The organism is Pseudomonas sp. C11 (assembly GCF_034683865.1).
Lineage (GTDB): Bacteria > Pseudomonadota > Gammaproteobacteria > Pseudomonadales > Pseudomonadaceae > Aquipseudomonas.
The window spans coordinates 55231-110744 of record NZ_JAWIIP010000016.1; the positions used below are offsets into that span (position 1 = coordinate 55231).

Annotated in this window: 51 protein-coding genes and 2 pseudogenes (2 of these 53 only partly in view); 29 read left to right on the forward strand and 24 right to left on the reverse strand. The window is 64.0% G+C overall.

Translation table 11 applies throughout. The annotated features are described in order from the left end of the window. The 3 genes from VC352_RS21570 to VC352_RS21580 all read left to right on the forward strand — a co-directional run. Window positions 1–476: the end of a sugar diacid recognition domain-containing protein gene (locus VC352_RS21570; RefSeq protein ID WP_322981554.1), read on the forward strand. The gene continues 637 nt to the left of window position 1, outside the view; 476 of the gene's 1113 nt are visible here — the last part of the coding sequence; its start codon lies off the left edge, out of view; the stop codon is at window positions 474–476. 268 nt (window positions 477–744) lie between these two features. Next, window positions 745–2112, forward strand: coding sequence for a GntP family permease (locus tag VC352_RS21575; RefSeq protein WP_322981555.1), 1368 nt, complete (start codon window positions 745–747; stop codon window positions 2110–2112). 55 nt (window positions 2113–2167) lie between these two features. Then, complete coding sequence (locus VC352_RS21580) at window positions 2168–3304, forward strand: glycerate kinase (protein WP_322981556.1); 1137 nt, start codon at window positions 2168–2170, stop codon at window positions 3302–3304. Here VC352_RS21580 and VC352_RS21585 read toward each other — a convergent pair. Continuing rightward, complete coding sequence (locus tag VC352_RS21585) at window positions 3278–3538, reverse strand: hypothetical protein (protein WP_322981557.1); 261 nt, start codon at window positions 3536–3538, stop codon at window positions 3278–3280. The genes VC352_RS21580 and VC352_RS21585 overlap by 27 nt on opposite strands. Window positions 3539–3678: 140 nt before the next feature. Here VC352_RS21585 and VC352_RS21590 point away from each other — a divergent pair, with 140 nt between their 5' ends. The 8 genes from VC352_RS21590 to VC352_RS21625 all read left to right on the forward strand — a co-directional run bounded on the left by VC352_RS21590 (window position 3679) and on the right by VC352_RS21625 (window position 10884). Next, the gene (locus VC352_RS21590; protein ID WP_322981558.1) at window positions 3679–4140 is read left to right on the forward strand and encodes a hypothetical protein; all 462 of its coding nucleotides are present in this window, start codon (window positions 3679–3681) and stop codon (window positions 4138–4140) included. Between the two features lie 291 nt (window positions 4141–4431). Further along, window positions 4432–7224, forward strand: a complete 2793-nt coding sequence (locus VC352_RS21595; protein ID WP_322981559.1) for a monovalent cation/H+ antiporter subunit A — start codon at window positions 4432–4434, stop codon at window positions 7222–7224. Window position 7225: 1 nt separating this feature from the next. Beyond that, on the forward strand, window positions 7226–7555 hold the full coding sequence (locus tag VC352_RS21600; RefSeq protein WP_322981560.1) for a Na+/H+ antiporter subunit C: 330 nt from the start codon (window positions 7226–7228) through the stop codon (window positions 7553–7555). Then, complete coding sequence (locus VC352_RS21605) at window positions 7552–9057, forward strand: monovalent cation/H+ antiporter subunit D (RefSeq protein WP_322981561.1); 1506 nt, start codon at window positions 7552–7554, stop codon at window positions 9055–9057. The genes VC352_RS21600 and VC352_RS21605 overlap by 4 nt, the downstream gene beginning before the upstream one ends. Continuing rightward, entirely contained in the window at window positions 9054–9557 is a 504-nt protein-coding gene (locus VC352_RS21610; RefSeq protein ID WP_322981562.1) for a Na+/H+ antiporter subunit E, read from the forward strand. Before VC352_RS21605 ends, VC352_RS21610 begins: the two co-directional genes overlap by 4 nt. Continuing rightward, window positions 9542–9811, forward strand: a complete 270-nt coding sequence (locus VC352_RS21615) for a K+/H+ antiporter subunit F (protein ID WP_159973263.1) — start codon at window positions 9542–9544, stop codon at window positions 9809–9811. The genes VC352_RS21610 and VC352_RS21615 overlap by 16 nt, the downstream gene beginning before the upstream one ends. Before the next feature lie 146 nt (window positions 9812–9957). After that, the gene (locus VC352_RS21620) at window positions 9958–10290 is read left to right on the forward strand and encodes a Na+/H+ antiporter subunit G (protein WP_322981563.1); all 333 of its coding nucleotides are present in this window, start codon (window positions 9958–9960) and stop codon (window positions 10288–10290) included. 81 nt (window positions 10291–10371) lie between these two features. Next, window positions 10372–10884 (forward strand): GNAT family N-acetyltransferase, encoded by a 513-nt coding sequence (locus VC352_RS21625; protein ID WP_322981564.1) that lies wholly within the window; start codon window positions 10372–10374, stop codon window positions 10882–10884. Between the two features lie 185 nt (window positions 10885–11069). Here VC352_RS21625 and VC352_RS21630 read toward each other — a convergent pair whose 3' ends face one another. From VC352_RS21630 to VC352_RS21640, 3 genes are all read right to left on the reverse strand, one after another. After that, entirely contained in the window at window positions 11070–12674 is a 1605-nt protein-coding gene (locus tag VC352_RS21630; RefSeq protein ID WP_322981565.1) for an NAD(P)/FAD-dependent oxidoreductase, read from the reverse strand. A gap of 160 nt (window positions 12675–12834) precedes the next feature. Continuing rightward, window positions 12835–13845, reverse strand: coding sequence for a type I glyceraldehyde-3-phosphate dehydrogenase (gap, locus tag VC352_RS21635; RefSeq protein WP_322981566.1), 1011 nt, complete (start codon window positions 13843–13845; stop codon window positions 12835–12837). A 121-nt stretch (window positions 13846–13966) separates the two neighbouring features. Continuing rightward, window positions 13967–14638 (reverse strand): hypothetical protein, encoded by a 672-nt coding sequence (locus tag VC352_RS21640; RefSeq protein WP_322981567.1) that lies wholly within the window; start codon window positions 14636–14638, stop codon window positions 13967–13969. Between the two features lie 122 nt (window positions 14639–14760). Between VC352_RS21640 and VC352_RS21645 the strand changes: the two genes are divergently transcribed. Both VC352_RS21645 and VC352_RS21650 read left to right on the forward strand, forming a co-directional pair. After that, complete coding sequence (locus VC352_RS21645; protein WP_322981568.1) at window positions 14761–15642, forward strand: RluA family pseudouridine synthase; 882 nt, start codon at window positions 14761–14763, stop codon at window positions 15640–15642. Window positions 15643–15733: 91 nt separating this feature from the next. Further along, entirely contained in the window at window positions 15734–17614 is a 1881-nt protein-coding gene (locus VC352_RS21650) for an MFS transporter (RefSeq protein WP_322981569.1), read from the forward strand. Between the two features lie 32 nt (window positions 17615–17646). On the opposite strand, the gene VC352_RS21655 is transcribed toward VC352_RS21650, so the two are convergent. Then, window positions 17647–18594, reverse strand: a complete 948-nt coding sequence (locus tag VC352_RS21655) for a bile acid:sodium symporter family protein (protein WP_322981570.1) — start codon at window positions 18592–18594, stop codon at window positions 17647–17649. Window positions 18595–19055: 461 nt separating this feature from the next. Between VC352_RS21655 and VC352_RS25595 the strand changes: the two are divergent. The 4 genes and pseudogenes from VC352_RS25595 to VC352_RS25610 all read left to right on the forward strand — a co-directional run. Further along, window positions 19056–20075 (forward strand): annotated as a pseudogene (locus VC352_RS25595) (methyl-accepting chemotaxis protein); the annotation flags it as partial. A gap of 198 nt (window positions 20076–20273) precedes the next feature. After that, entirely contained in the window at window positions 20274–20978 is a 705-nt protein-coding gene (locus VC352_RS25600; RefSeq protein WP_416340224.1) for a methyl-accepting chemotaxis protein, read from the forward strand. Between the two features lie 331 nt (window positions 20979–21309). Next, window positions 21310–22194 (forward strand): annotated as a pseudogene (locus VC352_RS25605) (methyl-accepting chemotaxis protein); the annotation flags it as partial. Window positions 22195–22392: 198 nt separating this feature from the next. Beyond that, window positions 22393–23097, forward strand: coding sequence for a methyl-accepting chemotaxis protein (locus VC352_RS25610; RefSeq protein ID WP_416340225.1), 705 nt, complete (start codon window positions 22393–22395; stop codon window positions 23095–23097). A gap of 85 nt (window positions 23098–23182) precedes the next feature. Here the strand turns inward: VC352_RS25610 and VC352_RS21670 are convergent, their stop codons facing one another. The 6 genes from VC352_RS21670 to VC352_RS21695 all read right to left on the reverse strand — a co-directional run bounded on the left by VC352_RS21670 (window position 23183) and on the right by VC352_RS21695 (window position 28474). Further along, a complete protein-coding gene (locus tag VC352_RS21670; protein WP_322981573.1) occupies window positions 23183–23836 on the reverse strand; it encodes an HAD family hydrolase in 654 nt (217 codons plus the stop codon). Next, window positions 23836–24822: an ABC transporter ATP-binding protein gene (locus VC352_RS21675; protein WP_322981574.1), complete on the reverse strand. Its 987-nt coding sequence runs from the start codon at window positions 24820–24822 to the stop codon at window positions 23836–23838. Before VC352_RS21675 ends, VC352_RS21670 begins: the two co-directional genes overlap by 1 nt. After that, window positions 24819–25616 carry an ABC transporter permease gene (locus VC352_RS21680; protein ID WP_322981575.1) on the reverse strand — a complete coding sequence of 266 codons (798 nt, stop codon included), beginning with the start codon at window positions 25614–25616 and terminating at the stop codon, window positions 24819–24821. Before VC352_RS21680 ends, VC352_RS21675 begins: the two co-directional genes overlap by 4 nt. Continuing rightward, the gene (locus VC352_RS21685) at window positions 25603–26448 is read right to left on the reverse strand and encodes an ABC transporter permease (protein ID WP_322981576.1); all 846 of its coding nucleotides are present in this window, start codon (window positions 26446–26448) and stop codon (window positions 25603–25605) included. The genes VC352_RS21680 and VC352_RS21685 overlap by 14 nt, the downstream gene beginning before the upstream one ends. Beyond that, window positions 26445–27251 (reverse strand): alkaline phosphatase family protein, encoded by an 807-nt coding sequence (locus tag VC352_RS21690; RefSeq protein ID WP_322981577.1) that lies wholly within the window; start codon window positions 27249–27251, stop codon window positions 26445–26447. Before VC352_RS21690 ends, VC352_RS21685 begins: the two co-directional genes overlap by 4 nt. A gap of 164 nt (window positions 27252–27415) precedes the next feature. Beyond that, window positions 27416–28474: an ABC transporter substrate-binding protein gene (locus tag VC352_RS21695; RefSeq protein WP_322981578.1), complete on the reverse strand. Its 1059-nt coding sequence runs from the start codon at window positions 28472–28474 to the stop codon at window positions 27416–27418. Between the two features lie 307 nt (window positions 28475–28781). Here VC352_RS21695 and VC352_RS21700 point away from each other — a divergent pair, with 307 nt between their 5' ends. Beyond that, window positions 28782–29498: a UTRA domain-containing protein gene (locus VC352_RS21700; protein WP_322981579.1), complete on the forward strand. Its 717-nt coding sequence runs from the start codon at window positions 28782–28784 to the stop codon at window positions 29496–29498. A gap of 142 nt (window positions 29499–29640) precedes the next feature. Here VC352_RS21700 and VC352_RS21705 read toward each other — a convergent pair whose 3' ends face one another. The 5 genes from VC352_RS21705 to VC352_RS21725 form a co-directional block, all read right to left on the reverse strand. Then, window positions 29641–30342 carry an ABC transporter ATP-binding protein gene (locus tag VC352_RS21705; RefSeq protein ID WP_322981580.1) on the reverse strand — a complete coding sequence of 234 codons (702 nt, stop codon included), beginning with the start codon at window positions 30340–30342 and terminating at the stop codon, window positions 29641–29643. A 3-nt stretch (window positions 30343–30345) separates the two neighbouring features. Next, complete coding sequence (gene livG, locus VC352_RS21710) at window positions 30346–31113, reverse strand: high-affinity branched-chain amino acid ABC transporter ATP-binding protein LivG (RefSeq protein ID WP_322981581.1); 768 nt, start codon at window positions 31111–31113, stop codon at window positions 30346–30348. After that, window positions 31110–32369, reverse strand: coding sequence for a high-affinity branched-chain amino acid ABC transporter permease LivM (locus VC352_RS21715; protein WP_322981582.1), 1260 nt, complete (start codon window positions 32367–32369; stop codon window positions 31110–31112). Before VC352_RS21715 ends, livG begins: the two co-directional genes overlap by 4 nt. Beyond that, complete coding sequence (gene livH / locus VC352_RS21720) at window positions 32366–33289, reverse strand: high-affinity branched-chain amino acid ABC transporter permease LivH (protein ID WP_322981583.1); 924 nt, start codon at window positions 33287–33289, stop codon at window positions 32366–32368. The genes VC352_RS21715 and livH overlap by 4 nt, the downstream gene beginning before the upstream one ends. Window positions 33290–33408: 119 nt before the next feature. After that, a complete protein-coding gene (locus VC352_RS21725) occupies window positions 33409–34530 on the reverse strand; it encodes a branched-chain amino acid ABC transporter substrate-binding protein (RefSeq protein ID WP_322981584.1) in 1122 nt (373 codons plus the stop codon). A 295-nt stretch (window positions 34531–34825) separates the two neighbouring features. Here VC352_RS21725 and VC352_RS21730 point away from each other — a divergent pair, with 295 nt between their 5' ends. The 7 genes from VC352_RS21730 to VC352_RS21760 all read left to right on the forward strand — a co-directional run bounded on the left by VC352_RS21730 (window position 34826) and on the right by VC352_RS21760 (window position 40963). Beyond that, entirely contained in the window at window positions 34826–35143 is a 318-nt protein-coding gene (locus VC352_RS21730) for a DUF2288 domain-containing protein (RefSeq protein WP_322981585.1), read from the forward strand. 78 nt (window positions 35144–35221) lie between these two features. Next, window positions 35222–35590 (forward strand): DUF5064 family protein, encoded by a 369-nt coding sequence (locus VC352_RS21735; protein ID WP_322981586.1) that lies wholly within the window; start codon window positions 35222–35224, stop codon window positions 35588–35590. A 50-nt stretch (window positions 35591–35640) separates the two neighbouring features. Continuing rightward, a complete protein-coding gene (locus VC352_RS21740) occupies window positions 35641–36261 on the forward strand; it encodes a LysE family translocator (protein WP_322981587.1) in 621 nt (206 codons plus the stop codon). A 43-nt stretch (window positions 36262–36304) separates the two neighbouring features. Further along, complete coding sequence (locus tag VC352_RS21745) at window positions 36305–37228, forward strand: LysR family transcriptional regulator (protein WP_322981588.1); 924 nt, start codon at window positions 36305–36307, stop codon at window positions 37226–37228. Further along, complete coding sequence (locus VC352_RS21750) at window positions 37225–38118, forward strand: LysR substrate-binding domain-containing protein (protein ID WP_322981589.1); 894 nt, start codon at window positions 37225–37227, stop codon at window positions 38116–38118. The genes VC352_RS21745 and VC352_RS21750 overlap by 4 nt, the downstream gene beginning before the upstream one ends. Window positions 38119–38251: 133 nt before the next feature. Beyond that, window positions 38252–38878, forward strand: a complete 627-nt coding sequence (locus tag VC352_RS21755; protein ID WP_322981590.1) for a glutathione S-transferase — start codon at window positions 38252–38254, stop codon at window positions 38876–38878. Between the two features lie 51 nt (window positions 38879–38929). After that, window positions 38930–40963, forward strand: coding sequence for a pyridoxamine 5'-phosphate oxidase family protein (locus VC352_RS21760; RefSeq protein WP_322981591.1), 2034 nt, complete (start codon window positions 38930–38932; stop codon window positions 40961–40963). 5 nt (window positions 40964–40968) lie between these two features. Here the strand turns inward: VC352_RS21760 and VC352_RS21765 are convergent, their stop codons facing one another. The 6 genes from VC352_RS21765 to VC352_RS21790 form a co-directional block, all read right to left on the reverse strand. Continuing rightward, window positions 40969–41901: a diguanylate cyclase gene (locus tag VC352_RS21765; RefSeq protein WP_322981592.1), complete on the reverse strand. Its 933-nt coding sequence runs from the start codon at window positions 41899–41901 to the stop codon at window positions 40969–40971. 1 nt (window position 41902) lies between these two features. Beyond that, window positions 41903–46312 (reverse strand): CHASE domain-containing protein, encoded by a 4410-nt coding sequence (locus VC352_RS21770; RefSeq protein WP_416340226.1) that lies wholly within the window; start codon window positions 46310–46312, stop codon window positions 41903–41905. 55 nt (window positions 46313–46367) lie between these two features. Continuing rightward, on the reverse strand, window positions 46368–48068 hold the full coding sequence (locus tag VC352_RS21775) for a putative bifunctional diguanylate cyclase/phosphodiesterase (protein WP_322981594.1): 1701 nt from the start codon (window positions 48066–48068) through the stop codon (window positions 46368–46370). A gap of 163 nt (window positions 48069–48231) precedes the next feature. After that, entirely contained in the window at window positions 48232–48405 is a 174-nt protein-coding gene (locus VC352_RS21780) for a hypothetical protein (RefSeq protein WP_322981595.1), read from the reverse strand. Window positions 48406–48568: 163 nt separating this feature from the next. Further along, on the reverse strand, window positions 48569–49804 hold the full coding sequence (locus VC352_RS21785; protein ID WP_322981596.1) for an NADH:flavin oxidoreductase/NADH oxidase family protein: 1236 nt from the start codon (window positions 49802–49804) through the stop codon (window positions 48569–48571). A 79-nt stretch (window positions 49805–49883) separates the two neighbouring features. Further along, window positions 49884–50834, reverse strand: a complete 951-nt coding sequence (locus tag VC352_RS21790) for a GlxA family transcriptional regulator (RefSeq protein ID WP_322981597.1) — start codon at window positions 50832–50834, stop codon at window positions 49884–49886. 110 nt (window positions 50835–50944) lie between these two features. Between VC352_RS21790 and VC352_RS21795 the strand changes: the two genes are divergently transcribed. The 3 genes from VC352_RS21795 to VC352_RS21805 are packed head-to-tail and all read left to right on the forward strand — an operon-like array spanning window position 50945 to window position 53786. Continuing rightward, window positions 50945–51745, forward strand: a complete 801-nt coding sequence (locus tag VC352_RS21795; RefSeq protein WP_322981598.1) for an SDR family oxidoreductase — start codon at window positions 50945–50947, stop codon at window positions 51743–51745. Window positions 51746–51772: 27 nt separating this feature from the next. Next, window positions 51773–52537, forward strand: coding sequence for an SDR family oxidoreductase (locus tag VC352_RS21800; RefSeq protein ID WP_322981599.1), 765 nt, complete (start codon window positions 51773–51775; stop codon window positions 52535–52537). Window positions 52538–52595: 58 nt separating this feature from the next. Continuing rightward, on the forward strand, window positions 52596–53786 hold the full coding sequence (locus VC352_RS21805) for an MFS transporter (protein WP_322981600.1): 1191 nt from the start codon (window positions 52596–52598) through the stop codon (window positions 53784–53786). Here VC352_RS21805 and VC352_RS21810 read toward each other — a convergent pair whose 3' ends face one another. Next, window positions 53787–54296 carry a helix-turn-helix domain-containing protein gene (locus VC352_RS21810; RefSeq protein ID WP_322981601.1) on the reverse strand — a complete coding sequence of 170 codons (510 nt, stop codon included), beginning with the start codon at window positions 54294–54296 and terminating at the stop codon, window positions 53787–53789. 138 nt (window positions 54297–54434) lie between these two features. Between VC352_RS21810 and VC352_RS21815 the strand changes: the two genes are divergently transcribed. Then, window positions 54435–54725: a hypothetical protein gene (locus VC352_RS21815; RefSeq protein ID WP_322981602.1), complete on the forward strand. Its 291-nt coding sequence runs from the start codon at window positions 54435–54437 to the stop codon at window positions 54723–54725. 425 nt (window positions 54726–55150) lie between these two features. On the opposite strand, the gene VC352_RS21820 is transcribed toward VC352_RS21815, so the two are convergent. Continuing rightward, on the reverse strand, window positions 55151–55514 hold the 3' portion of the coding sequence (locus VC352_RS21820; protein ID WP_322981603.1) for a MerR family transcriptional regulator. It continues 38 nt past the right edge of the window; only the last 364 of its 402 coding nucleotides appear in the window; the start codon falls outside the window, past its right edge; its stop codon occupies window positions 55151–55153.

Consider the following 55514-nt stretch of genomic DNA (forward strand, 5'->3'; position numbering starts at 1 on the left):
ATCAGGCCTGGTTGGCGCAGGCGGACGAGCGCGAGTGGGGCGTGCAGTGCCTGTCGCTCAGCGACCCTCTGGCCAATCTGACCGAGTTGCGCCAGGCCAGCCTGGTGCTGCGCGACCTGCTGGCCTACGGTCAGGCGCGCTTTCCCGAGCGCCGCCTGCTGCGCCTGGATGAGCTGCGCCTGCCCACGCTGCTCTATGCCCAGCGTCACAACTGGTTGCTGCAAGGCTGGCTGGCGCCGCTGCGCCGGGTGCTGGCGCAGGACACCCAGGGCAGTCTGCGCGAAACCCTGGAAGCCTGGTGCGCCCACGACGGTCAGGCACAGGCCTGTGCCCAGGCATTGGGCATTCACCGCAACACCCTGCGTTACCGCCTGGAGCGCATCGGCGAACTGAGCGGGCTGGATCTCAACCGCCTGGAGCAGCGCCTGCAGCTGTCTCTGGGGCTCGGCCTGCTGGAGCCGAAGGCTCAGGGTTGAAGCTCTGCAGATAGCGGCATGACGCGCTGTCGTAGGAGCGGATTTATCCGCGATGGGATTGGCACGGCATCGTAGAAGATCGCGGCTGAAGCCGCTCCTACAAGATGATGGCGTTGTGCGTATGCACAGGGGGATGCGCGATCATGTCGGGGCGGTTCGTGCCTGTGCACAGAGCGATAGTGGGGCGCGCTGAGCCACAATGGCCCGCCTGTTCGGCATTCCCAAGCGGGTGTGACATCCGCTCATAACAACAACGAGGAGACTGGTCATGGGCCTGGTCCTGATTCTGGTGGCGCTGATCGCGTTCATCGTGCTTTCCACTACCCGCCTTAAACTTCATCCCTTCCTGGCCCTGCTGGGCGCCGCGCTGATTGCCGGCTTCGCCTATCAGCTGCCCAGCGCTGAAATCATCAAGACCATTACCGCAGGCTTCGGGGGCATCCTCGGCTACATCGGTATCGTCATCGTGCTCGGCACCATCATCGGCGTGATTCTCGAACGCAGTGGCGCCGCCATCACCATGGCCGAGACGGTGATCCGCCTGCTGGGCCAGCGCTTCCCCACGCTGACCATGTCGATCATCGGTTACCTGGTGTCGATCCCAGTGTTCTGCGACTCCGGCTACGTCATCCTCAACTCGCTGAAGAATGCCCTGGCCGCGCGCATGAAAGTCTCCGTGGTGGCCATGAGCGTGGCCCTGGCCACCGGCCTGTACGCCACCCACACCTTCGTGCCGCCGACCCCCGGTCCGATTGCCGCTGCCGGTAACCTGGGCCTCGATGCCTCGCTGGGCCTGGTGATCCTGGTGGGTCTGGTGGTCGCTGCGGCAACCGCCTTCGCCGGCATGCTCTGGGCCAACCGTTATCTCAAGCAGGATGACAGCCAACTGCTGGAGGAAGCCCCAAGCGAACTGCTGGCCGAGAACATCGACTTCGAAGCACTGCGTGCCCGTTACGGCAAACTGCCGAGTACCTGGCAGGCCTTCGCGCCGATCTTCGTGCCCATCGCGCTGATCTGCCTGGGTTCGATTGCCGCCTTCCCGAGCAAACCGTTCGGTACCGAGGGGCTGTTCCAGGTGCTGAGCTTCCTTGGTCAGCCGGTTGCCGCGCTGCTGGTCGGCCTGGCCCTGGCCTGCAGCCTGCTCAAGGGGGAGGACAAGCGTAAGCAGTTCCATGATTTCGTCGCCGACGGCCTCAAGGATGCCGCGCCGATCCTGCTGATCACCGGTGCCGGTGGTGCCTTCGGTGCTGTGCTCAAGGCCACCGCGCTGACCGGCTACCTGGGCGACACCCTGTCGGCGCTGGGCATCGGTCTGTTCATGCCGTTCCTGGTGGCGGCTGCGCTGAAGAGTGCGCAGGGCTCCTCCACCGTGGCACTGGTCACCACCTCGGCCATGGTCGCACCGCTGCTGGGCAACCTGGGCCTGGACAGCGAGATGGGCCGCGTGCTGACCGTGATGGCCATTGGCGCCGGCGCGATGACCGTGTCTCACGCCAACGACAGCTTCTTCTGGGTGGTGACCCAGTTCAGCCGCATGAAGGTTTCGACCGCCTACCGCGCTCAGACCCTGGCGACCCTGATTCAGGGCATCGCCGGCATGCTCACCGTCTGGCTGCTCAGCCTGGTGCTGCTGTAATCCGCTCCACAGGTGGGCGACCATACGGTCGCTCGCCCCTGCCGAGGTACCCGAGATGAAAATCGTCATTGCCCCCGACTCCTTCAAGGAGAGCCTCAGCGCGCCCGACGTGGCGGCTGCCATCGCCCGTGGCTGGCAACAGGTGTTCCCCGAGGCCGAGTGCCTGCTGCGGCCCATGGCTGATGGCGGTGAGGGCACGGTCGACGCATTGCTCGCCGCCGTGGGCGGTGAGCGTCGCGAATGCCAGGTGCGCGGGCCCATGGGCCAGCCGGTGCAGGCGCACTGGGGGTGGCTCAATAACGGTACGGCGGTCATCGAAATGGCCGCTGCCAGTGGCCTGCACTGGGTACCACGCGAACAGCGTGATGCTCGCCAGGCATCGAGCTACGGCACTGGCGAGCTGATCCTGCAGGCGCTCGATGCCGGCGCCTCGCGGATCATCCTTGGTCTGGGCGGCAGCGCCACCAACGACGGCGGTGCAGGCTTGTTGCAGGCGTTGGGCATGCGCCTGCTCGACGAACAGGGGCGCGAGCTGCCGCCGGGCGGCGTGGCACTGGCTGCGCTCGATCAACTCGATCTGAGTGGCCTGGATGCACGCCTGCTGTCGGTGCAGGTGGAAGTGGCTGCGGACGTCGACAACCCGCTGTGTGGCCCGCGTGGCGCCTCGGCGGTATTCGGCCCGCAGAAGGGCGCGACGCCTGCGCATGTCGAGGAGTTGGATCTGGCCCTGGGGCGTTTCGCCCGCATCGTCGCGGCGACGCTGGGCGAAGACCACGCCACCTTCCCAGGCGTTGGTGCGGCGGGCGGTCTCGGCTTTGCCGCGCGGGCCTTTCTCAAGGCGACCTTCCGCCCGGGGATCGAGCTGGTGGCCGAACTATCCGGCCTGGCCACGGCCGTGGCGGGTGCCGATCTGGTGATAACCGGGGAAGGGCGGATGGATGCGCAGACCCTGCATGGCAAGACGCCGATGGGCGTGGCACGTGTGGCACAGGGCGCTGGCGTACCGGTAATCGCCCTGGCGGGCAGCCTCGGTGACAACTATCAGGCGCTGTATGACGCTGGTATCGAAGCCGCCTTCAGCCTGGCACCAGGGCCGCTGAGCCTGGAGCAGGCGATGGCAGGCGCCGCTGGCGAGTTGCAGGCGCGCGCCGTGGATATCGCGCGCCTATGGCGTCTCGCCGGGCGGGGCTGAAGCTTCGCGGTAGGCTGCAGCGGCCCGTTCGAGGAAGGCCGGCAACTGCTTGCGCGGCACCTTCTGCTGACGAGCGGCGGCCAGGCATTCGAGCATGTAGCGGCGCATGTCGGCATTATCGCCGGCCAGCGCCAGTGCCTGGTCACGGTCGATCCATTGGCGCATGCGCAGATACAGCCAGGCATGAAAGGCCAGGCCGGCGACGGTCGTGACGACGATGATGAAATAGTCCATGCAATACTCTGTTGCCTTGATGCAGGTCGCATTCTAGCTGTCGCCCGGCTGTACGGCGCTGCGTCTTTGCGCCGCGCCGGGTGACACTCGGCCAGGCAAGGAGTCTAATAGGCATCAGTCATCAATGGAGGAAACAAACCATGCGTAAGCCCGCAGCTATGGCTGTATTCGTTGCCGCGACTCTCGCGCTCGGTGGTTGCGCCTCGAGCCTGACCGGTGACACCTACAGCCGTGATGAGGCTCGCCAGGTTCAGACCGTGCGCATGGGCACCATCGAGTCCCTGCGGCCGGTGAAGATCGAGGGTACCAAGACGCCAATCGGCGCTGGCGCTGGCGCGGTCGTCGGTGGTGTCGGCGGCAGTGCGCTCGGGGGCGGTCGCGGTAGCGTCGTGATGGCGGTGGTCGGCGCAGTGGCCGGTGGTCTGCTGGGCGCGGCGGCCGAGGAAGGCCTGACCCGCACCCAGGGCGTTGAAATCACCGTGCGTGAAGACGACGGCACCATGCGCGCCTATGTGCAGGAAGTCGAGCCGAACCAGATCTTCCGCGTCGGTGAGCGTGTGCGCATCATGACGGTCAATGGCACCAGCCGCGTTACTCATTAAGGCGGTCGCTGATCGAAGAAACCGGAGCAGTCACAGGCTGCTCCGGTTTTTTTATGTGCGTTCGTCTATCGGGCGATAGATAGATTCGCTTATTCAGCTGTCGGTGTGTTTAGTAATAATTCAATGCATGACGATCCACCGATAGGTATGGATAATCGGTGGTTATTCTTGTCACGACAACGACTTAGCTGAGTCGTTGTGGTGTGTGGTTGTTCACCGTCAGGGAGTTGCGACTCCAATTCTCGTCGCCGGTCGTGGCTGGCCGGCGTGCCTGCATAAGGGGTTTTGCTGATGGCGCTTGCGTTGATCGTCGCCTTGCCATTTCTGGGGCTGTTTCTTCCCGTGCTCACCGAGCGCCTGGGGCGCTCGGCCTGTGCCGTTGCGGCTGCGCTGCCGCCGTTGATTGCACTGGTGCTGTTGTTCAGTCTGCAGCCGGGTGTATTCGCCGGTGAAGTGCTGCGGGCCAAGCTTGAGTGGTTGCCGCAACTGGGCTTCAACCTCAGTCTGCGCCTCGATGGCCTGGGCTTTCTCTTCGCCCTGCTGATTCTCGGCATCGGTCTGCTGGTGATCCTCTATGCCCGCTATTACCTGTCCAAGAGCGAGCCAATGGGGCGATTCTTCGCCTTCCTGCTGCTGTTCATGGGCGCCATGCTTGGCGTGGTGCTGTCGGAAAACCTGCTGTTGATGCTGGTGTTCTGGGAGCTGACCAGCCTGTCGTCGTTCCTGCTGATCGGCTTCTGGGGTTCGCGCTCCGATGCACGCAAGGGCGCGCGCATGGCGCTGGCCGTCACCGGCGGTGGCGGTCTGGCGTTGCTGGCCGGCATCCTGCTGATCGGGCATATCGCTGGCAGTTTCGAGCTGTCGCAGGTGCTCGCCGCGGGTTACGCGATCCGTGCCCATGAGTTGTATCCACTCGCCCTGATCCTGGTGCTGCTGGGTGTGTTCACCAAGTCGGCGCAGTTTCCGTTCCACTTCTGGCTGCCGCATGCGATGGCCGCACCGACGCCGGTGTCGGCCTATCTGCACTCGGCGACCATGGTCAAGGCCGGCGTCTTCCTGCTGGCGCGTCTGTACCCGGCGCTGGCCGGCTCCGAGTGGTGGTTCTACCTGGTCAGCCTGACCGGCCTGGCCACGCTGCTGATCGGCGCGACCCTGGCGCTGTTCCAGCATGACCTCAAGGGGCTGCTGGCGTACTCGACCATCAGCCACCTGGGCCTGATTACCCTGCTGTTCGGTCTCGATACGCGCCTGGCTGCGGTGGCGGCGGTGTTCCATATCATCAACCACGCCACCTTCAAGGCCTCGCTGTTCATGGCCGCCGGCATCATCGACCATGAAACCGGCAGCCGCGACATGCGCCGTATCAACGGCATGTGGAAGTACATGCCGCACACGGCGATGCTGGCCATGGTGGCAGCTTCGGCCATGGCCGGGGTGCCGTTGCTCAATGGCTTCCTGAGCAAGGAAATGTTCTTCACCGAAACCCTGCACCAGCACCTGCTGGGCAGTTTCAACTGGGTGATTCCGGCGGTGGCGACCCTGGCTGGGGTGTTCTCGGTGGCCTATTCGCTGCGCTTCATCCATGACGTGTTCTTCAATGGCGAGCCCATCGACCTGCCCAAATACCCGCCGCACGAGCCACCGCGTTACATGAAGGTGCCGGTCGAGGTGCTGGTATTCCTCTGCCTGCTGGTGGGGATCGTGCCGGCCTATACCGTCGCGCCGCTGCTGGCCGCGGCGGCTTCGGCAACCCTGGGGGGCAACCTGCCGGAGTACAGCCTGTCGATCTGGCATGGCATCAACCTGCCGCTGATCATGAGCGTGGTGGCGCTGGTCGGCGGTGTGCTGGTCTACGCCCTGCGCAAGCCGCTGTTTCGCTGGTATTCGGGTATGCCCAAGGTCGACGCCAAGCTGGTATTCGAGCGCATGGTGGTGAGCCTGTTCATCAGCGCGACGGCGCTGACTCGCCGCCTGGACAACGCATCGCTGCAACGCTACATCGCCTACCTGCTGGGCTCGGCCATCGTCGTGGTGGTGATGGCGCTGGGGCCGCTGCCTGAGCTGGGCGGTTCGGTGCCGCTGAGCCCGATCGATGGCATCACCGCGCTGGGCCTGGGCATCATGACCCTGGCGGCGCTGGTCACGGTGATCTTCCATCGCCAGCGCCTGGTGGCGCTGCTGATGCTCAGCGTGGTCGGCCTGATGGTGGCCCTGGCATTCGCCCGTTACTCGGCACCGGATCTGGCGTTGACGCAGCTGTCGGTGGAGGTCGTGACCATCATCCTGCTGATGCTGGCGCTGTTCTTCCTGCCGGCGCAGACGCGCGTCGAGTCCAGCAGCATGCGTGCATTGCGCGACTTCAGCCTGGCCATTGGCAGCGGCGTGATGGTTTCGATGCTGGCCTTCGCCGTGCTGACCCGCCCTTACGAAACGATCGCCGGTTACTTCCTGGCCAACAGCGTTTCCGGCGGCGGTGGCACCAACGTGGTCAACGTCATTCTGGTGGACTTCCGGGGCTTCGATACCCTGGGCGAGATCACCGTGCTGGCCATCGCCGGTGTCGGCATCTACGCGATGCTCGATGGCCTGCGCCTGTTCCAGCCCAATGCCGACGCCGAGGGACGCAGTTGGGCGCGTGATCGCCACCCGCTGATCCTCGCCACCCTGTCGCGCGTGCTGCTGCCGATGGCGCTGCTGATTTCGGTGTTCATCTTCCTGCGTGGTCACAACCTGCCAGGTGGCGGCTTCATCGCCGGTCTGGTCACCGCCGTGGCGTTGATCCTGCAATACGTGGCCAGCGGCGTGCAGTGGACGCAGTCGCGTCTGCCGCTCAATTACCACCGTATGGCCGGCGCCGGCGTGCTCATCGCCGCTGCTACGGGGCTGGGCAGTTTGCTGTTCGAACGGCCCTTCCTGACCTCGGCCTTCGGTCACTTCAACATTCCGCTGGTGGGGGAGATCGAGCTGGCCACCGCCATGCTGTTCGACCTGGGCGTCTACCTGACCGTGGTCGGGTCGACCCTGCTCATCCTCGCCAACCTGGGCAAGCTGACCCAGGAAAAGCCCGGACAGGAGGTACTCTGATATGGAAGCGCTGTTTGCCGTGGCGCTCGGCATCCTGACCTCGAGCGGGGTCTATCTGCTGCTGCGCGCCCGAACCTTTCCGGTGGTCATGGGGCTGACCCTGATTTCCTATGCGGTCAACCTGTTCCTGTTCGCCATGGGCCGTCTGCAGGGCGGCGCCTCGACGGTGATCGGGCGCGGCTCGCAGTATGTCGACCCGCTGCCACAGGCGCTGGTATTGACCGCCATCGTCATCGGTTTCGCCATGACCGCGTTCGTCGTGGTGCTGGCACTGCGCAGCGTCGGTGAACTGAGCACCGACCACGTCGATGGCCGGGAGCAGCATCGATGAATCATGCGTTGATCCTGCCAATTCTCCTGCCCCTGCTGGCGGGCAGCCTGCTGCTGGTGGCGGCGCGTCGCGACATGCCGTTCAAGCGGCTGGTTTCCGTCGCCAGCAGCGTCTTGCTGGTGCCGTTGAGCCTGTGGTTGCTGTTGCAAGCCGACCAGGGTGTGATTCAGGTCTATGCTCTGGGTAACTGGCAGCCGCCGTTCGGTATCGTGCTGGTGCTCGACCGTCTCAGCGCGCTGATGCTTGCTGTAACTTCGGTGCTGGCATTGTTCGCCGTGCTCTACGCGATGCGTGGCGACGACGAGCGCGGACGTAACTTCCACGCCCTGTTCCAGTTCCAGTTGCTGGGCATCAATGGTGCCTTCCTCACGGGCGACCTGTTCAACCTGTTCGTCTTCTTCGAAATCCTGCTGATCGCCTCCTACTCGCTGTTGTTGCATGGCGGCGGCAAGGATCGGGTGCGGGCGGGGCTGCATTACGTGGTGCTCAATCTGGTCGGCTCGGCGTTCTTCCTGATCGCCGTGGGTACGCTGTATGGCGTGACCGGCACCTTGAACATGGCCGACATGTCGCAGCGCGTCGCCGCAGCCGGTGCCGATCATGCGCCGCTGATCGCAGCGGCGGCCATGTTGCTGCTGGTGGTGTTCGGCCTCAAGGCGGCGTTCCTGCCGCTGTATTTCTGGCTGCCGCGCGCCTATGCCTCGGCCACTGCGCCGGTGGCGGCGCTGTTCGCGATCATGACCAAGGTCGGCCTGTATTCGATCCTGCGTGTTTACACCCTGGTATTCGGCGACGAGGCCGGCAACCTCTCGAACCTGGTGCAGGAGTGGCTGTGGCCGCTGGCCCTGCTGACCCTGGCGCTGGGCGCCATTGGCGCCTTCGCCTCGGTCACCCTGCAGGGCATGCTCGCCTATCTGGTTGTGCTGTCGGTGGGCACCTTGCTCGCCGGCATGGCGCTGGGTACGCCCGAGGCGCTGCAGGCCGCGCTGTTCTACCTGATTCACAGCACCTGGGTAGCGGGTGCGCTGTTCCTGATCGCCGATCTGATCAGCCGCCAGCGCGGTATCAAGGTCGGTCAACTGATCCAGGGACCGGCGCTGCAGAACCCGCATATCCTCGGTGCCCTGTTCTTCGCCGGTGCCATTGCCGTGGCGGGCTTGCCGCCGTTGTCCGGTTTCTTCGGCAAGGTGCTGCTGCTCAAGGCCGCCGGGACTGGTTGGCAAGCCGCGCTGTTGTGGCCAGTGGTGCTGGTCGGCGGTCTGGTGACCCTGATCAGCCTCAGCCGTGCTGGCAGCACTTTGTTCTGGCGCGTTGGCCTGAGCCAACTCGACAGCGCCGAACTGGACGAAGGCCGCCTGGTCGCGGCCATCGGCCTGCTGCTGATGAGCCCGCTGCTGGTGCTCTGCGCCGCGCCTGCGCTGGACTACCTGGCGGCCACGGTGGCGCAACTGCATGACCTGGGGAGCTATCACATGATCCTGCGCAGCGGAGGTGGTGCATGAACGCACGTCGCTGGTTGCCGCATCCGCTGCTGAGCCTGTGCCTGCTCGGCGTCTGGTTGCTGTTGGTGAACGACTTCAGCCTTGGCCATTGCCTGCTGGGTGCTTTCCTGGGCTGGCTGATCCCGCTGGTCAGCCAGGTGTTCTGGATCAACCCGCCGCAGATCCGCAAGCCCATCAAGCTGTGCCTGTTCCTGCTGCGCGTGCTGGGCGACATCGTGGTGGCCAACCTGGAAGTGGCCAAGCTCATCCTCGGCCCGACCAGTCGTCTGCGCCCGGCGTTCGTCGAAGTACCGGTGCAACTGGACGATGAACTGGCATTGACCATGCTCGCCAGTATCGTCTCGCTGACGCCGGGTACCGTTTCGGCTGACCTCAGCGATGACAAGCGCACGCTGCTGATCCACAGCCTCAACGTGGACGACGAAGCCGAACTGGTGCGCAGCATCCAGACCCGTTACGAAGCCCCGCTGCTGGAGGTGTTCGCATGCTCGCGTTCGTGATCCCGATTTGCCTGGCCATCATGGGCCTGGCGCTGGTGCTGACCCTGGCCCGGCTGATCAAGGGGCCGGACATGCCTGACCGCATCCTGGCCCTGGATACCCTGTACATCAACGCCATTGCGCTGCTGGTGCTGTTTGGCATCTGGCTGGGCAGCGATCTGTATTTCGAGGCAGCGCTGCTGATCGCGGTGATGGGCTTCATCGGTACCGTTGCAGTGGCCAAGTATCTGCTGCGCGGCGACATCATCGAATAAGAACGATCTGCTGCGCGTCGGCCCTGCTGCGTTAAAAACAGGCTCGGATGCTCATTTACAACTCGTAAACTCCGCGTCCTCGCCTGTTTTTGCCTTGCATGGCGCTAGCTCGCGAGATCGTTGAATCGTTCTACGGAGATTGCTGTATGCAAACTTGGATCGAAGGCCTGGTCGCCCTGTTTCTGCTAATCGGCAGCCTGTTCGCCCTGGTAGGCGCCATCGGCCTGTATCGTCTGCCGGATTTCTTCATGCGCCTGCATGGCCCGACCAAGGCCACCACCATGGGCGTGGGCGGCATGGTCATCGCTTCGCTGATCTACTTCGGCACGCGCGGCAATGGCATCAGCCTACATGAGTTGTTGATCACCCTGTTCCTGTTCATCACCGCGCCGGTCAGCGCGCATATGCTGGCCAAGGCTGCGCTGCAGCAGAAGCTTCCGATGAGCGAGCAGACCCGTGGTCGCCCCTGGGAGCAGTGACAGTTTTCCCGTACGGCTGTATCTGTCGGCGGATGTGCTCGGCTTCTAGACTGAGGCTCTGACTCGGACGAGGCGACCCTCATGCTGCAGGTGCGTGCGGCTCAAGCAACCGACATAGAGGCCATGGGCGATCTGCTACTGGAGCATGGCCCCAATCCCTGGAATTACTTGCCCGAAGCCGAGGTGCGCGTGCATCTGGCCGGCATCGCTACCAGGCAGACGCGCGCCTGGCTGGCCGAGGAGGGTGGCGAGTTGCAGGGTTTCGTCAGTTGCCGGCTGACCGATGCCTTTGCCGAGCACCAGCCTCCGTCGCGCGCCGTGCAGACGCATGCCTATATTTGCGAGGCCGTGGTGCATCGCCAGCAGGCCGGTCGAGGCCTGGGCTCGCGGCTGCTGCGAGAGGTGGTCGAGATGCTCTTGGCGCAAGGGCTGCAGGACATCTACATCGACCGCCACGAAGAGAACGTGGCCTCGGCGGGGATGATGCGCAAGGCAGGTTTCGTCGAGTTGCTGACCTACCCCGATCCGCAGCGCCGGTCGAGCGGTTCTGGCCGGTCGACCTTGTGTTGCCTGAGAGCCGAGCCCGAGGAATGAGCCAGCGCCTGGTCTGACTTTGGTCGTGCCTGCACGCCGCTGCTGTTGCTGCGTTTTGGCGTGCGTCGGTAGAGGCGGCTGGGCTGCATGCGTTCCAGCCGCGATAGGCTGGTAAAACCAGCGCTTCGCGGCTGAAGCGGAATGCCGCCCAGCCGCTCCTACAGGTGGCGCAGTCGTGATCAGGGTTAGCCGAGCATATCCTTGATCACCGCCTCGGCCACGCGAATGCCATCGACGCCCGCAGAGAGAATGCCGCCGGCATAGCCCGCGCCTTCACCGGCCGGGTACAGACCCTTGAGATTAAGGCTCTGCAGGTCATCGCCACGGGTGATGCGCACCGGCGAGCTGGTGCGCGTCTCGATGCCGGTGAGCACCGCATCGGCCAGGTCGAAGCCCTTGATCTGCTTGGCGAAGGCTGGGATCGCCTCGCGGATCGCCTCGATGGCGAAGTCCGGCAGCGAGGGGGCCAGATCGCCCAGGCGCACGCCCGGCTTGTATGACGGCTGCACTTCGCCAAGTGCTGTGGACGGCGTGCCCTTGATGAAGTCGCCGACCAATTGCCCCGGCGCCTCGTAGTTGCGCCCACCGAGTACGTAGGCGTGCGATTCCAGGCGCTCCTGCAGTTCCACGCCGGCCAGCGGGCCGCCCGGGTAGTCCTGCTCGGGGGTGATGCCGACGACGATGCCGGCGTTGGCGTTGCGCTCGTTGCGCGAGTACTGGCTCATGCCGTTGGTGACCACGCGCTCCGGCTCGGAGGTGGCGGCGACCACGGTACCGCCCGGGCACATGCAGAAGCTATAGACCGCACGGCCGTTGCTGGCATGGTGCACCAGCTTGTAGTCGGCGGCGCCGATTTTCGGGTGCCCGGCGTACTTGCCCAGGCGAGCACGGTCGATCAGCGATTGCGGGTGCTCGATGCGGAACCCCACCGAGAACGGCTTGGCTTCCAGGTACACGCCACGGGCATGCAGCATGCGGAAGGTGTCGCGCGAGCTGTGGCCGAGGGCGAGCACGACATGCTTGCTGAGCAGTTGCTCGCCGTTTTCCAGCACCACGCCGCTGAGTTGACCGTCTGCCATGAGCAGGTCGCTGACGCGCTGCTGGAAGCGCACTTCGCCGCCAAGGGCCTTGATCTCCTCACGCATGGTGGCGACCACGCCGGTCAGGCGGAAAGTGCCGATATGCGGCTTGCTGACGTAGAGGATCTCGTCCGGCGCGCCGGCCTTGACGAATTCTTCCAGCACCTTGCGCCCGTAGTGGTTGGGATCCTTGATCTGGCTGTACAGCTTGCCGTCGGAGAAGGTGCCGGCGCCGCCTTCGCCAAACTGCACGTTGGAGGTCGGGTCGAGCACGTTCTTGCGCCACAGGCCCCAGGTGTCCTTGGTGCGCTGACGCACTTCCTTTCCGCGCTCCAGCACGATGGGGCGCAGGCCGGCCTGAGCCAGGATCAGCGCGGCGAAGATGCCGCAGGGGCCGAAACCGACGACGATGGGGCGTTCATCCAGCGGCGTTTCGGCCTTGCCCACCGGCTTGTAGGCGATGTCCGGTGCCGGGCCGACATGCTTGTCATCGCTCAGGCGGGCGAGCAGCGCCGCTTCGTTCTTCACTTCGCAATCTACGGTGTAGATGAACGGCATGTCGCCGTACTTCTTGCGCGCATCGTAGCTGCGCTTGAACACGGCGAAGGCGAGCAGCTCGGCCTCCGCGATGCCCAGGCGCTGGACGATGGCCGGGCGCAGGGCTTCCTCGGGATGGTCGAGCGGCAGTTTCAGTTCGGTCAGGCGAATCATGGCGGGTATCCAGCAGGGCCGGTGGTGATCCGGCAGGGTGTAAAGAGGGGCGGCGATTGTACAGGATCGCCGCGTGCCGGTCGTGCTGGCTGGAAGCCTCGACGTAGCCCGGATGCAATCCGGGAAGTCCCGCGCTCCCAATCCCCGGATTGCATCCGGGCTACTGACGGCTCAGGTGGTGCCAGTGCAGCAGCACGTCGAGCATGCGGTTGGCGAAGGCCCATTCGTTGTCGTACCAGGCCAGCACCTTGACCAGGTCGTCCTGCACGCGGGTGTGGTTGAGGTCGACCACACACGACACCGGGTGGGCGTTGAAGTCGCTGGACACCAGCGGCAACTCGTTGCACTCCATCACCCCCGGTGTCAGCGCCTTGGCCCCGGCCTGCAGGGCGGTGTTGATGGCCTCGCGGCTGGCCGGGCGTTCGGCGCTGAAGGTGAGGTCGAGCAGCGACACGTTGGGTGTTGGCACCCGCACGGAAAGACCGTCGAGGCGACCGGCCAGTTCCGGCAGCACCAGGCCGATGGTCTTCGCCGCGCCGGTGCTGGTGGGAATCATCGACAACGCTGCAGCGCGTGCGCGGTAGAGGTCGTCGTGGGCCTTGTCCAGCAGGTTCTGGTCGTTGGTGTAGGCGTGCACGGTGTTGACCAGGCCTTGGCGGATGCCCACCGCTTCGTGCAGCACCTTGGCCAGTGGCGCCAGGCAGTTGGTGGTGCAGGAGGCGTTGGAAACGACCTGCTGCTGGTTGCTCAGCAGGTTGTGGTTGACGCCGTAGACCACGGTCAGGTCGGCGCTTTCCAGCGGGTGCGAGAGCAGCACGCGCTGCGCGCCGGCGGTCAGGTGCTGCTCGGCCTGTTCGCGTTTCTTGAACTTGCCCGAGCACTCCAGCACCAGATCGACGCCCAGGCGGTTCCACGGCAGGTTGAAGGCTTCGCGCTCGTTGAGCAGGTGGATGGCCTGGCCGCCGAGGTGCAGTTGCTCGCCGATCAGGTCGACTTCGCCGGGGAAGCGGCCGAAGGTGGAGTCGAAGCGGGTCAGGTGGGTGAGGGTGGCGTGCTCGCCGAGGTCATTGATCGCGACCAGGCGGATGCGCTGTTGCAGGTCGCGTTGCACCAGCGCGCGTACCAGGGCTCGGCCGATACGCCCATATCCATTCAGGGCAATGCGTAGCATGGCGGTCTCCTTCCATCATTGGCTCTTTCAGCTTAGGTGCAGAGCCCGAGACCTGGCCAACCGGCTGTGGCAAAAGATGACGGAAGTCGCGTGCCGGTGCGCTGCCGGCACGCGGCGGCTGTCAGTTGCGCATGCCGCCGAAGTGGGCGCAACCCCGCAGCACCTGGCCATCAAGGCGCAGTTCGGCGCTGAGGTGGTTGACCGTGCCACTCATGGCGTCGACGCAACGCTGCGGCGCGACCCACAGCTCCAGGCGTTGGCCGTTGGCCTCACTGCTGAAGCTGATGCGTTCGTCCGGCAGTTGTTCTTCCAGATAGGGCAGGGCCAGCGGCTCGTGATCCGGACGGTTGAGCACCAGGCCCTTGCTGCCGACTTCCACCTGCCAGAACGGCTCGTTGCCACTGGCGCGCAAGGTCAGGCGCTTGAAGTTGAGGTCGTCGCAGCCGTGACCTTCGCCCTGCAGGCGATACAGGCGGCTGACCTCGAAGCGGCCATCGCTGCCCTGACCCTGGCTGCCGGCCAATTGGCCGGCGACATCGGCGAACAGGTTGCTGTGTCCGTCTGCCAGGAGATCCATGGCTTCGCGCTCGACACCGCTGCCACTGGCATCGACCAGGGTAAAGCGGCGCTGTTCCTGGCAGGGGGTGAACAGCAGGGCGCCGTTCTGGACTTGCACCTCACCTTGCAGGCGCGTGGCCGGCGGCGGGCCTTCGGGCTTGCCGGTATAAACCTGGCAGGCGGTCACGAGGGGGAGCAGGGCGAGGGTGGCGAACAGGCTGCGGGTGATGGACATGGGGGCCTCCGAAGGAAGCCGCCACCATAGCCACAGCGCGTTCCCGGCTCAAGCCGTTTGCTTTGACGAGACGCGCCGGCTGCGGCCTAATGCGCCGGTTTCCCGCTTTCGGTCGATTGTTCATGCCCAGCTCCGCCATGCGTCCCAGCACCCTTCACCTGCCACAGGGCGAATGGGCCACGGTGCTCGACTGCCTGTGCGATCACTTCCCGGCCATCGACCGCACCACCTGGCTCGAGCGCATGGCGCGCGGGCGGGTGCTGGATGCCGAGGGCGCGCCCCTCGATGCGTCACATCTCTATCGCGCCGGGCTCAAGGTGCGCTACTTCCGCGAAGTGCCGCAAGAAACGCCGATTCCCTTCGAGGAACAGGTGCTGTGGCAGGACGAACACCTGCTGGTGGTCGACAAGCCGCACTTCCTGCCGGTGATGCCGGCTGGTGAATACGTCGAGCAAACGCTGCTGGCGCGCCTGGTCAGGCGTACCGGCAACGCGGATCTGGTGCCGATCCACCGTATCGATCGCCTGACTGCCGGTCTGGTGCTGTTCTCGGTTCAGCCGAGTACGCGCGGCGCGTATCAGGCACTGTTTCGCCAGCGTGAGGTGCACAAGCGCTACGAGGCTATCGCTCCGGCGTTGCCGCAGCTCGAATTTCCCTACGTGCACCGCTCGCGCATGGTCGAAGGCGAGCCCTTCTTCCGCATGCAGGAGGTGGTGGGGGAGGCCAACAGCGAGACGCATATCGAGGTGCTGGAGCGCCGTGGCCAATTTTGGCGCTACGGCCTGTCGCCGGTGACAGGGCGCAAACACCAGTTGCGCGTGCATCTGGCCGGCCTGGGTGCGCCGATCCAAGGCGACGACTTCTACCCACAACTCAGCAGCACCCGCCAGCAGCCCGACGACTACAGCAAACCGCTCAAGCTGTTGGCGCGTGGCCTGCGCTTCATCGACCCGGTCAGCGCCCAGGAGCGTGAGTTCGAGAGCCAATTGCAATTGGCCTGGTGACGGCAGTCGCATTTCGGCTGTGGCTTTCGCGCGGGGATATGCAGTCAAATGCAGGTGCGGGCAAATCCAACCCCCGCGAGGACCATGGACGATGACCCAACAATCGCAATTCGCCCTGCTCGGAAAGAAACGGTTTCTGCCGTTCTTCGTGACGCAATTGCTCGGCGCCTTCAACGACAACATCTTCAAGCAGTCGCTGATTCTCGCCATCCTCTTCAAGCTCAACACCGACGCCGACCGCGATCTGCTGGTCAACCTCTGTGCGTTGCTGTTCATCCTGCCGTTCTTTCTGTTCTCTGCGCTCGGCGGTCAGTTCGGCGAGAAGTTCGCCAAGGACGCGCTGATTCGTCAGATCAAGCTGGCGGAAATCTTCATCATGCTCGCCGGGGCTGCTGGGGTGCTGCTGAACAATCTTGAGTTGATGCTGGCGGTGCTGTTCGCCATGGGCACGCAGTCGGCCCTGTTCGGCCCGGTCAAGTATTCGATCCTGCCTCAGCACTTGCAGGAGAACGAGCTGGTCGGTGGCAACGCGCTGGTGGAGATGGGTACCTTCCTGGCGATTCTCGCTGGCACCATCGGCGCCGGCGTGATGATGGCCAGCAGCAGCTACGCCTCGATCGTCGCCGGCTCGGTGGTGGGGGTGGCGGTGCTGGGCTACCTGGCCAGTCGCGGCATTCCCCGTGCAGCGGCGGCGATGCCGACGCTAAAGCTGGACTGGAACATCCTGCGTCAGTCCTGGTTGACCATGAAGCTCGGCCTCGGCCTCGGCCAGCGTCCGGCGGTGTCGCGTTCGCTGGTGGGCAACTCCTGGTTCTGGTTTCTCGGCGCGATCTACCTGACCCAGATTCCGGCCTATTCCAAGGAATGGCTGCACGGCGACGAGAGCGTGGTGACGCTGATTCTTACCGTGTTCTCGCTAGGCATCGGCCTGGGCTCGATGCTCTGCGAGCGTATGAGCGGGCACAAGGTGGAAATCGGTCTGGTGCCCTTTGGCTCCATCGGTCTGACCTTCTTCGGCATCCTGCTGTGGTGGTGCTCCGGCGGCTTCCCCGAGGGCGCCGAGCCGCACAGCTGGTTGGCATTGCTCGGCTATGGCCAGGCCTGGTGGATCCTCGGCAGCATCCTCGGCATCGGTCTGTTCGGTGGTTTCTATATCGTGCCGCTGTACGCGCTGATCCAGTCGCGCACCGCCGAGCACGAGCGGGCGCGGGTGATCGCCGCCAACAATATCCTCAACGCCCTGTTCATGGTGGCCTCGGCCATCGCCGCGATCCTCTTCCTCAGTGTCGCCGGCCTGACCATCCCGCAGTTGTTCCTGGTGGCCTCGCTGATGAACGTCGCGGTCAACAGCTACATCTTCAAGATCGTCCCCGAATTCAGCATGCGCTTTCTCATCTGGCTGCTGGGGCATTCGATGTACCGCGTCGAACACCGCAATCTGCAGGTCATCCCCGAGGAAGGGCCGGCCGTGCTGGTGTGCAATCACGTGTCGTTCGTCGACGCGCTGCTGATCGGTGGCGCCATTCGCCGGCCGGTGCGCTTCGTCATGTACTACAAGATCTACGACCTGCCAGTGCTCAACTTCGTCTTCCGCACTGCCGGCACCGTGCCGATCGCCGGGCGCAACGAAGACTTGCTGATCTATGACGCAGCGTTCAAAAAGATCGCCGAGTACCTGCGCAACGGCGAGCTGGTGTGCATCTTCCCCGAGGGCAAGCTGACCCGTGACGGCGAGATCGATGAGTTCAAGGGCGGGGTGCAGCGCATTCTCGATGAGAACCCGGTGCCGGTGATTCCCATGGCCCTGCAGGGGCTGTGGGGCAGCTTCTTCAGCTACGACCCGAACAAGGGTTTGTTCAGGCGCCTGTGGTCACGGGTGACGCTGGTGGCGGGGGACGCCATTGCGCCCGAGCAGGCCACGCGTGACCTGCTGCAGGCGAGGGTGAGCGAACTGCGTGGAGAGCGTCGTTAGCCCGTGGTGCGAACGAGCTGACGACCCTCGGCTCAGCCATTTTTCTCTGGCGTATCGTTGCCCATGCGGCGATAGAGGGTCGCCAGCAGTGGGCCGGAGAGGTTGTGCCAAACGCTGAACAGCGCGCTCGGCACGGCCGCCAGCGGGCTGAAGTGGGCGCTGGCCAGTGCGGCGCCCAGGCCAGAGTTCTGCATACCGACCTCGATGGAGAGCGTCTTGCGCTGTGCCAGCGGCATGCCGAACAGGCGGCCGGCCAGGTAACCCAGCGCCAGGCCGATGCCGTTGTGCAGCACCACCACGGCCATGATCAGCAGGCCGGACTCGGCGATCTTGGCCTGGCTGGCCGCGACCACGGCGGCAACGATGGCGACGATGCTCACCACGGAGATCAGCGGCAGCACGTCCACCGCCGTTTTCACCCGCTCGCCGAGTAGGCGTTGGACGACCAGGCCTAGGACGATGGGCAGCAGCACCATCTTCAGGATCGAGATGAACATGGCGCTGAACGATACCGGCAGCCATTCCGAAGCCAGCAGCCAGATCAGCGCCGGCGTCACCAGCGGTGCGAGCAGGGTGGTCACCGAGGTGATCGCCACCGACAGCGCCAGATCGCCACGGGCGAACCAGGTGATCACGTTGGAAGCGGTGCCGCCGGGGCAGCAACCGACCAGGATCACGCCGACGGCGATCTGCGCCGGCAGGCCGAAGACCTGGCACAGCAGCCAGGCGGTGCAGGGCATGATGATGAACTGCGCCAGGACGCCGATCAGCACGGCCACCGGGCGGCGCGCCACTTCACGGAAGTCCTCGGTCTTCAGGGTCAGGCCCATGCCGAACATGATCAGGCCCAGCAGCGGCACGATCCAGGCGGTCAGGGGCAGGAACCAGGCCGGTTGAACGAAGGCCAGAATGGCGAACAGCAAGACCCACAGGGCGAAGGTATTGCCGACGAAACGGCTGAAGGCGATCAGGGCACGCATGGCGGTGTATCCGAAGTGTTTTTGGAAGAGGGCGGCAAGCCTAGCAAATCAGGCCGGGCATGAGGGCGGGTTCGATAGGGTAGATGAACGGCAGCTTTGACTGTCGGTTTCCGACGGTCTTCTTCTGGCGGCTGGCGCCTGTCTGGATGAGCCGGGCGGACGAGTGTTGGTTGATGAATTGGGACGCCAGCAATGCGCCTCTGATCCGCCGTCATCTGCTCCGGGGCGAGGATGGACGCTAGATCCTGCTGCGGACCGGTAACCGCGCCGCCGACTCAGGCTTTTCTTGCCGCAGCTCCTGAAAAGTCCTGAGATCAGTCAACTAGATGAATGACGGGATAGTGGCGCCGTGATATTGTCGACCGCCTGGTCACTTCTCAAAGTGCCGAACAATTCCGGTCTGGTAACAAGAACAATTCTCCAGCGGTTGCAGAAACCCCGATCCTCGGTTGGAGAATTACATGAGCAAATGGCTCGGCAATCTCAGTGTCACATTCAAACTGGCCTTCGGTTTCGGCCTCGTCCTCCTGCTGACCCTGGTGCTGGCTGCTTCCGGTTGGGACAGCATTGGACGTCTGACCGAGCGCAGTGAGCGTGTCGTCGAAATCAACGACGTCAATGATCTGCTTGATGACCTGCGCGTCAGCCGCCTGCATTACATCGCGAGCAATGGTGACAACACCCTGGCCGAGCGCATGCAGCAGTCGCTGGAGCAGTATCGAAAGGCCCATGAGCGCGTCAGCGCGCATTTCACCAATCCCGATAACGTTGCTCGATTCAAGGCTCAGAGCGAGCAGATCGATCTCTATCAGGCCTCGCTCAATGCCATGCAGGCTGCCTACCGTCAGGCCAGTACCGCGCGTGGTGAAATGGGCAGACAGGCCCGTGACGCCTTCGCCCAGCTCGAGCAGATCGAGACCCTGGTGCTGCGTATTCCCGAATACGACCCACAGCGGCTCGCCAGCTACCGCGCCATGCGTGACGCCAAGGAAGGGCTGCAACTGATGCGCTACGAGGTGCGCGGTTACACCGCCAACGTCAATGCCGATACCGAAGCGGCCGTGACGCGGCAACTGCAGCGCACTCGCGAGAGCCTCGATGAGCTCGATAGCATCATCGGTGCTCAGGCTCCCGAGCAGGTCAAGGCGATCCAGGCTGCCTTCGAGGGTTACCGCACGGCCGTGCAGACTTTCCAGCAGGCCAATACGGCCGTCATCCAGGCGCGTGACGAGCTGGATCGACAAGGAGCGGAAATCGTCCGTCTGAGCGACGAGCTGATTCGCAATCAGGTCGAGCAGAGCAATGCCGACGCGTCCATGGCCAAGAGCGTGCAGGTGATCGCGACCTTGCTGGCGTTGGCTGTTGGCGTGCTGTCGGCCATTGCCATCACGCGGCAGATTACCGTACCGCTGGCCACGACTCTGGCCGCTGTGGAGCGCATTGCAGGGGGCGATCTGACTGCCATACCCAGCACCTCCCGCCGCGATGAGATCGGTGCGCTGCAGCAAGGCGTACAGCGCATGGGCAATGCCCTGCGCGAGCTGATCGGCGGCATCCGTGATGGCGTCAGCCAGATCGCCAGCGCCGCCGAACAGCTGTCGGCGGTGACCGAGCAGACCAGCGCCGGAGTCAACAGCCAGAAGCTCGAGACCGACCAGGTGGCGACCGCCATGCAGGAAATGTCCGCCACGGTTCACGAGGTCGCGCGTAACGCCGAGCATGCATCGCGTGCTGCCATCGACGCCGACGCCGAAGCGAATCAAGGCGGCAGGGTGGTGGTCGAGGCCATCGGCCAGATCGAGGCACTGGCGGGCGAGATGGTGCGCTCCACCGAGGCCATGGATCTGCTGCAGCAGGAAAGCGCGAAGATCGGCAGTGTGATGGATGTGATCAAGGCCGTCGCCGATCAGACCAACCTGCTGGCGCTGAATGCCGCCATCGAGGCGGCGCGAGCGGGTGAGGCCGGGCGCGGTTTTGCCGTGGTCGCCGATGAAGTGCGCAACCTGGCACGCCGTACCCAGCAGTCCACCGAAGAGATCGAGAGCCTGATCGGCGCCCTGCAACGAGGTACCCAGCAGGTGGCCAGCGTGCTGCAGGAAAGCCGCAGCCTGACCGAGGGCAGCGTCGGTCTGGCGCGCAAGGCCGGCGATGCGCTGGTGGTGATCAATCAGAAGGTCTCCAACATCCAGTCGATGAACCAGCAGATCGCCGCCGCTGCCGAGCAGCAGGGTGCGGTGGCCGAGGAAATCGGCCGCAGCGTGGTCAATGTGCGCGATGTCGCCGAGCAGACCGCCGAGGCCAGCGAAGAGACCGCCGCCAGTTCGGTGGAGCTGGCGCGTCTGGGAAATCACCTGCAGACCTTGGTCAACCGCTTCCGGGTCTGATCCCTCTGATCGGGCGTGGCGCTCGCCACGTCCGATGGTCGCTTGAAATCCTCGGTAACACAGCCTTTTGCCGTTTCGTGACGCAGTCGATAAATGGCTGTGCCTCCCGCCGCTTCGCCTGCGTCAGCACAGACCTTGCTGGCTTCAAAAAGAACAATTCTCCAGCGCACCCCCAAGACTCTCGTGGAGACTGTTCATGCATTCGTGGTTTGCGAACCTCAGCGTTACGCGCAAGCTGGCACTCGGCTTCGGGCTGGTTCTGGCACTCACCCTGGCGCTCGCCTGGGTTGCCTGGAGCAGCCTCGGCAGCGTTATTCAGCGCAGCACCTGGATGAGCGAGATCGCTCAGCTCAACAACACCCTCACCAACCTGCGCGTCGCACGCCTGCAGTTCATGCTGGCCAAGGGCGATGCGCCGACCACCGAGCGCCTGCTCGGCAGTCTGGACATCTACCTGCAACAGCAGAAGAAGCTGCTGCAGACGTTCACCAATCCGGTCAACGTCAAGCTGCTGCGTGAGCAGGATGGCTATAACCAGGCCTATCAGCAGTCGCTGGCGGGCATGCGTTCGGCCTACGCGGCAGCCGAGCAGGCTCGGCGCCGGGTAGCCGACGAAGCACAACAGTTGGCTCAGGTGCTGGCGGGCCTGCAGCGTGGCGTGCAGTTGCTGCCGGAATACGATGGTCGCCGTTTCGGCCAGTTGCAGGCACTGAATCAGACACAGGGCGAGTTGCTCAGTGTGCGCTACCTGCTCGAACGCTATGACAACAGCGCTGACAGCGATACCGAGCAGGCGCTGGTAGCCCGTCTGGCGGCTGCACGTGCGACCCTGGAGCCGCTGCGCGAGGCCTTCGGCGCACAGCGCAGCGATGATGTCACGCGGATCGAGACGCTGCTCGGCAGCTACGCCCAGGCCATGCAGGCTCTCAAGCAGGCCACTCAGGACATCGCCCGCACGCGTCAGGAAATGACCGACCAGCAGCGCGAGATCGTGCGCATCAGTGATGCTCTGTACGCGTTCCAGACCGAGCGTCTGGCTATCGAAAGCAGTCAGGCGCGTACCTGGCAGATTGTTGCCGTGCTCTTGGCGCTGCTGTTTGGCGTGCTGGCGGCCTGGTTGATCACCCGTCAGATCACCCATCCACTGCGTGACACCCTGGGCGCCGTGCGGCGCATCGCCGAGGGCGACCTGACCGATACCCAGCAGGTGGCCCGTCGCGACGAACTGGGCCTGCTGCAACAGGGCATCGCCCAGATGGCCAGTACCCTGCGCGAACTGATCGGCGGCATTCGCGACGGCGTGGCGCAGATCGCCAGTGCCGCCGAGCAATTGTCGGCCGTGACCGAGCAGACCAGCGCCGGTGCCAACCACCAGCGCCAGGAGACCGATCAGGTGGCCACCGCCATGCATGAAATGTCGGCCACCGTGCAGGAGGTCGCGCAGAACGCCGAGCAGGCTGCGCATGCCGCCACCGCTGCCGATGGCGAGGCTCGTGAGGGCAATCAGGTGGTGAACCAGGTGGTCGCGCAAATCGAATGTCTGGCTGCCGAGGTGGGGCGTTCTTCCGAGGCGATGACCGGTCTGCAGAAGGAAAGCGACAAGATCGGCAGCGTGATGGATGTGATCAAGTCGGTGGCCGAGCAGACCAACCTGCTGGCGCTCAACGCCGCCATCGAGGCGGCGCGTGCCGGTGAGGCCGGGCGCGGTTTCGCTGTGGTGGCCGACGAGGTGCGTGGCCTGGCGCAGCGTACGCAGAAATCCACCGAGGAAATCGAAGCGCTGATCGCCGGCCTGCAGAGCGGTACGCAGCAGGTCGCGGCCGCCATGCGCGCCAGTCGTGATATCACCGACAGCAGCGTGGAGCTGAGCCGTCAGGCCGGCAGCTCGCTGGCCAGCATCACCCAGGCGGTGTCCAACATCCAGTCGATGAACCAGCAGATCGCCGCCGCCGCCGAGGAGCAGAGTGCGGTGGCCGAGGAAATCAGTCGCAGCGTGATCAGCGTGCGCGACATCTCCGAGCAGACCGCCGGTGCCAGCGAGGAGACTGCCGCCTCCAGCGCCGAATTGGCGCGTTTGGGTGGGCACCTGCAGGCGTTGGTCAGTCGTTTCCGTCTGTAAGACAAGTGGCGGGTTTCACCCGCCCTACATCGATCGCGGTTGAAGAGTCTCCCGTAGGAGCGGCTTCAGCCGCGATAGCGCGTATTCACCGCCAGCTCAGGATCGGCCAGCCAGCCTGCTCGGCATGGGCGCGCAGGGTCGGGTCGGGGTTGACCGTGAACGGCTTGTCGACCAATTGCAGCAGCGGCAGGTCGTTGCGCGAGTCGGAGTAGAAGCTGGCCCCAGCCAGGCTTTCGCCCTGCTCGGCGAGCCAGGCATTGAGGCGCGTGACCTTGCCTTCGCGGTAGGTGAGCACGCCCTGGGTACGCCCGGTGTAGAAGCCATGCTGCTGTTCCAGGTCGATGGCCAGTACTTGGTCGATACCGAAACGTTCGGCGATGGCACTGACCAGAAAATGCGCCGAGGCGGAAATCACCAGCAGGCGGTCGCCGGCCTGGCGATGCGCGGCCAGGCAACGGCTGGCGTCGGTGTAGAAGATCGGTTCGATCACATCCTCGACGAAGGGCTCGACCACATGGGCGACCTCCTCGGGCGTGCGGCCAACCAGCGGCGACAGGGTGTAGGCCATATAGTCCTCCATGGCCAGGGTGCCGGCGGCGTACTGGCGCATCAGCTCCTGCTCGTGGGCGAGGAAGGATTCACCATCGGCCCAGCCGATCTTGACCATTTCCTCCGTCCACAGGCTGGCGCAGTCGCCATGGATCAGGGTTTCGTCCAGATCGAAAATTGCCAGGGCCATCACTTCACCTCCCGGATTGCGCTCGCGTCGATCTGCAGGCTCACCGCCTGGCCGTTGCCATGCAGGTCGGCGGCCGAGCGGTTGAGCACGTCCACCAGCAACTGGCTGCCCTGCGCCTCGACGCGGTAGCGGATGACGTTGCCCAGCAGGCTGTGGCTGATGATCCGTGCGGCGATGCCGTTGTCGGCGAAAGCGATGGCCTCCGGGCGAATGGCCACGCGCGAGCCCATCGGCTGGCCGAGCAGACGGCTGGCAGCGTCGGCCTCGAGCAGGTTGTAGTTGCCGATGAAGCCGGCGGCGAAGGCATCCACAGGGGCGGTGTAAAGGGTTTCGGCGTCGCCGCTCTGGACGATCTGGCCGGCATTCATCAGGAAGATGCGATCGCTCATGGTCAGCGCTTCTTCCTGATCGTGAGTGACGAAGATGGTGGTCAGGTTCAGCTCCTGCTGGATGGCGCGAATCTGTTCGCGCAGATGCTTGCGGATGCGTGCATCGAGGGCCGACAACGGCTCGTCGAGCAGCAGTAGGCGCGGGCGGGTGACCAGCGAGCGGGCCAGGGCCACGCGCTGGCACTGGCCGCCGGAGAGCTGGTGCGGGTAGCGCGTGGCGAAGTCGCCCAGCTCGACCATCTCCAGCGCCTCGCGCACGCGTTGTTCGCTCTCGGCCTTGGCCACCTTCTGCATGCGCAGGCCGAAGGCGACGTTCTGCGCCACGCTCATGTTGGGGAACAGCGCATAGCTCTGGAACACCATGCCGATACCGCGTTTTTGCGGTGGCAGCGGCACCAGGTCTTCGCCACTGAGATTGATGCGTCCGCCGTCGACCTCGGTCAGCCCGGCGATGCAGCGCAGCAGGGTGGACTTGCCGCAGCCGGAGGGGCCGAGCAGGGTGACGAACTCGCCCTGGCCGATCTCGCAGTTGATGTCGCTGAAGATACGGGTGTCGCCGTAGCTTTTATGCAGGTTCTGGATGCTCAGAAAGCTCATGCCTTGTCCCTGTTCAAACGGTTGGCCGCCCAGGTGAACACCAGGACGAAGAAGAAGTAGGAGATCACCAGCGCACTGTTGAAGTGGCCGCTGCTGTTGCGCATGTTGTTCAGGTACACCTGCAGCGTCTCGTAGCGGGTGCCCACCAGCATGTTGGCGAAGACGAACTCGCCGAACAGGAAGCTGAAGGAGAGGAACAACGACACCATCAGGCCCTTGCGCAGGTTCGGCAGCACCACCAGCAAGGCCGCCTTCCAGGTGCTGGCGCCGAGCAGGTGGGCGGCGTCCATCAGGTCGCGCAGGTTGATCGCCTGCAGGTTGTTGGCGATGGCGCGGTACATGAACGGCAGGGCGATGGTGAAGTAGCAGCCGAGCAAAATCCACGGCGTGCCGGTCATCGCCAATGGGCCGGAGCCGTAGAGCTGCAGCAGGCCCACCGAGGACACCACCGGCGGCACGGCGAACGGCAGCAGGATCAGCACGTTCATCAGTGTGTCGAGTTTGGGGAAGTGGTAATGCACCACGAACATCAGCGGCAGGATCAACACCACCGACAATGCCAGGGCGCCGAAGCACACCAGCAGCGACTGGGCGAAGGCGCGCAGGAAGCGCTCGTCGCTCCACAGCGCGGCGTACCACTTGAGGGTCAGGCCGTCCGGCAGGATGGTCGCCGACCAACTGGTGGCCAGCGAGTAGAGCAGGGTGCCGGCCAGCGGTAGCAGCAGGATGAGAAACAGCAGCCAGACCACGACGCGGTGGTAGAGGCTGGCGGTGGGGGCATCAGCGCGTGACATGCCGACTCCTTTTCAGCAGCAGTTGGTGGACGACGGTGATCAGCACCATCAGCCCGACCAGGATCATCGACAGGGCGCTGGCCAGGTTCGGGTTCAGCGCGATATCGCCGGAGACCATCGCCGCGATGCGGATCGGCAGCACGTTGAAGTTGCCGGTGGTCAGGTAATACACCGTGGCATAGGCGCCCAGAGCGTTGGCCAGGAGGATGACGAAGGTGCCGAGCAGCGCCGGGGTCAGCACCGGCAGGCCGATGTGCCGCCAGAAGTCCCAGGTGCCGGCACCGAGCAATGCGGCGGACTCGCGCCAGTCCTGGCGCAGGGCGTCGAAGGCGGGGTAGAGCAGCAGCACGCCGAGGGGGATCTGGAAGTAGGTGTAGAGCACGATCAGGCCGTTCTTCGAGTAGAGGTTGAAGCTCTCGATCAGGCCGAGCTGGATCAGCAGCAGAGTCAGCGCGCCGTTGAAGCCGAGCAGGATGATGAAGGCGAAGGCCAGCGGCACCCCGGCGAAGTTGCTGGTCATGTTGGAGAAGGCGATGACGAAGTCGCGCAGCTTCGAGTCCACCTGGCGCAGCGAGTAGCTGCCGAGGATGGCAATGGCCATGCCGAACAGGCTCGACCAGAAGGCGATCTCCAGGCTGTGCTTGATTGCCTGCAGGTAGAACTTGGAGGCGAAGATCTTCTCGAAATTACCCAAGCCCCAGCCCGTGGGGCTGTTCAGGCTGTTGATCGCCACCCACACCAGCGGCGCCACCTGGAACACCAGGAAGAACGCGGCGAAGGGCAGCACGCACAGCAGCGGCAGCCAGCGCCGCAGGGAGGACGGCGCGCTCATTTCAGCAACTCCGCGCAGTAGGGTTTGTCGTGGGGCACACCGAGCAACTGACAGATGCTGCCGCACAGTTCGAGCTGGCGTGGGCGCGCGCTGGCATCGAGGCTGAAGGCGTCGCCGATGACGAACAGCGGCACCTGGCGCTCCTCGGGGAGCAGGCCGTTGTGCGAGCGGTCGACGTTCATGCCGTGGTCGGCGGTGACCAGCACCTGGTAGCCGGCATCGACCCAGTTCTGCAGATGGTCGGCCAGTAGCACGTCGGCCATGCGCGCTGCGTTGCGGTACTGTGGGCTGTCCAGGCCGTGCTTGTGGCCGGCGTCGTCGATGTTCATCGGGTGCACCAGCAGCAGGTCGGGCGCGTGCTGCAGGCGCAGGCTCTCGGCGTCGACGAACAGGTGCGAATCCGGGTAATGGTCGGCGTAGTAGAAGTGGCCGTACTGGATCGGTAGCGATTCATCGCAGGTGTGACGGTCGCGCACGGCGATGAAGGGCGAGCGGTTGTACAGCTCGCTGACCCAGTGATAAGCCGCGGCGGCAGTGCTTAGGCCGGCATCGCGGGCGTAATGAAACAGGCTGCGTTCGCGCGACAGGCGCGACACATCGTTGTGCACGATGCCGCTGTCGATGGGGCACACGCCAGTGAGGATGGCCTCGTAGAGCGGGCGCGACAGCGCCGGTAGTTCGCAGTCGAGACGGTAGAAGGCCGCGCGCCCGGCGTCGCACCAGGCATGCAGATGGCCCATGGCATGTTGCGCGACCGAGTGGCTGAGGCCGTCGAGCACGACGAGGATGACCTTGGAAGGCATGGGGAATCCTGAAAAGCGTAGGGTGGATCGTGCTTCGTCGATCCACCGCATGGGTAAACGCCAAAACGGCAAGGGCGGGTGATGGCGCTCAATCCACCGACCGATTTTGCAAGGTGGACGGATGAAGCGTCGTCCACCCTACGCGCCTCCCACGATGCAACGCATCACTCCATATTGATGATCACGTTCTCCTGCCACATCTGCGGCAGCGCCTTGGAGGTAGCTTCCCAGGCGGCGGCGTCCTTGATCGGCTGCACCTTGGCGTATTGCTCGTTGGGCAGCAGCTTGGCTTGCACATCGGCCGGCAGGGTCAGGTGCTCGGCGCGGATCGGCCGGGCATTGCCCTTGGCCAGGTTGATCTGGCCGGCGTCGGAGAGGATGTACTCACGCGCCAGCTTGGCCGCGTTGGGGTTCTTGGCGTACTTGTTGATGATGGTGGTGTAGCCGGATATCACCGAGCCATCGGAGGGGATCAGCACCTCGAAGCGGCTCGGGTCGATCTGGTCGCGGTAGGACAGGCCGTTGAAGTCCCAGACGATGCCGACTTCCACTTCGCCTTTTTCCAGGGTCTGGATGGTCGGGTTGGACAGCGACAGACGGCCCTGCTCGGCGATGGCGGCGAAGAAGTCCAGGCCCGGCTGGATGTTCTTCTCGTCACCGCCATTGGCGATGGCGGCAGCCAGTACACCATTGACGGCCTGGGCGGCGGCACTGACGTCACCGATGGCGACGCGGTACTTGCCGTTCTTCAGGTCGGCCCAGGATTTCGGAACGTCCTTGACCAGTTGCTTGTTGACGATGAAGGCGATGGAGCCGGTGTAGGCCAGCATCCAGTGGCCATCGGCGTCCTTGGCCCAGCTTGGGATCTGTTCCCAGGTGCTCGGCTTGTACGGCTGGGTCACGCCCTGCTGCATGGCGATGGGGCCGAAGGCGGCGCCAACGTCGCCGATATCGGCGGTGGCGTTGTCCTTCTCGGCAGCGAACTTGGCGATCTCCTGGGCCGAGCTCATGTCGGTGTCGGAGTGCTTGAGGCCGTACTTGGTGTTCAGGTCGTTCCAGGTGTCCTTCCAGTTGGCCCAGCTATCGGGCATCCCCACGCTATTCACCGTGCCTTCGGCACGAGCGGCTTTTTCCAGTGCCTGCAGGTCGGTGCCTGCAGCCATGGCGGAAGTGGCCAGAGCGATGGCCGAACCCATCAGTGAAGCCAGCAGCAGTTGTTTCATTGGAAACTCCTTTGCGGTGTGAGTGTTGGTCTAGATCAGCAATACCCGAGCCAATCTAGGCGCCTTTGATGACAGTTTTGTGTCCTGACGCCTGACGGCTGCTATCCCGTTCCAGCCAAGCGCTGCGCCCAACAAGCGTAGACCATGGTCAAACACCCGGAATGACTGGGTCGCAGCGTGGCATGAGGCATGCTTGTCGTCGTTCTGTCATCTGCTGGTCATCTGGCTTGCCTAGGCTTGTCATGAATCCGCGCTGCACGCTTTTGCCCTGTGATGGGGCTGGACTAGTCCAAAAGGGAAACAATTGATGCGTATCGATGCGCCACGTGCCGTCACCACCATCTGCCATGCGTTACAGGAGCAGATCGACCGTGGTCTGTTGCCCTCGGGTAGCAAGTTGCCGGCCGAACGCAAGCTCAGCGAGTTGTTCGACACCACGCGGATCACCCTGCGCGAGGCGCTGGGGCAGTTGGAGGCGCAGGGGCTGATCTACCGCGAGGAGCGCAGGGGCTGGTTCGTCTCGCCGACGCGCATCGCCTACAACCCGCTGGTGCGCACGCACTTCCATGCCATGGTGGCGGGGCAGGGGCGGGTGCCAGCCACCGAGGTGCTCAGCGCACGGCTGATACCGGCACCGGCCGAGGTCTGCCAGACCCTGGAGCTGGCGGCGCTGTCCAGCGTCTATCAGGTATGCCGGGCGCGGCGCATCGACGGGCGGCTGGTGCTGTACGTCGAGCATTACCTGAACCCGGCCTATTTCCCCGGGATTCTCGAGTTCGACCTGACCCGTTCGCTGACCGATCTGTATGCCAGCGAGTACGGCATTCACTACGGGCGGGTGCGTTTCGACATGGTGCCGACCGCGCTGCATGCCGAGGCGGCAGCCAGCCTGCGGGTAGCAACGGGCAGCCCGGCGCTGCGCATCACGCGGGTCAACCGTGACCAGCACGGGCGCATCATCGATTGCGATCTGGAGTTCTGGCGGCACGACGCGATACACGTCAGCGTCGAGGTGCCGGAATAGAGGGTTGGTGATGTCGGTTACAGGATAAGTGACTGTGGGAGGCGCTTTAGCGGCGAGCTTTTGTCGCGGCTAAAGCCCCTCCCACAGTCCGTTTCTGTAACGAAGCGACCGGCCCTCCCTGGCCGGTTGCAGGGGGGGCGGATCAGCCGCCGAGGTAGGCGTCGCGGACTTTCGGATCGTTGAGCAGGTCTTCGCCGCTGCCGCGCATGACGATATGGCCGTTCTCCAGCACATAGCCACGGTCGGCGAGCTTGAGCGCCTGGTTGGCGTTCTGCTCGACCAGGAACACGGTCACGCCGTCTTTGCGCAGTTGCTCGATGATGTCGAAGATCTGCTGAATGATGATCGGCGCCAGACCCAGCGACGGCTCGTCGAGCAGCAGCAGGTTGGGCTTGCTCATCAGCGCACGACCGATGGCGAGCATCTGCTGCTCGCCGCCGCTCATGGTGCCGGCGCGTTGGGCGAAGCGTTCCTTCAGGCGCGGGAACAGGTGCAGCACCTTGTCCAGTTGCTCCTGATTGTCCGCCTTGGTGCCGAAGAAGCCGCCCATGGCCAGGTTTTCCTCGACGGTCAGGCGGGCGAACACGCGGCGGCCTTCCGGCACGATGGCGATGCTCTTACGCATGATCTCCGGGGTTTCCATACCCACCAGCTCTTCACCCAGGTAGCGGATGCTGCCACTGGTGGCGCGCGGGTTGCCGCACAGGGTCATCAGCAGGGTCGACTTGCCGGCACCGTTGGCACCGATCAGGGTGACGATCTCGCCTCTCTGCACGTCGATGCTGACATCGTGCAGCGCCTGGATCTTGCCGTAGAAGGTAGAGACGTTGTTGAAGCTGAGCATGGATTACGCCTCCCCCAGATAGGCTTTGATCACGTCCGGGTTGTTGCGGATCTGCTCCGGCGTGCCATCGGCCAGGGGCGTGCCCTGGTTGATCACGTAGATGTGGTCGGAAATGCTCATCACCAGCTTCATGTCGTGCTCGATCAGCAGCACGGTGACATTGTGCTGATCACGCAGCATGGCGATCAGCGCCTTGAGGTCTTCGGTTTCGCGCGGGTTGAGGCCGGCGGCCGGCTCGTCGAGCATGAGGATGCTCGGGCGGGTCATCATGCAGCGGGCGATTTCCAGGCGGCGTTGCTGACCGTAGGCCAGGGTGCCGGCGTTACGGTTGGCGAACTCCAGCAGGTCGACCTGCTCCAGCCAGTGCGCGGCGTACTCCATGGCCTCGCGCTCGCTGCGGCGGAACGCGGGAGTCTTGAACAGGCCGGCCAGGTAGCTGGTGTTGAGGTGGCGGTGCTGAGCGATCAGCAGGTTTTCCACCGCGGTCATGTCCTTGAACAGACGCACGTTCTGGAAGGTCCGCACCACGCCCTTGCGGGCGATCTTGTGGCCCGGCAGGCCTTCGATCGCCTCGCCGTTCAGACGAATGCTGCCGGAGCTTGGCTGGTAGAAGCCGGTCAGGCAGTTGAACACGGTGGTCTTGCCGGCGCCGTTCGGGCCGATCATCGACACCACCTGCTTTTCCTTGACGTTCAGGCCCACCCCGTTGACGGCCAGCAGGCCGCCGAAACGCATGGTCAGGCCGCTTACTTCGAGAATCGTGCGGCTCATCGCTTCAGCTCCAGGTGGGGACGTTGCATCGGCAGCAGACCTTGCGGGCGCCAGACCATCATGAAGATCATGACCAGACCGAAGATCAGCATGCGGTACTCGCTCAGCTCACGCATCTCCTGCAGCATCACCATGACGATGGCGGCGAGGATCACCCCGAGCTGTGAGCCCATGCCGCCGAGCACGACGATGGCGAGGATCATCGCCGACTCGATGAAGGTGAACGACTCCGGCGTCACCAGGCCCTGACGCGCAGCGAAGAAGCTACCGGCGAAACCGGCCAGGCTGGCGCCGATGGTGAAGGCCGAGAGCTTGATCACGGTTGGGTTCAGGCCCAGCGCGCGGCAGGCAATCTCGTCTTCGCGCAGCGCTTCCCAGGCGCGGCCGATGGGCATGCGCAGCAGGCGATTGACCAAGAACAGGGTCAGCAGCACCAGCAGCAGGGCGATCAGGTAGAGGAAGACCACCTTGTACTGCGAGTTGTAGGCCATGTCGAAGAAGCCGTGAAAGGTCGGCATGTCCGCCGGCACCCGGCGCTCGAAGGACAGACCGAACAGGGTCGGCTTGTTCTCGTTGGCGATGCTCAGGCCGTTCGGGCCGCCGGTCAGGTCGGTGAGGTTGCGCAGCAGAATACGGATGATCTCGCCGAAGCCCAGGGTAACGATGGCCAGGTAATCACCACGCAGACGCAGTACCGGGAAGCCGAGCAGGAAGCCGAACAGCGCCGCCATCATCCCGGCGATCGGCAGGCAGATCCAGAAGCCAAAACCGAAGTAGTGCGAGAGGATCGCGTAGCTGTAGGCGCCGACGGCGTAGAAGCCGACGTAACCCAGATCGAGCAGGCCGGCGAGGCCGACCACGATGTTCAGGCCAAGGCCGAGCATCACGTAGATCAGGATCAGCGTGGCGATGTCCACCGCGCCGCGGCTGGCGAAGAACGGCCAGACCAGTGCGACCATGACCATGGCCAGGATGATCCAGCGCTGCGTGGAGGGCAGGGTCAGGAAGTTGCCGACCTGGCCAGAGCCGCTGGGCAGGGCGGGGCGTTTGCTCCAGATCTGGGTGATGTGATCACGCAGCAGTTGCCAGACGAACACCAGCACGACCGCGCCAGCGATGCACCACAGCTCGAACGGCGTGGCGCCGTGGACTTCCAGGCTGATGCCGACGGTGGTCAGCTTCAGGCCCAGCACCATGTAGGCCATGATCAGCACCAGCAGGGCGCCGAGCGTGGCGGATTTGAGATTGCGCGTCATACCTTTTCAACCTCCGGACGGCCGAGGATGCCGGTGGGACGGAACAGCAGCACCAGCACCAGCAGGCTGAACGCCACCACGTCCTTGTATTGATCGCCGAAGATGTCGGCGCCGAAGGCTTCGGCCACACCCAGTACCAGGCCACCGAGCACGGCGCCAGGAATACTGCCGATGCCGCCGAGTACGGCAGCGGTGAAGGCCTTGATGCCGGCGAGGAAGCCCAGGTTGGGGTTGATCACGCCGTATTGCATGCCCAGCAGCACCGAGGCGATGGCCGCCAGTGCCGCACCGATGACGAAGGTCAGGGCGATGATGTTGTTGGTGTTGATACCCAGCAGGTTGGCCATCTTCAGGTCTTCGGCGCAGGCGCGGCAGGCACGGCCCAGACGCGAGCGGGAGATGAACAGGGTCAGGCCGACCATGGCGATGAAGGTGACGATGAAGATCAGCACCTGCATGTAGGAAATCACCACGCCATTGGCCGCGCTTTCACCGAGCACGAAGTTGCCTGGCAGCAGGCTGGGGATCGCCTTGTCCTTGGAGTCCTGCGAAAGCAGCACGGCGTTCTGCAGGAAGATCGACACACCGATGGCCGAGATCAGCGGGATCAGACGGTTGCCGCCGCGCAGCGGGCGGTAGGCCACACGCTCGATGCTGTAACCGTAGGCACTGGTGACGATCATGGTGACGACGAATGCGCCGATCATCAGCACGGGCACGGCTTCGATGCCGAACGCGGAGAGACCCGCGATGACGATGAAGGCGACGTACGCGCCAATCATGTACACCTCGCCATGGGCGAAGTTGATCATGCCGATGATGCCGTAGACCATGGTGTAGCCAATGGCGATCAGGGCATAGGTGCTGCCGATGGTCAGGCCATTGAGCAGCTGTTGCAGGTAGTGATAAAGATCAGGCATAGCCTAACTCCTGGGCAGCGCGTAAAGCGGCGCTTGTGGCGCAGCGCGAGGCCGGAATTCTTCTAATAGACAAAGCCCACTGCGGGAGGCGCAGTGGGCTTTGAGTTCAGACAGGTAGCTTACTTGGCTTCGGACTTGGTGCCGTCCTGATGCCACTCGTACACCACGAAGCTGAAGTCCTTCAGATCGCCCTTCTCGTCGAAGGCCAGGGTGCCGGTGGGGGTGTCGAAGCTGTTGGCGCGCAGGGCTGCGGCCACTTTGGCGGTGTCGGTGTCGCCGGCTTTCTCGATGCCTTCGGCGATGACCTGCACGGCAGCGTAAGCCGGGAACACGAACGGGCCGCTCGGGTCTTCGTTCTTGGCCTTGAAGGCCTCGACCAGCGCCTTGTTCTTCGGATCCTGGTCGAAGGACTTCGGCAGGGTGACCAGCAGGCCTTCGGAGGCAGGACCTGCGATAGCCGAGATTTCCTTGTTACCCACGCCTTCCGGGCCCATGAACTTGACGTTCAGGCCGCGCTCTTTAGTCTGGCGCAGCAGCAGGCCCAGCTCCGGGTGGTAGCCGCCGTAGTAGACGAAGTCGACACCGGCCTGGTTGAGCTTGGCGATCAGGGCGGAGAAGTCCTTGTCGCCGGCGTTGATGCCTTCGAACATGGCGACTTTCACGCCTTTGCTTTCCAGGGTCTGCTTGACCGCGGTGGCGATGCCTTCACCGTACTGCTGCTTGTCGTGGATGACGGCAACGGTCTTCGGCTTGATGTGGTCGGCGATGAAGTTACCGGCGGTCGGGCCTTGCAGGCTGTCCAGACCGATGGTGCGGAACACCAGTTCGTAGCCGCGTGCGGTAATTTCCGGGCTGGTGGAAGCCGCGGTAATCATCAGGATGCCTTCGTCTTCATAAATGTCGGACGCCGGCTGAGTGGAGCTGGAGCACAGGTGACCAACCACGAACTTGACGCCGTCGTTGACGATCTTGTTCGCCACGGCCACGGCTTGCTTCGGATCGCAGGCATCGTCATAGACCACGCCTTCGAGCTGGGCACCGTTGACGCCGCCAGCCTTGTTGATCTGCTCGATGGCCATCTTGGCGCCAATGAACTGCATTTCACCGTACTGAGCGACCGCGCCGGTCACCGGGCCGGCCAGGCCGATCTTGATGGTGTCTGCCGCCATCGAATAGCTGGCCGCCCCCGCCAGGGCCATTGCGGCGAACAGCTTGGAAATCTGCTTAGTAGCCTTTTTCATAGTGCTCCACTCTTTTTGTGTTTTCGTTGTTGTAGTTCTCGCGGCCGTAGCTGCAGAACCGGGTTGGAAAACCCCATTCATGCCGCCGGCAACTGTACCGGAACAGTGTAGAGCGCCGATTTGCGCCTTGAAAAGCCGACAGTTGGAGGCGAAATGAGGGGTGTCGCTTAATTACAAGGAATGTATAGAAATACGGCGTGTCCCGACGCGGGCGCTGAGCGTCCGGCGGCTTGCCAGGGGGTATGTCGGCGCTATCATTGCGCGCTTCCATACGCCAACCGACACAGGGCATGCCATGACGGAACAAACTAGCACCCTCTATGCCAAGCTGCTTGGCCAAACGGCCGCCATTACCTGGCAGGAGCTGCAACCTTTTTTCGCCCGTGGTGCGTTGCTGTGGGTCGATGGCCGGCAGGATCTGGTGAGGGTCGCCGAGGCCGTGGCCAGTAATGACCAGGTCAAGGTCAAGCTGTGGATGGAGCAAGGCGTGCTGGGCAAACTCGAGGACGACCAGGCCGAGGATCTGCTGGCGCGTGATCCACAGTTGTGGGCCGTGGTCGTCGCGCCCTGGGTGCTGGTACAGGAAAGAGCATCGAGCGCGGCGCTGCACTGAAAAGGGGCGGGCATGATGCGGATGCCCGGTCTAGACTGCTTGGCTCATGCAATCGTGAACAGGTGAAGGAGTGGCGACATGTTCGAACCCGGTCATTTGCATCGTGACAACCTACCAGGCCTCCCGGGGCAGCCCGAGTACAGCATCGACTTCTATTACGAGGTGCGCCAGGACGCCAAGGAGGGCCCGATGCTGCACGGGCGCCTGGTCGGAGAAATCGAGGGCAAGGCCTTCGAGGAAACCTTCGAGATGCACCGTGACACCGCGTTCAACTTCGCCAGTGTGATCTCGCGGCTGGTCGCCAAGCATGGCCTGCATCCCAACCACAGCCCGATCATGCGCGAGCACAAGGAATACGACGCCATTTTCGAGGACATCCGCGCCAAGCTGCAGGCCAAGCCCGGTGAGGCGGTGAATTTCGATCATCTGCAGGAAGACGGGCTCTAGCGCAGGCAGGACCGCCATCCTCCAATCTCTTTTACGATCCCGGTGTCTTTATGCCCTTTGCCGAAAACCTTATCGCCTTCACCCTGGCGGCCACGCTGCTGACCCTGACGCCGGGCATCGACACCGCGCTGGTGTTGCGTACGGCGGCAGTCGAGGGACGGCGGCAGGCATGGCGTGCAGCCTTTGGCATCAATGCCGGCTGTTTGCTCTGGGGCGCCGCCGTGGCTTTCGGTCTGGGCGCACTGCTGGCGGTGTCCGAATTCGGCTACAACCTCCTCAAATATTGTGGGGCGGCCTATCTGGCCTGGCTCGGCGTGAACATGCTGCTGCGCCCGCGTACCTCGCTGGCCCCTGCGCAAGCGAGTGGTACGCCCGGTGCCAACTGGTTCCTGCGTGGCCTGCTGGGCAACGTGCTCAACCCCAAGGTGGGTATTTTCTACCTGTCCTTCCTGCCGCAATTCATCCCGTCAGGGCAGCCGCTGATTGCCTGGACATTCGGCCTGGTGGGCATCCATGTGGCGCTCAGCCTGGTCTGGGCGCTGCTGCTGATTGGCGCCACTCGGCCGCTCGGGCACTGGTTGCGGCGCGAGGCGGTGATCAAGTGGATGGAACGCAGTACCGGTCTGATCTTCATGCTGTTCGCCGCGCGCCTGGCATTGAGCAGGCGCTGACTGCGAATCGGCGTTATCGGGTTCTGGTGTTCAGGCGGTGACGATGGATCGATTTCAGGAAATGCGTGTGCTGCTGGCCGTGACCGAAGCCGGGAGCTTTGTCGGCGGCGCCAAGCGGTTGGGTATCTCACCACCCAGTGCGACCCGCGCCGTCGCGGCGCTGGAAGCGCGTCTGGGCACAGTGTTGCTGGCGCGCAACACGCGCAGCCTGCGCCTGACCGAAGCCGGCCAGCGCTATGTCGAGGACTGCCGACGGATCCTGCTGGAACTGGAGGAGGCCGAGGAGTTGGCCGCCGGTGGTAGCGTGCGCCCCCGTGGTCGCCTGACCGTTACTGCACCGGTGATGTTCGGTGAGCTGTTCCTGATCCCGCGCATTGCTCAGTACCTCGACACCTACCCGGACGTGGAGGTCAATGCCGTTCTGGTCGACCGCGTGGTGAACATGATGGAGGAGGGCATCGACGTCGCCGTGCGTATCGGTTCGCTGCCCGAGGGGGATCATCTGGCCTTGCAGGTCGGGCAGATTCGCCCGGTGGTGTGCGCATCGCCCGCTTTTCTCGACCGGGTCGGTCGGCCGCAGCATCCGGATGAGTTGCTCGATGCGCCCATCGTCATGTCCAGTGCCAGCAGTCTGCTGACGCACTGGAACTTCGTGGGCGCCGATGGCGGGTTCGGTTTCACCCCGGTGCCACGCTTCACCGTCAGCTCCAATCAGGCGGCAATCGGTGCTGCACGCCTGGGCTGGGGCTACACCCGTGTGCTGTCCTACCAGGTCGCCGCTGCAGTGGCGCGCGGCGAGATCGAGCTGGTGCTCGAAGCGTTCGAGCCCCCCGCCTTGCCGGTGCACATCATTCACCAGGGCGGGCGCCAGGTGTCGGCCAAGGTGCGTACCTTCGTCGACCATTGCGCCGCGAGCTTTCGTGCCGATCCGGCCCTGCGCGCGGCCGGTGCTCCGCCCGCCGCATGAATCATCATCGCGAGTTGCAGGTATTCCTCGCCGTGGCGCAGGCGGGCAGTCTGGCGGCTGCCGCCAGGGCGCTGCAGTTGTCGCAGGCGACGGTGATGCGTACCGTGGCGGCGCTCGAGAGCCGCCTGGGTAGTGCCCTGCTGTTGCGAGGGCCTCGCGGTATCAGTCTGAGCCCAGCAGGTGCGGCGTTTGCCGATAGCTGCCAGCGCATTTTGCAGCGGCTGGACGAGGCCGAGCGGTCGGTGACCGGCCTGCATGCCAGCCCTGCCGGACAACTGACCCTGGCCCTGCCGCTGTTGATGACGCACCAGGTGCTGATGCCCGTCGCCGTCGAGTACCTGGCGGCATTTCCCCAGGTGAGTCTGGCGACCCTGGCGCGCGAAGAGCTGCCGAGGTTGCTGGAGGAGGGCATCGACCTGGCCGTGGTCGTCGGGCAGTTGCCCAGTTCGTCCGGTTTTGCCGTACCACTGGGGCAGGTACGGCCAGTGGTCTGCGCGGCGCCCGCTTACTTCGGGCGCTGGAGTCAGCCGGCCAACCCACAGGCCTTGGCAGCGCATCGCACCATTGCCACCTCGTCGACCGGCCACGCGGTTGAGTGGCGCTTTGCGCAGGAAACCGCGAAGGTCGCGCCACGGCTGACCTGCAGCACACCGCAGGCGTCCATCCGCGCGGCGCTCGCGGGTTTCGGGCTGACCCGCTGCCTGAGTTACGAAGCCCATCATGAGTTGCAGGCGGGGCAACTGCTGGCCGTGCTCGAGGATTTCGCCGCGCCGCCTCTGCCGGTGCAACTGTATTACCGCGAGGGGCGCCGTGCTGCCGCACGGGTGCGCAGCTTCCTCGACTTCGCTGTGCCGCGCCTGCGCGCTCATCCGGCGTTTGCGATGAAGTAATTGCGGAAAGTGAAATAGTGGATTGTCTTGTATGGTGATTCTTCTGTGGGGTGGATGGGGTGAACATGACTCCATCGTCGCGAAGGCAAGTGGTCTCGCGATGGCCAACCCCTACTCTCAAGGAGTCATCGCCATGTCCCGTCCCGCCATCAAGCTGTACAACTTTCCCCGCTCCGGTCACGCCCACCGCGCCGAGCTGATGCTCTCGCTGCTGCAACTGCCCACCGATCTGATCTTCGTCGACCTGGCCAAGGGCGAGCACAAGACGCCGGAGTTCCTGGCTCTCAACCCCTTCGGCCAGGTACCGGTGATCGACGATGGCGGCATCATCGTCAGCGACTCCAACGCCATCCTCGTCTATCTGGCCAAGCGTTATGGCAATGACGACTGGCTGCCGCAAGAGCCGGCCGCTGCTGCCCGCGTGCAGCGCTGGTTGTCGGTCGCCGCTGGGCTGGTGGCCTTCGGCCCCGCTGCTGCGCGCTTGGTCACCGTGTTTGGCGCCTCGTTCAATACCGACGAAGTGATCAACCGCGCCCACGCGCTGTTCACCGTGATGGAGGGTGAGCTGAGCGAAACGCCATTCCTGACCGGCGACAAGCCGAGCATCGCCGACGTCGCCAACTACTCCTATATCGCCCATGCGCCGGAGGGCAATGTCTCGCTGGAGCCCTACCCGAACATCCGCGCCTGGCTGGCACGCATCGAGGCACTGCCGGGTTTTGTGCCGATGCCGCGTACTACCGCTGGTCTGCAGGCCTGATACACCGTGGCTGCCGGGTACACCGGCAGCACCTCTGAAGGAGGGCGCAACATGCAACAGCTTCCCAGCCATCGGCAGTCGCCCTGGCATGCCGGTGAACGGCAACTGCAGGAAAAGGTCGGTGTTGGCGAGCGCATGGAAGTGCTCGGGCAGAAGGTGATCCGCGACTACATGCCGGATCAGCATCGCGCGTTCTACCGCCAGTTACCGTTCATGATCGCGGGTGCCGTCGATGGCGCAGGCCAGCCATGGGCCACGCTGATCGAGGGCGAGGAAGGTTTCGTCACCTCGTCCGATCCACGCCGACTGTCGTTCGATCTCGCCGCCATGGCGCTCGATCCGCTCGACCCGGCCAGCAGTGGCCTGCAGGCGGGCGGTGCCATCGGCCTGCTGGGTATCGAGCTGCATACGCGGCGGCGCAATCGCATCAACGGGCAAATTCGCCAGGCCTCGGCCCAACGCCTGGAGATCGCCGTTGAGCATTCCTACGGTAATTGCCCGCAGTACATCCAGTTGCGCCAGTACCGCCGCGTTCCCGAGCGGGGCGGCGAGCGCGTGGATTCAACGGCGCTGGATACGCGTACTCGTGCGCTGATCGAAGGCGCCGATACCTTCTTCGTCGCCAGTTACGTCGAGCACGACGATGGTCGTCGTTCGGTGGATGTCTCGCACCGGGGCGGCCGCGCCGGTTTCGTACGAGTGGAAGGCAAGCGTCTGACCATTCCCGACTACGCCGGCAATCTGTTCTTCAACACCCTGGGCAACCTCAGCGTCAACCCGCGCGCCGGCCTGTTGTTCGTCGACTTCGCCACGGGTGATGTGCTGCAACTGGCTGGCCGCGCCGAGATCATCCTCGACAGCCCGTTGATCAAGGCCTTCGAAGGCGCCGAGCGGCTGTGGACGCTCGACGTCGAGCAAGTGGTACTGCGCCCGGCCGCGACCTCACTACGTTGGGCGTTCGAGGAATATGCACCGACCAGCCTGATGACCGGCACCTGGACGGAAACCGACGCGCGTCTGCGCGAGCGTGAGCAGCGCAATCAGTGGCAACGCTGGCGCGTGCAGAGCGTACAGCAGGAGAGTGCCGACATTCGCTCGTTCGTGCTGGCGCCGGAAACGGGCGCAGCCCCGAGTTTCCTGGCAGGCCAGCACCTGCCCATCCGCATCACCACCGCTGCGGGCGAAACCCTGCTGCGCACCTACAGCCTGTCCAGTGCGCCGTCGGACGGTCAACTACGCATCAGCGTCAAGGCGCAGGGTGTGGTTTCGCGGCATCTGCACGAACAGGTGCAGGTGGGGGATGTGCTGGAGGTGCGTCCGCCATTGGGCAGCTTCACCCTGAACAGCGACACCGACCGGCCGCTGGTGCTGATCGGCGCGGGCGTCGGCATCACGCCGTTGCTGTCGATGCTGCGTGAACAGGTGGCGTTGGGGCAGGGCAGGCGTATCCACTTCTTCCAGGGCGCGCGGACGCTGGCCGATCTGCCGTTCCAGGCCGAACTGTACGAACTGATGCAGCGCGCGGGTGGTTTGCTGAAGATTCACCGTGCCCTCAGCGCTCCGGAAGCTGGCGCGCTGCCGGGGCGCGACTACGAGCAGCAGGGGCGCATCGAACTGGCACAGATCAAGTCGGTGCTGTCGTTCGACGATTACGACTTCTACCTGTGCGGCCCGGCCGCCTTTACCCAGACGATCTACGATGGCCTACGCGATCTGAACGTCGCCGACACGCGCATCCATGCCGAGGCGTTCGGTCCCTCGACGCTCAAACGCCGCACGGACGATCCGGCCGCCACCCTGGTGCAGCCGCCGGCGGCGACGGAGCCGGTACCGGTGTACTTCACCGCTTCGAGCAAGGAAGCGCGCTGGACACCGGACAGTGGCAGCCTGCTGGAGCTGGCGGAAAATCGTGGCCTCACACCCGAGTTCAGCTGCCGGGGTGGTTCTTGCGGCACCTGCAAGACACGCCTGGTCAGCGGCCAGGTGCACTATCCGAACCCGCCTGCTGAATTGCCGCAGGATGGCGCAGTGTTGATCTGCTGCGCAGTACCGGCCGCCGGTGAGACGTTGCAGCTGGATCTGTAGGCCTTTCAGGCCTCGTAGGTCTGGATGCAGGTGCGATTACGGCCTTCGCTCTTGGCGCGGTAGAGCTGTTCGTCGGCCCAGTGCAGATGTTGCTCCAGGCTAGCCGTCGAAGTCGGCAGACGGGTCGCGCCGCCGATGGACAGGCTGACCTTGTCGGCTACGTCCGAGGCGCGGTGTTCGATATCGAGTTGCGCAATCGCCGAGTGCAACTGCTCGGCCACGGTCAGCGCACCGGCTTCGTCGGTGTCCGGTAGCAGCACGGCGAACTCCTCACCGCCGAAACGCCCGACCAGGTCGTGAGGGCGGCGCACGTTGTCATTCAGCGCCTGGGCAATATCGCGCAGACATTGGTCGCCACGCAGATGGCCGTAGAGATCGTTGTACTTCTTGAAGTAGTCGGCATCGATCATCAGCAGTGTCAGTGGGCGCTGTTCGCGCAGGGCGTGCGCACGTGCTGCTTCGAAGCGTTCATCGAAGCAGCGTCGGTTGGGGATGCCGGTCAGGCCGTCGAGCATGGCCAGATCGCGCAGCACATCGCTCTGCAGTTTCAGCTTGAGGTGGTTCATCACCCGGGCACGTACCACCACCGAATGAAAGGGCTTGCGAATGTAGTCCACCGCGCCCAGTTCGAAGCCTGTCGCTTCGTCATCCTCATGATCCTTGCCGGTGACGAAGATCACCGGGATCTGGCGAGTCTCGGCGTCAGCCTTCAGGCGCCGGCAGACTTCATGGCCGTCCATGTCCGCCATCATCACGTCGAGCAGGATCAGATCCGGGGCGAGGTCATGGCTCATGGTCAGTGCCTGCTCGCCACTGTTGGCCATGTACACGTCGCAATCGTTGCGAAACAGCTCGTGCAGCAAGCGGATGTTCAGCGCCTGATCGTCGACGATCAGCAACTTCGGGCGCTCATGCAGGTAGGGTTTCAGCCGCTCCAAATCAATCCCCTTTTACAGAGTGTTGTAATACATGAAGCAATTGCAGCGCGTGTTGAAAGTCCAGTGCATTGACCGCCTGATGGATGGCTTCGAAGTTACTGCGCAGCGCGTCCGGTATCTGCGTGCTCAGGGTTTGCACCGACTCGAGGGCGTTCAGGTTGCCCTCTTGTAGTTGCACGTTAAGCGCTTGCAGTGCTTGCGTCCACTGCACGTCCGTAGTGGTTGTCGTCGTGGCCTGTTCAAGTGTGGCGGTGGAGGTGGCGAACATCGCCTGCAGGTGCTCGCAATTTTCACGCAGTTGCTGGCGCAGTACATCCAGCCAGATGCTGTTCGCAAGCAACGGGCGGGCGTCCTTGGCGACCTGTTTTTCCAGTTCGGCGAAGCGTGCCGAGAGTTGCCGTGCGCCCATGGTTCCGGCGCTGCCCTTGAGGGTGTGCAGGCTTCTGAGTATGGCGTTGGTGTCACCTTGTTGCAGATGCGTTTGCAACTGATCCAGTTGCTGCTGCAGATCGGCAGGAAAGATCTCCAGCATCGAGCGCAGCAGTGCCAGGTTGCCACCGAAACGCTTGAGAATGGCGGTCTGATCCTCGAGCGGTTCGTCCGCTGCTGCGGTGGCTGCTTCTGTGTAACCCAGACCGCACCATTGACGAATTACCGCGACCAGCTTTTCGATGTCGATCGGTTTGCCGACATGGTCGTTCATGCCTGCCGCCAGGCACTGGTCACGGTCGGCATGGGAGGCGTTGGCGGTCATGGCGATGATCGGTTGCGTCTTGTGCGCCGGGTGCTGACGGAGGCGTCGTGTGGCCTCCAGGCCGTCGATATCCGGCATCTGGATGTCCATCAGAATGGCGTCGAAGGGCGGCTGCGTGGTTTGCGCCAGTTTGACGCCTTCCAGGCCGCCTTCGGCCAGGCTGACCTCGGCGCCTTCGCCGGCCAGCAGCTCGCGGGCGACCTGGCGGTTGAGGGCATTGTCCTCGACCACCAGCAGGCGCAGCCCCAGCAGGCGCTGCCCCAGTTTGTAGCCCGGTACCGGCGCCTCGCCGCTGTCGCCATGGCGTGCCTGAAGGATGCAGGCCACCAGTTGCCGTGGGGTGACGGGTTTGGTGAGGAAGCCGGCGAATGGCGCGTCGGCTTCGCCATAACGGTCGGCCAGCACTTCGCGGCCATGGGCGGTGATCATGATCACCGTTGGCGGCGGCTGATGCGGTCTGGCGCTTTCGCGCATGCGCTGCGCGACTTCCAGCCCGTCCATCTCGGGCATGCGCCAGTCCAGCAGGACGATATCAAAGGGGGGCTCTGCCTGCTGTACGCGCAGCAGGGCGTCGTCGCCGCTGTCAGCGGTCTCGGCCTGCCAGCCCAGATCGAGGATGGTCTGCTGCAGCAATTGCCGCGCGACCAGATTGTCATCGACGATCAATACGCGCAGATGCTGAGGTTCATCGCGCGTATGCACCAGCAGATCGGCGCCATCGCCGATGCCCAGCTCGATGTCGAACCAGAAGCGACTGCCGACGCCGAGCTGGCTCTCCACGTGCAGCGTGCCGCCCATCAATTCCACCAGGCGCTTGCAGATCACCAGGCCCAGCCCGGTACCGCCGTAGCGCCGGGTGGTGGACGCTTCCGCCTGGGTGAAGCCGTCGAAGATGCGTTGCAACTGATGTTCGCTGATGCCAATGCCCGTATCGCTTACCGCCACGCGCAGCCTGACGTGCTCGGCCGTGCGCTGCAGGCGGTGCAGGCTGACCACCACCTGACCACTGTGGGTGAACTTGAGGGCGTTGCCGGCCAGGTTGATCAGTACCTGCTGCAGGCGCAGGCTGTCGCCCTGCAGTACGGCGGGCAGGAGGGTGTCGACGTCGAACATGACCTCGATGTCCTTGTCGCCCTGGTTGCCCGCCAGTACCACGGCCAGGTCGCGCAGCATGGGCTCCAGCTCGAAATCATGCAGATCCAGTTGCAGCTTGCCGGCCTCGATCTTCGAGTAATCGAGAATGTCGTTGAGCAGGCCGAGCAGGGAATGCGCGGCGCCCTGCGCCTTGAGCACGTAGTCGAGCTGGCGCGCATTGAGTTCGGTGGCCTGTACCAGTTGCAGCATGCCCAGCACCGCATTCATCGGCGTACGGATTTCGTGGCTCATGTTCGCCAGGAAGGCGCTCTTGGCGGCGCTGGCGGCGTCGGCCTGCTCCTTGGCATGGCGCAGGCTGGCTTCGAGTTGCAGTTGCGCGGTGATGTCGCGGTTGATCCCGGTGATCTTCACCGGTATGCCCTGCAGGTCGCGCTCGACGTGGGCGCCAGGCTGGATGTACAGCACCTGCCCATCGGGTCTGACGATACGGAATACGCGGTCGAAGGTTGCCTTGCCAGCCACCACGTCGCGGAGATTCGCCTCGGTGGCCGGCCGGTCGTCAGGGTGAATACGATCGCGCCAGAAGCGATACTCCAGCCCCTGTTCACGCAGTTCGAGCGGATAGTCGTACAGCTCGAACATCCGCTCGTTCCACTGCAGGCGATTGTCTGCCGGTGTCCACGACCAGATACCCAGTTCCGCGACCCGTGCCGCCATCGACACCTGGTCATGGGCGGCCAGGGCTTCGCGGCGCAGGCGTACTTCCTTGGACAGATCGAGGGCGATGCCCAGGTAGCCGACGAGACTCCCTGCCGCATCGCGCATGGCGGTGACCAGCAAGGTGACCGAGAGGTACGAGCCATCCTTGCGCACGTAAGTCCATTCGCGGCTTTCCGCACCTTCCAGCTCCGGCTTGTGCACGAATACGCGGAATCCTTCGATGGGCTGAGCGTACTCCTGGCTGAGCTCTTCGCTGCGCGCACGAGCCTCCTCAGGAAGGTGGAAGAGCGCTGGTGTCTGCACGCCTACGACCTCCTTCGCGTCATACCCCAGCAGGCGTTCGGCGCCCCGGTTGAACACGCGAATAACGCCTTCGAGATCGGTGGCGATGATCGACACTTCGGAGGCTGATTGCAGGACGGTGTTGAGCAGCACGTTGACTTCATGCAGCTCCTGGGTGCGCGCGCTGACCTGTTCTTCGAGGTTGGCATTGAGTTCGAGGATGCGGGCTTCGGCGGCTTTTTGCGCGGAGATGTCGCGCACGGTCTTGGACAGGCCGACCAGTGCGCCACTGCCGTCGAACAGGGGGGATACCGAGATGGATACGTCCAGCAGGCGGCCGTCCTTGCGCAGACGTTGCGTATCGATATTGTCTACGGGTTGGCGCCTGACGATGCGCTGCAGGATCGCGCGCTCTTCATCGGCCAGGTGTTCCGGTATGGTCAGACCGAGCAGCGGATGGCCGATGGTCTCTGCTGCGCTATAGCCCAGGATACGTTCGGCGCCGCGGTTCCAGCTCAGCACGGTACCGTCGAGGTTAAGGCCAACGATGCCATCGCTGGAGCTTTCCACGATGGCGGCTGAGCGGGCCTGTTCGGCAAGGATCTGGCGATGGCGCTGGCGGCTGATCAGAATCATGCCCATCAGCGCGGCCAGCAGCAGGCTGAGCAGGCTTCCGATCAGGGCGATCAGGCCTGGGGAGAGCAGGTTCAACTGCTCAATGAACGCTGGCTGAGCATGCAGTTCGATCTGCCAGAGTCGTCCGTATATCTGCCGTGACAGTGCGAAGCTGGCGATCTCCTCGCCGGGCGCCTTATCGGGGTGCTGGCCGAAGAAGCCCAGAGGCTGCTCGGGGTCGGTTATATCGCTCAGTTGCAGGTGCAGGCCTTCGCGGTCGAGTGTCAGGCCCTGCAAGACCTCCGCAGTGAGCAACGGGGCGTAGCTCCAGCCAATCCCCTGTGCCATGCGCGCTGCGAGGGTGTCGGGCGTGACCGAGTCTCGGTAGATAGGCAGCAGGATCAGGAAGGATTGCAGCGGGCTGCCTGTCGCCTGAACCAGCGTAATCGGCCCGGTGATACGCACTTCGCCACTGGCCATGGCCGCCAAGGCTGCACTGCGGCGGTTGTCTTCCGAGGCGATGTCGAGCCCCACGGCCTGGCGGTTGCTCTCTACCGGCTCGATGTACTGGATGACGAAGCGCTCGCCGTCATGCGGTGCCAGTTGGCGAATCTGGAAATCCGGCATGCCGTCGGCGCGGGCCAGGGCGACAAAGCTATCCTGTTCCTCCGCCGGCACCCGGCGAATGAAGCCGAAGCCACGGGCACCGGGAAATTCCTGGGCGACATCGCGCGTCTTGCTGTAGCTGAGAAACCCCTTGCGGGTAATGCCGTGCTCGCCGCTGGCCAACACGGCGCCCCGTGCGCCGCGCAAACCGTACTGGTAGAGCTCGATGCGTTTGGTCACCGCGTAGGCAGCGCGCTCCGTGGCATCGACCAGAGCGCTGTGGATTCGCTGTTGGTTGCTCTGTTGCAATACGCCGGTCACCAGGGCCGTGGCGGCCATACCGGCGGTGAAGGTGAGCAGGATGATCAGCCGCACCGTGGTCGATTCCTTGGGCTCATTGTTGTTCCCATACCGCTGTCAGGCCCATACAGGCGCACAGTTGTTCGAAAGGCATGGGGCGACAGTAGTGGAAGCCTTGCATCAACTCGCAGCCCAGGGCAAGCAGCCGCTCAGACTGTTCCAGGTTCTCCACCCCTTCGGCCACCAGTTCCAGACCGAGGGCTTGGCCCATGTGCACGATGGCTTCGATGATCGCCGCGTCACTGTGGTCGGTGAGCATGTCACGGACGAAGCTCTGATCGATCTTCAACACGTCTATCGGCAATTTCTTGAGGTAGGAGAGGCTCGAGTAACCGGTGCCGAAGTCGTCGATGGCGATGCGCACCCCCATCTGCTTGAGCGCCTCCAGTATGCTGCGCGCCTGGTCGATATCCCGCGCCAGCACGCCTTCGGTGATTTCCAGCTCCAGCAGTTCGGGCGGCAGCCCGGTTTCGCAGAGCACTTCCTTGATCATGTCGAGAAAGGACTCCTCGCGAAATTGCACCACCGAGATGTTAACCCCCACGCACAGGCGTTTGCCCCGGTCGAGTAGCGTCCTGGCGTCGCTGCAGGCCTGATACAGCACCTGCTTGCCGATCGGCACGATCAAACCGGTTTCCTCGGCCAGCGGGATGAAGGCTGCCGGTGAAACCAGTTCACCTTCGTCGCGGCGCCAGCGGATCAATGCCTCCATGCCGCAGCTGTGCTCGTGGCGCACGTCGAAGCGCAATTGGTAGAACACCTCGAATACACCGGATTCCAGCGCGCTGCGCATGTGGCTTTCCAGCAGGTGGCGGGCGCGGGCGTTGCTTTCGATGCTCTGGGAGAAGAAACGGTAGCGATTGCGGCCTTCCTGCTTGGCCTGGTACATCGCCGCATCGGCCTGGCGATAGAGCGCTTCGAGGTCTTCACCATCATCGGGGTACACGCTGATGCCGATGCAGGCGGAAAGGTCGAAGCGGTGGCCGTCGATGTTCATCGGCAGGGCGATGATCTGCAACAGACGTTCCACGTAGTCACTGATGGTTTCCGAGCGCTGAATATCGGTCACCAGGATCACGAATTCGTCACCGCCCTGGCGACTGACGGTATCCACGTTGCGTGAGGTGTCGTTCAGGCGCCGACCGACTTCCTTGAGGATCAGGTCACCGGTGGAATGGCCCAGGGAATCATTGATGCCCTTGAAGTTGTCCAGGTCGAGCAGCAGCAGGGCGAGGCGGGCGCTGCTGCGCCGGGCCTTCTGCAGCATCTGCTCGGCCCGGTCACGTAGCAGCATGCGGTTGGGCAGGCCGGTCAGCGCATCGAAATAGGCCAGGCGCTTGGCCTCGGCCCGCAGGTTGAGGTGTGCCCGCACATGCGCGCGTGCCACCGGTATGCTCAGTGGCTTCTGGATGAAATCGATGCCACCCAGATCCAGTGCCAGAACCTCGTTCTCCGTCTGCGTATGTGCGGTGACGAAGAGGATCGCTGCATCGCACAGTTTGGCGTCGGCCTTGATCAGGCGGCACAACTCGAAACCGCTCATGCCGGGCATCTCGATGTCCAGCAACACCACGTCTGGCCTGCAGAAGCGTGCTACTTCCAAAGCCATGCGGCCGTCATTGGCGACATGCACCTGCGCCAGTTCGCCGACGGCTTCCTGCAAAATTCTGACGTCAGTGGGCTGATCGTCGACGATCAGGATCACAGGTGTGGGATCGAATCGGTTTTCGGCCATTACGGTACTCCGGAAATCCTCTTTCCTGAGGGTGAGACTAGCCCAGCTTCGGCAATGCGCTCGGCGTCTCGAGTACCTTTGTAGCAACGCGCCGATTGGCGGTTGCCGGGGCAGACATTGGCAGGCTGTTGCCGTTTGTGTGCAAACGGCAACAGCCTGTGCATCATCCTTGCGGTTGGCTTTCTTCCAGCGCCCTGCGGTAGGCATCGGCTTCTTCCTGGGAGCGGAAGATACCGACCAGCTCACCGTTCTGAATCACATCCCAGACCTCGATACCCATGGCACGGGCCTCATGGGAAAGATGTTCGCTGTCACGCTCATGCACGATCACGTTCATGCTTGTCTCCTCGAATAACGGGTGCGGCGAGATGTCGCACCTGGTTTATACGCTTCGTTAGCAAGCTAATTGAACCGCGCATTCGAGAAAGGACTGTTGCAACGATGCAACGAGCGAAACGGCAATCGCGTTGTCGTCGTGGCCTGGCAGCGGCTGCGGAAGATCAACGCGCGTTGCGTCTGGCCATCCAGCTGCGGTAGCGGCGGGTGCTCAGCAGATCGGCCAGTTGCTGCACCAGCAGTGCCCAGGCGGGTGATACTTCGGGTGTGCTCTGACGGCCCTGGCTGAGTCTGCGCAGTTGGTACTTGACCACCGCCATGTTCGCCAGCGAGGCCAGCACCTTGTTGTTCCAGGTGATCGGTGGCAGCTGTGGGGCGTTGCCGAGGCCGAATTGCCAGTCACGCGGCAGGTTCGGGTCGATGGCCAGAGCGGTGCCAATGCCGACCAGCTCGATGCCGCTATCGAGCACCTGCTGCGCCACCGGTGCACGGCGGATGCCGCCGGTGACCATGATCGGCATGCTCGCCACCGCGCGAATCTCGCGGGCGAACTCCAGGAAGTAGGCTTCACGCGCCAGGGTACGGCCGTCACGGGCCTGGCCCTGCATGGCTGGCGCCTCGTAACTGCCGCCGGAGAGTTCCACCAGATCCACGCCCAAGCCGTCGAGCAGGCGCACCACCTGCTGCGCGTCCTCAGCGCTGAAGCCGCCGCGCTGGAAGTCTGCCGAGTTCAGCTTCACTGCCACGGCGAAGCTCGGCGACACCACCGCGCGCACCGCTTTGACGATCTCCAGCAGCAGGCGCGCGCGGTTCTCCAGCGTGCCGCCCCACTGATCGCTGCGCTGATTACTCAGCGGTGAAAGGAACTGGCTGAGCAGGTAGCCATGCGCAGCGTGGATCTGCACACCATTGAAACCTGCGCGTTCGGCAAGCTGTGCCGTGTGGGCGAAGCGCCGGATCACTTCGGCGATCATCGTTTCGGTCATCGCCAGCGGCGTGGCGAAACGCTTGGACAGGTTGCCCAGCTCCAGCGCTACGGCCGACGGTGCCCAGGTCTGCTGGCCCAGGTTGGCTTGCATCTGCCGGCCCGGATGGTTGATCTGCAGCCAGAATTGCGCGCCCTTGGCGCGGCCGACACGGGCCCAGCGCTCGAAGCGGGCCAGTTGTGCGTCGTCTTCCAGCACCACACCGCCAGGCCCGGTCATGGCGCGGCTGTCGACCATCACGTTGCCGCTGATCAACAGACCCGCGCCACCCTCGGTCCAGGCCTGGTAGAGGCGTAACAGGCGCTCGGACGGCGCATGGTCGGCGTCGGCCATGTTCTCTTCCATGGCCGCCTTGGCGATACGGTTGGCAAGGGTCGAGCCGCTGGGCAGGACAAGGGGATCGAACAGGTTCATCGGCGCCTCCTCGGCTTAGGGTGAGGCGACCTTAACGTTGAAGTTCACTTTAATGTCAATGACTGTTCACGTGACTCGCTCAGGCCTTCACGCCCCGCACGTCGCGGCGTATCGCCTGGGGTGGGATGCCGAAGCCGCGAATGAACACCTCGCGCATATGGCGGCGATCGCGAAAGCCGGTTTCCTTGGCGATCACATCCAGCGAATGACGACTCTGTTCGATCATCACCCGCGCGGCTTCCAGGCGCAGGCGTTCGATGGCCTTGGCCGGGGATTGCCCGGTCTCAGCGGTGAACACACGGGTGAACTGGCGTGGGCTGAGGTGCACGGCTTCGGCCAGTTCCTCGACGCTGAGCGGCTTGTGCAGGTTCTGCCGGGCGTAGTTCAGCGCGTTCTGGATACGGTCGGATTTCGGCGCAAGGGTGAGCATCTCCGAGTGTTGCGACTGTCCGCCCGAGCGGCGCTGGTGCATGACCAGTTTGTGCGCCACCGAGCGCGCCACGTCAGGGCCGAGATCCTTTTCCACCATGCCGAGTGCCAGATCCAGGCCAGCGGTCATGCCGGCAGACGTCCATACGTTGCCATCGATGATGAAGATGCGATCGTCCTCGACGCTGATCTGCGGATACAGCCTTTGCAGGGCGGCGCCGTAGGCCCAGTGGGTGGTCGCGCGGCGGCCATCGAGCAGGCCGGCCTGGGCCAGCACGAAGCCGCCGGTGCAGATGCCGGCGACGCGGCGCGCCTGCTGCCCGGCCTGGTGCACGAAGGCCAGGGCGGCCTCGCTCGGCGGCGTTTCCAGTGGCTTGTTGACCCCGGCGATCATCCAGGTGTCGGCCAGGCCGGGGTTGTTCAGCACGCGGGTTTCGATGCCCAGGCCTAGGGACGAGCGCACGATGCCACCAACGACGGAGAAGAATTCGATGGAATAGAAGGGCGTCTCGGCGACGACGTTGGCGTACTCGAAGACGGTCTGGGTGGCCAGCGACAACACCTGGAAGTCGTCGGAGAGCAGGTAGCCGATTCTGTGCATGGTCGTGTCTCGCATCAGGCATGTCCTAAAACATGACTGTATACGTCATTTAGGTCTTTGCCCATCCTCGCCATGATGTGTCCCAAGCCCACCGCACTTGGAGACACATCATGAACACCGCATCGAAAGGCACCGCACTTGTCACTGGCGCATCCTCGGGTATCGGCGCCCTGTATGCCGAGCGCCTGGCCCAGCGCGGCTACGACCTGATCCTGGTCGCCCGCAACCGTGAACGCCTCAACGACCTGGCCCGCCGCATCACCGACGATACCCAGCGCGTGGTCGAGGTGCTGCAGGCCGACCTGGGCGACGCCGCCAGCCTGGCTACCGTCGAGGCCAAACTCAAGCAGGACGCGAGCATTACCCTGCTGGTCAACAACGCCGGCATCGGCACCCACACGCCGCTGCTCGACAGCGATGTGGGCCTGATGACGCGGATGATCGACCTCAACGTGACCGCGCTGATGCGCCTGAGCTACGCGGCCATCCCCGGCTTCGTCGAGCGCGGCAACGGCGCCATCATCAACATCTCGTCCATCGTCAGCATCGCCCCGGAAGTGCTAAACGGCGTGTACGGCGGCAGCAAGGCCTTCGTCACCGCCTTCAGCCAGTCGCTGCACCACGAGCTGGCCGACAAGGGCGTGCGTATCCAGGCCGTACTGCCGGGCGCCACCGCCACCGAGTTCTGGGACAACGGCGGCCTGCCGCTGGAACACCTCGACCCGGCCATCGTGATGCCGGCCAGTGCCCTGGTCGACGCCGCGCTGATCGACTTCGATCACGGCGAACTGATCTCCATTCCCTCGTTGCACGATGCCAGCCAGTGGCAGGCCTACGAGGCGGCGCGCAAGGCCATGTTCAACCAGCTTTCCAGCAACCAACCGGCGCCGCGCTACAGCGTCCAGCGTTGATCGACCCCGCATGACAGGAGCAGCACCATGAAACTCAGCGGCAATACCATCTTCATCACCGGCGGCACCTCGGGCATCGGTCGCGGCCTGGCCGAAGCCTTCCATCAACGCGGCAACAAGGTGATCATCGCCGGCCGCCGCCAGGCGCTACTCGACGAGATCGCCCGCGCCAACCCCGGCATCGACACCGTGGTGCTGGACATCAACGATGCGCAGCAGATCAAGCAGGTGGCGCAGCAGGTGATCGAACGTCACCCGGCTCTCAACGTGGTGATCAACAACGCCGGCATCATGCCCTTCGACGATGCCGCCTCGGGCGAGCTTGACGACGCGCAGGCGGTCGGCCTGGTGACCACCAACCTGCTCGGTCCGGTGCGAGTCAGCGCGGCCTTCGTCGAGCACCTCAAGCGCCAGCCGGACGCCACGATCATCAACAACAGCTCGGTGCTGGCGTTTATCCCGATTGCGGTGACCGCGCTGTACTCGGCGACCAAGGCGGCCATTCACTCCTACAGCCTGTCGCAGCGCTTCATGCTGCGTGACACCAGCGTCAAGGTGCTGGAGATCGCGCCGCCATGGGTCGACACCGACCTGATCCACAAGAGCGGCGACCCGCGTGCCATGCCGCTGGATGCCTTCATCGCCGAGACTCTGGCCAAGCTGGAGACGGCGACCACCGAGGTGATCGTCGACGGCATCACGGCACTGCGTGCCAATGTCGGGCCGAACGAGCACGCGCTGGTGAATCAGTTCAACCAGTCGATCATCGACAACCCCATCCCCGTTGCCTGACTCCGGCGCCCGACCTCATCACGAGGTCGGGCGTTCTCGTGCCCCTCTGGAGAGCCTCATGTACAGCCCTATTGCTGCACCGGATCGCCTCGCCCTGCGCCTGCTCAGCCTGGCCTATTTCGTCCAGGCGGTCGGCGCCCTGTCGGTGGTCGGCAGCCTGGAGGCGATCTCCACCGCCTGGGCCTTGAGCAGCGCCCAGAGCGCCCTGTTGATCACCGTGTTCGGCATCACCTTCGCGCTCGCCGCACCGCTGTTGCAGATGACCTTGGGCCATTTGCGGCGCCGCTCGCAGGTGCTGCTGGGGTTGTCGATGTTCAGCGGTGCAGCGCTGTTGTTCGCCGCTGCCCCGGATTACCGGACTCTGCTGCTGTCTCGGGTGCTGATGGGATTGGGGGCGGGCTTCATCGGCCCGGTGCTCGGCGCTCTGGGTTCGAACCTGGTGACGCGCGAGCAGCAGGGCAGCGCCATTGCCATCGTGCTGCTCGGGCTGAGTGTCGCGGGGCTGGCCGGCATGCCGATCAGCGCCTGGATCGCGCATGAGTTCGGAGCGCGCAGCCTGTTCTTCGGGGTCGGTGCCAGTGGTCTGCTCATTGCGGTGATGATTCTGGCGTGGGTGCCAGATCGTGTGGCGGGCCAGCGTGTCGCGCCGAATGAGGTCATGATGTTGCTGACCCGTGCCACTTCGCTGAGCGCGTTTCTGGTGGTGTTCTTCGTCACCACGGGCGTGTTCACCACCTATGCCTTTCTGGCGCCGATCATCGGCAACGATTTCCACGGCAGCGCCGGCGACATCACCCTGGCGCTGACCGTGTTGGGTGTGGCCGGCGTCCTGGGCAATCTGCTGGTCACGCGCCTGGCGCTGCGGGTCAGTGCCGAGCGTTTGTTGCTGATCGGCATCGGCCTGCTGGCGCTGGATCTGCTGGGCCTTGCCGCCATGCCAAGGCTGTTCGGCGGGCTGTTGCTGGCCCTGGTGATCTGGGCGCTGGCCACCGATATCGTCTGGCCGTCGCAGCAGCGGCGTATCGTCGAGCTGATGCCCGAGCAACGCGGCATCGCCCTGGCCATGACCGCGTCGTTCATGTTCGCCGGCATTGGCACCGGCTCGGCTGTCGCTGGGTGGCTTTATCCCCTCGTCGGCTTCATCGGCTTGTTGCTGGCCTCGCTGCTGTTTCTGTTGCTGGCTTTCGTCAGCCTGCGTTTTTCCGAGTGGCATGCCCGTATGCAGGTGACTGCAGCGGGGCTGAGCTGATCAGCGGCTGGCCTGCGCCCTCTGCTGAGCGGCCTGGCGCAGCCTGGCCAGGCGCTCACGCGTCGTCTCATCCGCACCTGGGCCGACGACCAGGCCGAGATCTTTCAGTGCGAGTGGCTCGCCATTGATGTCGGTCAGTTGAATCGGGGCCAGTGGCGCTCCGGTCTTGCGGTTGACGGGGATCAGCGGAGCGCCCTCGGCCAGCGGGTTCCACGTATCTCCCCACTGCAGCATGGCGATGATGATCACGTGCAGCGCTCGGCCTTTCTCGGTCAGTGCGTATTCGGTGCCGCTGCCAACGGTGTGTTTCACCACGATGCCGTAGTCCTGCAGCAACTTGAGGCGCTTGGACAGGATGCCCTTGGATATCTCCAGGTTGCGCTGGAACTCATCGAACTTGTTCGTCCCCCAGAACAGTTCACGCACGATCATCAGGTTCCACCAGTCGCCCAGGACATCTACCGAGCGTGCCACCGAACAGTTGCGATCTTCGAAGGTAACTCGTTCCACGTGCGGGTCTCCGGTTGGGGGCAGTTTGTAGCTACCGACAAGAAAGTGGTTGACAGGTTTCATGATAGCACCTAATTTTCTCGTCGCTAGGTTCTGTTATAGAACCTTTGTGACGAGCATCTTTCCGAGGTCTATCCCATGATCAAGCAACTTCTGACTGCGACTGCTTTCTTCATCGTCGCCAGCGCGCAGGCCGAACCCTATGGCGATTGCGTCACTAACGAGCTGGACGACCGCATGATCACGGCGGATCTCGCTGCCGCCGCTGGCAACTGCCATCTGGCCCGTGCCAATGACGAGGGCATCGTGGCGTTGGAATACGCGCACAGCTGGTTCCTGCGGGCGCAAACGTTGGGCTCCAGCCAGGCGCGCCAGGATCTTGAGACTGTCGAAGGCAAACTGGCACAGGCAGGGCAGGGGCATGACTAGAACCTCACCAAGGCGACTCTGCTGACAGTCACGGCCATTTGCTGCAACTTTCGCGGTGGCACAAGAACTCATGCAGCTGGGCGCCGAGGTGGCTGCCAATGCCGGCGGTTCCATTCCGGTTTGGGCAAGTGGCTTCAGCCTGGGTCTGACCTAGAGCGATATCGACAAGCAGTTCGTCGATCCCTTCGCCGACGACCCTGTGAAGTTTTCCAGCGACGCCAGCAACCTCTAGACCTGGCGCGACAACCTCTCCCCGGCCTGACCTACAACAGCGCGCAGCCCATCGCCTTCGGTTTCAAGGCGAGCAAATCGGAGTTCATGCTGGCGGCGTTGCGCAGCCAGGGCATTCGTTGAGCACCGTCCTTGGCGATGGGGGCCGGGAGGCGCAACCTGCGCCTTCTGGCGACCACCGCTCAGATACAAGCCTATGGATTGATCTTCGCCAGCACCCGCCTGGCATTGGCGGCGCAGTCGATGTCTTCTGGCTTGCTTTCGATCTCGCCGATCAGCGCGAGCAGGTGCGTCTTGCTTTGCGCCAGGCGTTGCTGCAGCGCTTCGATGTCTCGCACCTTGGCATGCAGGGTGTCGAGCAGCTTGCCGTGCTGCCACGTCGACAGATCCTGTGGCAGCAGCGTGCGCAGCTCATCGAGGCTGAAGCCGGCCTGCTGGGCGCTGATGATCAGCTTGAGCACCAGTATGGCCTCTTCCGGATAGCTGCGATAACCGTTGGTCTGCCGTTCCACCAGCCTGAGCAGGCCGATGCTTTCGTAGAAGCGAATGCGTGAGGCC

What these genes read in the sequence shown, in the direction of transcription:
- VC352_RS21575 (WP_322981555.1), top strand. Translation starts at nt 745, where the DNA reads ATGGGCCTGGTCCTGATTCTGGTGGCGCTGATCGCGTTCATCGTGCTT.
- VC352_RS21580 (WP_322981556.1), top strand. Translation starts at nt 2,168, where the DNA reads ATGAAAATCGTCATTGCCCCCGACTCCTTCAAGGAGAGCCTCAGCGCG.
- VC352_RS21585 (WP_322981557.1), bottom strand. Translation starts at nt 3,538, where the DNA reads ATGGACTATTTCATCATCGTCGTCACGACCGTCGCCGGCCTGGCCTTT.
- VC352_RS21590 (WP_322981558.1), top strand. Translation starts at nt 3,679, where the DNA reads ATGCGTAAGCCCGCAGCTATGGCTGTATTCGTTGCCGCGACTCTCGCG.
- VC352_RS21595 (WP_322981559.1), top strand. Translation starts at nt 4,432, where the DNA reads ATGGCGCTTGCGTTGATCGTCGCCTTGCCATTTCTGGGGCTGTTTCTT.
- VC352_RS21600 (WP_322981560.1), top strand. Translation starts at nt 7,226, where the DNA reads ATGGAAGCGCTGTTTGCCGTGGCGCTCGGCATCCTGACCTCGAGCGGG.
- VC352_RS21605 (WP_322981561.1), top strand. Translation starts at nt 7,552, where the DNA reads ATGAATCATGCGTTGATCCTGCCAATTCTCCTGCCCCTGCTGGCGGGC.
- VC352_RS21610 (WP_322981562.1), top strand. Translation starts at nt 9,054, where the DNA reads ATGAACGCACGTCGCTGGTTGCCGCATCCGCTGCTGAGCCTGTGCCTG.
- VC352_RS21615 (WP_159973263.1), top strand. Translation starts at nt 9,542, where the DNA reads ATGCTCGCGTTCGTGATCCCGATTTGCCTGGCCATCATGGGCCTGGCG.
- VC352_RS21620 (WP_322981563.1), top strand. Translation starts at nt 9,958, where the DNA reads ATGCAAACTTGGATCGAAGGCCTGGTCGCCCTGTTTCTGCTAATCGGC.
- VC352_RS21625 (WP_322981564.1), top strand. Translation starts at nt 10,372, where the DNA reads ATGCTGCAGGTGCGTGCGGCTCAAGCAACCGACATAGAGGCCATGGGC.
- VC352_RS21630 (WP_322981565.1), bottom strand. Translation starts at nt 12,674, where the DNA reads ATGATTCGCCTGACCGAACTGAAACTGCCGCTCGACCATCCCGAGGAA.
- gap (WP_322981566.1), bottom strand. Translation starts at nt 13,845, where the DNA reads ATGCTACGCATTGCCCTGAATGGATATGGGCGTATCGGCCGAGCCCTG.
- VC352_RS21640 (WP_322981567.1), bottom strand. Translation starts at nt 14,638, where the DNA reads ATGTCCATCACCCGCAGCCTGTTCGCCACCCTCGCCCTGCTCCCCCTC.
- VC352_RS21645 (WP_322981568.1), top strand. Translation starts at nt 14,761, where the DNA reads ATGCCCAGCTCCGCCATGCGTCCCAGCACCCTTCACCTGCCACAGGGC.
- VC352_RS21650 (WP_322981569.1), top strand. Translation starts at nt 15,734, where the DNA reads ATGACCCAACAATCGCAATTCGCCCTGCTCGGAAAGAAACGGTTTCTG.
- VC352_RS21655 (WP_322981570.1), bottom strand. Translation starts at nt 18,594, where the DNA reads ATGCGTGCCCTGATCGCCTTCAGCCGTTTCGTCGGCAATACCTTCGCC.
- VC352_RS25600 (WP_416340224.1), top strand. Translation starts at nt 20,274, where the DNA reads ATGTCCGCCACGGTTCACGAGGTCGCGCGTAACGCCGAGCATGCATCG.
- VC352_RS25610 (WP_416340225.1), top strand. Translation starts at nt 22,393, where the DNA reads ATGTCGGCCACCGTGCAGGAGGTCGCGCAGAACGCCGAGCAGGCTGCG.
- VC352_RS21670 (WP_322981573.1), bottom strand. Translation starts at nt 23,836, where the DNA reads ATGGCCCTGGCAATTTTCGATCTGGACGAAACCCTGATCCATGGCGAC.
- VC352_RS21675 (WP_322981574.1), bottom strand. Translation starts at nt 24,822, where the DNA reads ATGAGCTTTCTGAGCATCCAGAACCTGCATAAAAGCTACGGCGACACC.
- VC352_RS21680 (WP_322981575.1), bottom strand. Translation starts at nt 25,616, where the DNA reads ATGTCACGCGCTGATGCCCCCACCGCCAGCCTCTACCACCGCGTCGTG.
- VC352_RS21685 (WP_322981576.1), bottom strand. Translation starts at nt 26,448, where the DNA reads ATGAGCGCGCCGTCCTCCCTGCGGCGCTGGCTGCCGCTGCTGTGCGTG.
- VC352_RS21690 (WP_322981577.1), bottom strand. Translation starts at nt 27,251, where the DNA reads ATGCCTTCCAAGGTCATCCTCGTCGTGCTCGACGGCCTCAGCCACTCG.
- VC352_RS21695 (WP_322981578.1), bottom strand. Translation starts at nt 28,474, where the DNA reads ATGAAACAACTGCTGCTGGCTTCACTGATGGGTTCGGCCATCGCTCTG.
- VC352_RS21700 (WP_322981579.1), top strand. Translation starts at nt 28,782, where the DNA reads ATGCGTATCGATGCGCCACGTGCCGTCACCACCATCTGCCATGCGTTA.
- VC352_RS21705 (WP_322981580.1), bottom strand. Translation starts at nt 30,342, where the DNA reads ATGCTCAGCTTCAACAACGTCTCTACCTTCTACGGCAAGATCCAGGCG.
- livG (WP_322981581.1), bottom strand. Translation starts at nt 31,113, where the DNA reads ATGAGCCGCACGATTCTCGAAGTAAGCGGCCTGACCATGCGTTTCGGC.
- VC352_RS21715 (WP_322981582.1), bottom strand. Translation starts at nt 32,369, where the DNA reads ATGACGCGCAATCTCAAATCCGCCACGCTCGGCGCCCTGCTGGTGCTG.
- livH (WP_322981583.1), bottom strand. Translation starts at nt 33,289, where the DNA reads ATGCCTGATCTTTATCACTACCTGCAACAGCTGCTCAATGGCCTGACC.
- VC352_RS21725 (WP_322981584.1), bottom strand. Translation starts at nt 34,530, where the DNA reads ATGAAAAAGGCTACTAAGCAGATTTCCAAGCTGTTCGCCGCAATGGCC.
- VC352_RS21730 (WP_322981585.1), top strand. Translation starts at nt 34,826, where the DNA reads ATGACGGAACAAACTAGCACCCTCTATGCCAAGCTGCTTGGCCAAACG.
- VC352_RS21735 (WP_322981586.1), top strand. Translation starts at nt 35,222, where the DNA reads ATGTTCGAACCCGGTCATTTGCATCGTGACAACCTACCAGGCCTCCCG.
- VC352_RS21740 (WP_322981587.1), top strand. Translation starts at nt 35,641, where the DNA reads ATGCCCTTTGCCGAAAACCTTATCGCCTTCACCCTGGCGGCCACGCTG.
- VC352_RS21745 (WP_322981588.1), top strand. Translation starts at nt 36,305, where the DNA reads ATGGATCGATTTCAGGAAATGCGTGTGCTGCTGGCCGTGACCGAAGCC.
- VC352_RS21750 (WP_322981589.1), top strand. Translation starts at nt 37,225, where the DNA reads ATGAATCATCATCGCGAGTTGCAGGTATTCCTCGCCGTGGCGCAGGCG.
- VC352_RS21755 (WP_322981590.1), top strand. Translation starts at nt 38,252, where the DNA reads ATGTCCCGTCCCGCCATCAAGCTGTACAACTTTCCCCGCTCCGGTCAC.
- VC352_RS21760 (WP_322981591.1), top strand. Translation starts at nt 38,930, where the DNA reads ATGCAACAGCTTCCCAGCCATCGGCAGTCGCCCTGGCATGCCGGTGAA.
- VC352_RS21770 (WP_416340226.1), bottom strand. Translation starts at nt 46,312, where the DNA reads ATGGCCGCCACGGCCCTGGTGACCGGCGTATTGCAACAGAGCAACCAA.
- VC352_RS21775 (WP_322981594.1), bottom strand. Translation starts at nt 48,068, where the DNA reads ATGGCCGAAAACCGATTCGATCCCACACCTGTGATCCTGATCGTCGAC.
- VC352_RS21780 (WP_322981595.1), bottom strand. Translation starts at nt 48,405, where the DNA reads ATGAACGTGATCGTGCATGAGCGTGACAGCGAACATCTTTCCCATGAG.
- VC352_RS21785 (WP_322981596.1), bottom strand. Translation starts at nt 49,804, where the DNA reads ATGAACCTGTTCGATCCCCTTGTCCTGCCCAGCGGCTCGACCCTTGCC.
- VC352_RS21790 (WP_322981597.1), bottom strand. Translation starts at nt 50,834, where the DNA reads ATGCACAGAATCGGCTACCTGCTCTCCGACGACTTCCAGGTGTTGTCG.
- VC352_RS21795 (WP_322981598.1), top strand. Translation starts at nt 50,945, where the DNA reads ATGAACACCGCATCGAAAGGCACCGCACTTGTCACTGGCGCATCCTCG.
- VC352_RS21800 (WP_322981599.1), top strand. Translation starts at nt 51,773, where the DNA reads ATGAAACTCAGCGGCAATACCATCTTCATCACCGGCGGCACCTCGGGC.
- VC352_RS21805 (WP_322981600.1), top strand. Translation starts at nt 52,596, where the DNA reads ATGTACAGCCCTATTGCTGCACCGGATCGCCTCGCCCTGCGCCTGCTC.
- VC352_RS21815 (WP_322981602.1), top strand. Translation starts at nt 54,435, where the DNA reads ATGATCAAGCAACTTCTGACTGCGACTGCTTTCTTCATCGTCGCCAGC.